Origin of the sequence: Streptomyces sp. SID14515 (genome assembly GCF_010548505.1) — a bacterium.
GTDB lineage: Bacteria > Actinomycetota > Actinomycetes > Streptomycetales > Streptomycetaceae > Streptomyces > Streptomyces caviscabies.
In genome coordinates this window covers 1-52,097 of the sequence record NZ_JAAGMH010000008.1, presented here as the reverse complement: position 1 = coordinate 52,097, position 52,097 = coordinate 1, and the positions used below count along the sequence as shown (strand labels likewise).

49 protein-coding genes and 1 pseudogene are annotated in these 52,097 nt (G+C 71.8%); 28 read left to right on the top strand and 22 right to left on the bottom strand.

Annotated features, from left to right (window positions below; genetic code table 11):
• The 3 genes and pseudogenes from G3I54_RS01570 to G3I54_RS01560 all read right to left on the bottom strand — a co-directional run.
• Nucleotides 1–373, bottom strand: a pseudogene (locus G3I54_RS01570) (ABC transporter permease); the annotation flags it as partial.
• Nucleotides 370–2,013: an ABC transporter ATP-binding protein gene (locus G3I54_RS01565; protein WP_164610275.1), complete on the bottom strand. Its 1,644-nt coding sequence runs from the start codon at nt 2,011–2,013 to the stop codon at nt 370–372. The pseudogene G3I54_RS01570 and the gene G3I54_RS01565, both read right to left, overlap by 4 nt.
• Nucleotides 2,010–3,011: a BMP family ABC transporter substrate-binding protein gene (locus G3I54_RS01560; RefSeq protein WP_343240244.1), complete on the bottom strand. Its 1,002-nt coding sequence runs from the start codon at nt 3,009–3,011 to the stop codon at nt 2,010–2,012. The genes G3I54_RS01565 and G3I54_RS01560 overlap by 4 nt, the downstream gene beginning before the upstream one ends.
• A 166-nt stretch (nt 3,012–3,177) precedes the next feature.
• Here G3I54_RS01560 and G3I54_RS01555 point away from each other — a divergent pair, with 166 nt between their 5' ends.
• On the top strand, nt 3,178–3,906 hold the full coding sequence (locus G3I54_RS01555) for a GntR family transcriptional regulator (protein ID WP_343240243.1): 729 nt from the start codon (nt 3,178–3,180) through the stop codon (nt 3,904–3,906).
• Between the two features lie 15 nt (nt 3,907–3,921).
• Here the strand turns inward: G3I54_RS01555 and G3I54_RS01550 are convergent, their stop codons facing one another.
• On the bottom strand, nt 3,922–4,923 hold the full coding sequence (locus tag G3I54_RS01550) for an SGNH/GDSL hydrolase family protein (RefSeq protein ID WP_164610290.1): 1,002 nt from the start codon (nt 4,921–4,923) through the stop codon (nt 3,922–3,924).
• Nucleotides 4,924–5,082: 159 nt separating this feature from the next.
• Here G3I54_RS01550 and G3I54_RS01545 point away from each other — a divergent pair, with 159 nt between their 5' ends.
• Entirely contained in the window at nt 5,083–6,489 is a 1,407-nt protein-coding gene (locus G3I54_RS01545; RefSeq protein ID WP_164610271.1) for a cystathionine beta-synthase, read from the top strand.
• Nucleotides 6,490–6,908: 419 nt separating this feature from the next.
• On the opposite strand, the gene G3I54_RS01540 is transcribed toward G3I54_RS01545, so the two are convergent.
• Nucleotides 6,909–7,325 (bottom strand): hypothetical protein, encoded by a 417-nt coding sequence (locus G3I54_RS01540; RefSeq protein WP_164610269.1) that lies wholly within the window; start codon nt 7,323–7,325, stop codon nt 6,909–6,911.
• Nucleotides 7,326–7,488: 163 nt separating this feature from the next.
• Between G3I54_RS01540 and G3I54_RS01535 the strand changes: the two genes are divergently transcribed.
• Nucleotides 7,489–8,334: a MurR/RpiR family transcriptional regulator gene (locus G3I54_RS01535; RefSeq protein ID WP_164610268.1), complete on the top strand. Its 846-nt coding sequence runs from the start codon at nt 7,489–7,491 to the stop codon at nt 8,332–8,334.
• A 155-nt stretch (nt 8,335–8,489) separates the two neighbouring features.
• Complete coding sequence (locus tag G3I54_RS01530) at nt 8,490–9,029, top strand: hypothetical protein (RefSeq protein WP_164610288.1); 540 nt, start codon at nt 8,490–8,492, stop codon at nt 9,027–9,029.
• A gap of 15 nt (nt 9,030–9,044) precedes the next feature.
• On the opposite strand, the gene G3I54_RS01525 is transcribed toward G3I54_RS01530, so the two are convergent.
• From G3I54_RS01525 to G3I54_RS01505, 5 genes are all read right to left on the bottom strand, one after another.
• Entirely contained in the window at nt 9,045–9,419 is a 375-nt protein-coding gene (locus G3I54_RS01525) for a hypothetical protein (protein WP_164610266.1), read from the bottom strand.
• Nucleotides 9,420–9,579: 160 nt separating this feature from the next.
• Nucleotides 9,580–10,053: a roadblock/LC7 domain-containing protein gene (locus G3I54_RS01520; protein WP_164610264.1), complete on the bottom strand. Its 474-nt coding sequence runs from the start codon at nt 10,051–10,053 to the stop codon at nt 9,580–9,582.
• Between the two features lie 38 nt (nt 10,054–10,091).
• A complete protein-coding gene (locus G3I54_RS01515) occupies nt 10,092–10,901 on the bottom strand; it encodes a helix-turn-helix domain-containing protein (protein ID WP_164610262.1) in 810 nt (269 codons plus the stop codon).
• Nucleotides 10,898–11,311 (bottom strand): hypothetical protein, encoded by a 414-nt coding sequence (locus tag G3I54_RS01510; protein WP_164610261.1) that lies wholly within the window; start codon nt 11,309–11,311, stop codon nt 10,898–10,900. The genes G3I54_RS01515 and G3I54_RS01510 overlap by 4 nt, the downstream gene beginning before the upstream one ends.
• A 158-nt stretch (nt 11,312–11,469) precedes the next feature.
• Complete coding sequence (locus G3I54_RS01505) at nt 11,470–12,924, bottom strand: APC family permease (RefSeq protein ID WP_164610259.1); 1,455 nt, start codon at nt 12,922–12,924, stop codon at nt 11,470–11,472.
• A gap of 147 nt (nt 12,925–13,071) precedes the next feature.
• Between G3I54_RS01505 and hutU the strand changes: the two genes are divergently transcribed.
• From hutU to hutI, 4 genes are all read left to right on the top strand, one after another.
• Entirely contained in the window at nt 13,072–14,730 is a 1,659-nt protein-coding gene (hutU, locus tag G3I54_RS01500) for a urocanate hydratase (RefSeq protein WP_164610257.1), read from the top strand.
• Entirely contained in the window at nt 14,730–16,022 is a 1,293-nt protein-coding gene (locus G3I54_RS01495; RefSeq protein WP_203685390.1) for an allantoate amidohydrolase, read from the top strand. The genes hutU and G3I54_RS01495 overlap by 1 nt, the downstream gene beginning before the upstream one ends.
• The gene (locus G3I54_RS01490) at nt 16,013–17,380 is read left to right on the top strand and encodes a formimidoylglutamate deiminase (RefSeq protein ID WP_164610255.1); all 1,368 of its coding nucleotides are present in this window, start codon (nt 16,013–16,015) and stop codon (nt 17,378–17,380) included. The genes G3I54_RS01495 and G3I54_RS01490 overlap by 10 nt, the downstream gene beginning before the upstream one ends.
• A gap of 92 nt (nt 17,381–17,472) precedes the next feature.
• The gene (hutI, locus tag G3I54_RS01485; RefSeq protein WP_164610253.1) at nt 17,473–18,645 is read left to right on the top strand and encodes an imidazolonepropionase; all 1,173 of its coding nucleotides are present in this window, start codon (nt 17,473–17,475) and stop codon (nt 18,643–18,645) included.
• 145 nt (nt 18,646–18,790) lie between these two features.
• Here the strand turns inward: hutI and G3I54_RS01480 are convergent, their stop codons facing one another.
• Nucleotides 18,791–19,762 carry an RNA polymerase sigma factor SigF gene (locus G3I54_RS01480; RefSeq protein WP_164610251.1) on the bottom strand — a complete coding sequence of 324 codons (972 nt, stop codon included), beginning with the start codon at nt 19,760–19,762 and terminating at the stop codon, nt 18,791–18,793.
• Between the two features lie 285 nt (nt 19,763–20,047).
• Here G3I54_RS01480 and G3I54_RS01475 point away from each other — a divergent pair, with 285 nt between their 5' ends.
• Both G3I54_RS01475 and G3I54_RS01470 read left to right on the top strand, forming a co-directional pair.
• Nucleotides 20,048–20,416: an STAS domain-containing protein gene (locus G3I54_RS01475; RefSeq protein ID WP_030589247.1), complete on the top strand. Its 369-nt coding sequence runs from the start codon at nt 20,048–20,050 to the stop codon at nt 20,414–20,416.
• 202 nt (nt 20,417–20,618) lie between these two features.
• Nucleotides 20,619–21,110 carry an ATP-binding protein gene (locus G3I54_RS01470; RefSeq protein WP_164610249.1) on the top strand — a complete coding sequence of 164 codons (492 nt, stop codon included), beginning with the start codon at nt 20,619–20,621 and terminating at the stop codon, nt 21,108–21,110.
• Nucleotides 21,111–21,195: 85 nt separating this feature from the next.
• Here G3I54_RS01470 and G3I54_RS39955 read toward each other — a convergent pair whose 3' ends face one another.
• Nucleotides 21,196–21,447, bottom strand: a complete 252-nt coding sequence (locus G3I54_RS39955; protein WP_164610247.1) for an NUDIX domain-containing protein — start codon at nt 21,445–21,447, stop codon at nt 21,196–21,198.
• Nucleotides 21,448–21,502: 55 nt separating this feature from the next.
• On the opposite strand from G3I54_RS39955, the gene G3I54_RS01460 reads away from it, so the two are divergent.
• From G3I54_RS01460 to G3I54_RS01440, 5 genes are all read left to right on the top strand, one after another.
• Entirely contained in the window at nt 21,503–22,231 is a 729-nt protein-coding gene (locus G3I54_RS01460; RefSeq protein ID WP_164610245.1) for a peptidase, read from the top strand.
• 142 nt (nt 22,232–22,373) lie between these two features.
• Nucleotides 22,374–23,351 (top strand): hypothetical protein, encoded by a 978-nt coding sequence (locus G3I54_RS01455; protein ID WP_164610243.1) that lies wholly within the window; start codon nt 22,374–22,376, stop codon nt 23,349–23,351.
• A complete protein-coding gene (locus tag G3I54_RS01450; RefSeq protein ID WP_164610241.1) occupies nt 23,348–24,415 on the top strand; it encodes a hypothetical protein in 1,068 nt (355 codons plus the stop codon). The genes G3I54_RS01455 and G3I54_RS01450 overlap by 4 nt, the downstream gene beginning before the upstream one ends.
• Nucleotides 24,416–24,429: 14 nt before the next feature.
• Nucleotides 24,430–25,827, top strand: coding sequence for a hypothetical protein (locus tag G3I54_RS01445; RefSeq protein ID WP_164610239.1), 1,398 nt, complete (start codon nt 24,430–24,432; stop codon nt 25,825–25,827).
• Between the two features lie 266 nt (nt 25,828–26,093).
• Nucleotides 26,094–26,459 (top strand): hypothetical protein, encoded by a 366-nt coding sequence (locus G3I54_RS01440; RefSeq protein WP_164610237.1) that lies wholly within the window; start codon nt 26,094–26,096, stop codon nt 26,457–26,459.
• Between the two features lie 96 nt (nt 26,460–26,555).
• Here the strand turns inward: G3I54_RS01440 and G3I54_RS01435 are convergent, their stop codons facing one another.
• On the bottom strand, nt 26,556–28,055 hold the full coding sequence (locus G3I54_RS01435; protein WP_164610234.1) for a peptide MFS transporter: 1,500 nt from the start codon (nt 28,053–28,055) through the stop codon (nt 26,556–26,558).
• A gap of 490 nt (nt 28,056–28,545) precedes the next feature.
• On the opposite strand from G3I54_RS01435, the gene G3I54_RS01430 reads away from it, so the two are divergent.
• Nucleotides 28,546–29,223: a response regulator transcription factor gene (locus G3I54_RS01430; RefSeq protein WP_007450117.1), complete on the top strand. Its 678-nt coding sequence runs from the start codon at nt 28,546–28,548 to the stop codon at nt 29,221–29,223.
• A gap of 58 nt (nt 29,224–29,281) precedes the next feature.
• Complete coding sequence (locus tag G3I54_RS01425) at nt 29,282–30,547, top strand: ATP-binding protein (protein WP_164610232.1); 1,266 nt, start codon at nt 29,282–29,284, stop codon at nt 30,545–30,547.
• A gap of 20 nt (nt 30,548–30,567) precedes the next feature.
• Here the strand turns inward: G3I54_RS01425 and G3I54_RS01420 are convergent, their stop codons facing one another.
• A complete protein-coding gene (locus tag G3I54_RS01420; RefSeq protein WP_137234354.1) occupies nt 30,568–31,089 on the bottom strand; it encodes a GtrA family protein in 522 nt (173 codons plus the stop codon).
• A 177-nt stretch (nt 31,090–31,266) separates the two neighbouring features.
• Between G3I54_RS01420 and G3I54_RS01415 the strand changes: the two genes are divergently transcribed.
• The 3 genes from G3I54_RS01415 to G3I54_RS01405 are packed head-to-tail and all read left to right on the top strand — an operon-like array spanning nt 31,267 to nt 34,155.
• On the top strand, nt 31,267–32,406 hold the full coding sequence (locus tag G3I54_RS01415; RefSeq protein ID WP_164610230.1) for a 5-(carboxyamino)imidazole ribonucleotide synthase: 1,140 nt from the start codon (nt 31,267–31,269) through the stop codon (nt 32,404–32,406).
• Entirely contained in the window at nt 32,403–32,951 is a 549-nt protein-coding gene (gene purE, locus G3I54_RS01410; protein WP_164610228.1) for a 5-(carboxyamino)imidazole ribonucleotide mutase, read from the top strand. Before G3I54_RS01415 ends, purE begins: the two co-directional genes overlap by 4 nt.
• Before the next feature lie 10 nt (nt 32,952–32,961).
• On the top strand, nt 32,962–34,155 hold the full coding sequence (locus G3I54_RS01405; protein ID WP_164610226.1) for a dipeptidase: 1,194 nt from the start codon (nt 32,962–32,964) through the stop codon (nt 34,153–34,155).
• 46 nt (nt 34,156–34,201) lie between these two features.
• Here G3I54_RS01405 and G3I54_RS01400 read toward each other — a convergent pair whose 3' ends face one another.
• Both G3I54_RS01400 and G3I54_RS01395 read right to left on the bottom strand, forming a co-directional pair.
• Nucleotides 34,202–35,383: a GDSL-type esterase/lipase family protein gene (locus G3I54_RS01400; RefSeq protein ID WP_164610224.1), complete on the bottom strand. Its 1,182-nt coding sequence runs from the start codon at nt 35,381–35,383 to the stop codon at nt 34,202–34,204.
• Between the two features lie 149 nt (nt 35,384–35,532).
• Nucleotides 35,533–36,876, bottom strand: a complete 1,344-nt coding sequence (locus G3I54_RS01395) for a UDP-glucose/GDP-mannose dehydrogenase family protein (protein ID WP_164610222.1) — start codon at nt 36,874–36,876, stop codon at nt 35,533–35,535.
• A gap of 207 nt (nt 36,877–37,083) precedes the next feature.
• Between G3I54_RS01395 and G3I54_RS01390 the strand changes: the two genes are divergently transcribed.
• Complete coding sequence (locus tag G3I54_RS01390; protein WP_030568754.1) at nt 37,084–38,241, top strand: acyl-CoA dehydrogenase; 1,158 nt, start codon at nt 37,084–37,086, stop codon at nt 38,239–38,241.
• A gap of 64 nt (nt 38,242–38,305) precedes the next feature.
• On the opposite strand, the gene G3I54_RS01385 is transcribed toward G3I54_RS01390, so the two are convergent.
• On the bottom strand, nt 38,306–38,878 hold the full coding sequence (locus G3I54_RS01385) for a dihydrofolate reductase family protein (RefSeq protein WP_164610284.1): 573 nt from the start codon (nt 38,876–38,878) through the stop codon (nt 38,306–38,308).
• A gap of 151 nt (nt 38,879–39,029) precedes the next feature.
• Here G3I54_RS01385 and G3I54_RS01380 point away from each other — a divergent pair, with 151 nt between their 5' ends.
• Complete coding sequence (locus tag G3I54_RS01380; protein WP_164610220.1) at nt 39,030–39,500, top strand: hypothetical protein; 471 nt, start codon at nt 39,030–39,032, stop codon at nt 39,498–39,500.
• Between the two features lie 36 nt (nt 39,501–39,536).
• Here the strand turns inward: G3I54_RS01380 and G3I54_RS01375 are convergent, their stop codons facing one another.
• A complete protein-coding gene (locus G3I54_RS01375; RefSeq protein ID WP_164610218.1) occupies nt 39,537–40,124 on the bottom strand; it encodes a 1,4-alpha-glucan branching protein in 588 nt (195 codons plus the stop codon).
• A gap of 100 nt (nt 40,125–40,224) precedes the next feature.
• Between G3I54_RS01375 and G3I54_RS01370 the strand changes: the two genes are divergently transcribed.
• The 4 genes from G3I54_RS01370 to G3I54_RS01355 all read left to right on the top strand — a co-directional run bounded on the left by G3I54_RS01370 (nt 40,225) and on the right by G3I54_RS01355 (nt 43,791).
• Entirely contained in the window at nt 40,225–40,749 is a 525-nt protein-coding gene (locus G3I54_RS01370) for an AAA family ATPase (protein WP_164610216.1), read from the top strand.
• Nucleotides 40,750–40,868: 119 nt separating this feature from the next.
• Nucleotides 40,869–41,678 (top strand): class I SAM-dependent methyltransferase, encoded by an 810-nt coding sequence (locus G3I54_RS01365; RefSeq protein ID WP_164610281.1) that lies wholly within the window; start codon nt 40,869–40,871, stop codon nt 41,676–41,678.
• 123 nt (nt 41,679–41,801) lie between these two features.
• Nucleotides 41,802–42,380, top strand: coding sequence for a hypothetical protein (locus G3I54_RS01360; RefSeq protein WP_164610214.1), 579 nt, complete (start codon nt 41,802–41,804; stop codon nt 42,378–42,380).
• Nucleotides 42,381–42,744: 364 nt separating this feature from the next.
• Nucleotides 42,745–43,791 carry a DUF5954 family protein gene (locus G3I54_RS01355; protein WP_164610212.1) on the top strand — a complete coding sequence of 349 codons (1,047 nt, stop codon included), beginning with the start codon at nt 42,745–42,747 and terminating at the stop codon, nt 43,789–43,791.
• Between the two features lie 100 nt (nt 43,792–43,891).
• Here G3I54_RS01355 and G3I54_RS01350 read toward each other — a convergent pair whose 3' ends face one another.
• Nucleotides 43,892–45,217, bottom strand: a complete 1,326-nt coding sequence (locus G3I54_RS01350; RefSeq protein WP_164610210.1) for an LCP family protein — start codon at nt 45,215–45,217, stop codon at nt 43,892–43,894.
• 117 nt (nt 45,218–45,334) lie between these two features.
• Here G3I54_RS01350 and G3I54_RS01345 point away from each other — a divergent pair, with 117 nt between their 5' ends.
• The gene (locus G3I54_RS01345) at nt 45,335–45,904 is read left to right on the top strand and encodes an acyl-CoA thioesterase (protein WP_164610208.1); all 570 of its coding nucleotides are present in this window, start codon (nt 45,335–45,337) and stop codon (nt 45,902–45,904) included.
• Between the two features lie 23 nt (nt 45,905–45,927).
• Here the strand turns inward: G3I54_RS01345 and G3I54_RS01340 are convergent, their stop codons facing one another.
• A complete protein-coding gene (locus G3I54_RS01340; RefSeq protein WP_164610280.1) occupies nt 45,928–47,310 on the bottom strand; it encodes an LCP family protein in 1,383 nt (460 codons plus the stop codon).
• 405 nt (nt 47,311–47,715) lie between these two features.
• Here G3I54_RS01340 and G3I54_RS01335 point away from each other — a divergent pair, with 405 nt between their 5' ends.
• Complete coding sequence (locus G3I54_RS01335; RefSeq protein WP_164610206.1) at nt 47,716–48,744, top strand: glycosyltransferase family 2 protein; 1,029 nt, start codon at nt 47,716–47,718, stop codon at nt 48,742–48,744.
• Between the two features lie 80 nt (nt 48,745–48,824).
• On the opposite strand, the gene G3I54_RS01330 is transcribed toward G3I54_RS01335, so the two are convergent.
• A complete protein-coding gene (locus tag G3I54_RS01330) occupies nt 48,825–50,564 on the bottom strand; it encodes an LCP family protein (RefSeq protein ID WP_203685389.1) in 1,740 nt (579 codons plus the stop codon).
• A gap of 37 nt (nt 50,565–50,601) precedes the next feature.
• Nucleotides 50,602–52,097, bottom strand: a 1,496-nt coding sequence (locus tag G3I54_RS01325; RefSeq protein WP_239144178.1) for an LCP family protein, incomplete at its 5' end; no start/stop codon positions are given.

The following is a 52,097-nucleotide window of genomic DNA, read 5'->3' as shown; positions in this document are numbered from 1 at the left end:
CGGCCAGCACGGCGCTCACGGCGAGCACCGGGGGCGTGGCGGCGGGCAGCGCGAGACCGGCCGCCGCGCCCGCGACCCCGCCGGCGCAGAGCTGGCCCTCGCCGCCGACGTTCACCAGCCCGGCCCGGTGGGCGACGGTGAAGCCGGTGGCGATGACGGCGAGCACGGCGGCGGTGTTGAGCGAGGAGCCGATCGCGTACGGGGTGGCGAACATGCCCTCGACGAGGGCGCCGCCCGCCGCCGCCGGGGTGGAGCCGGCGCCGACGACCAGCAGGAGGCCGACTCCGGCGGCGGCGAGGGCGGCCAGCGAGGCGATGACGGCGGGGTGCCGGAAGGAGGAGGAGAGGGAGGAGGGGGTGAGGGTCGCGATCATGACGCCGCTTCCAGGAGGGGTTCGGGCCCGGCGGCGTCGGCGCCGAGCATCAGTCGGGAGACGGTGGAGCGGGCGCCGGGGGCGGCCGTGTCGACGGGGCCCAGGAGCCGCCCGCGGTAGGCGACGGCGATCCGGTCGCAGAGGGCGAGGAGTTCGTCCAGCTCGCTGGAGACCACCAGCACGCCCACCCCGCGCGCGGCGGCCTCCCGCAGCCGGCCGAGGACCGCGTCCACCGCGCCGACGTCCAGGCCCCGGGTGGGCTGGGCGGCGGCCAGGACCACGAGCGGGTCCAGGGCCAGCTCCCTGGCGAGGACGACCTTCTGCTGGTTGCCGCCGGACAGGCCGGCCATGGGCGCGCCGGGTCCGGCGGCCCGTATGTCGTACGCGGTCAGGACGCGGTCGGCGGCCCGGTGCATCGCGGGCCGGTCCAGCAGCACGCCGAACCGCCGGAACTCCCCGAGCCGCCCGAGGAACAGGTTCTCCGCCACGGACAGCTCGGGCACGCACCCCTCGTGGTGCCGGTCCTCGGGCACGATGCCCAGCCCGGCGGCGGTACGGGCCCGGGGCGTGGCCCGGGTGAGGTCCGCGCCGCCCGCCTCGACGCCGCCGTCCTCGGCGGCCAGGGCCCCGCCGAGGACCGCCATCAGCTCGCTCTGCCCGTTGCCCTCGACCCCGGCGATCCCGAGGATCTCGCCGGGGGCCAGCTCCAGGTCGACGCCGTCGAGCGCGTACGAACCGTCGCCCCGGCGGACGGTGAGCCCGCGCAGCCGGAGGGCGGGGGCGGCCGCTGCCGGGGGCCGTGGGCGCTCCCGGACGCGCGGTGCGGGGCGGGGCTCGTCCCCCTGGCTTCCCGTCGCCCCCAGCCCCAGCGTCGCGGCCAGCTCCGGGGCGAGGTCGGCGGGCGCGCGGCCGATCATCAGGGGGACCAGCTTCTCCGGGGGCAGTTCGGTGAGCGGGGCGCTGCCCGCGACCCGGCCGCCGCGCAGCACGGTGGCCGCGTCGCCCGCCCGCGCCACCTCGCCCAGCTTGTGGGTGATCAGGACGACCGCCCGGCCGTCCGCCGCGATCCGGCGGCAGGTGGTGAGCAGGGCGTCCACCTCGGCCGGGGCGAGCACCCCGGTCGGCTCGTCCAGGAGGAGCAGCCGGGGGTCGCGCAGCAGGCACTTGACGATCTCGACGCGCTGGCGGACCCCGACCGGGAGTGCGGACACCAGGGCGTCCGGGTCGACGCCGAGTCCGTACGCCTCCTCCAGGCCGGCCAGCCGCCGGGCCAGCTCCCGGCGCGGCAGGCGCAGCGAGCGGGCGGTGGGCAGGAGCAGGTTCTCCGCCACGGTCAGCGTCGGTACGAGGGAGAAGTGCTGGTGCACGGTGGCGATCCCGGCGGCCAGCGCGTCGGCCGGCCGGGCGGGCGCGTACTCCCGCCCGTACAGCCGCATCGTCCCGGCGTCCGGGGCGAGGCCGCCGCCGACGAGGTGGCAGAGGGTGGACTTGCCGGCTCCGTTCTCGCCGAGGACGCAGTGCACGGTGCCCGCCTCGACGCGCAGGTTCACCTCGTCCAGGGCGCGGGTCGCGCCGAACGACTTGGTCAGCCCGGTGACTTCGAGTGCGGTGGATTCGCGTGCGGCGGTCGGCGCGCTCACAGGGTGGTGATCTTCCCGGTGGCGATGGCCTGCTCCAGCTCGTCGAGCTTCTTCTCGACGGCCGGGTCCGCGTCGCACACCACCAGATCACTGGCCGGCTCGTCCGCCGTGAGGCCGAACTTCACGTTCTCGGCCTTCCAGGTCCCGGCGAGCGCGTGGTCGACGGCGTACTCGATCTCCGCGCCGATGTCGGTGACCACATAGCCCGCGTACGCCGGGTCGCTGCCGCACTTTGCCGGGATCGGGCCGCCGATCAGGGTGGAGCCGCGCTGCACGGCCGCCTGCGCCAGGCCCTTCTGACCGAGGTTCAGGATCTGGCCGAGGACGTCGGCCCCCGCGCCGAAGTCGGCCAGGGCGGACTGCTTGGCCTTGGCGACGTCGTTGAAGTCGCCCGGATACTGCGCCGGCAGCACCCGCACGCCGGGCCTCGCGGCCTTCGCCCCGTTGGCGAACTCCTTGGAGGCGTTGACGATCGCGGGCAGCTCGGCCCCGCCGACGAAGCCGACCGTCCCCTTCTCGCTGAGCAGGGCGGCGGCCGCGCCGGAGAGGAAGGCGGCCTCGGCCTGCCGCGGGTCGTAGAGGGCGAGGTTGGTCAGCGGCTTCCCGTCGGCCGGGCCGCCGATCTCGACGAACTCCACCTGTGGGAAGCGCGGGGCGACCTTGCGGACCGAGGCGTCGGTCTGCCCGCCGAGCGAGATCACCAGGTCGGAGGAGGAGGCGAAGCGGACGAGCGCGGCCTCGTAGTCGGCGGCCGGTATCTGCTCGACCTTGCTGAGCCTCACCTTCTCGCCGTGCGCCTTCTGGGCGCGCAGATAGCCCAGGTGCGCGGAGTGCATGAAGCCCTGGTCGGAGACGGACCCGGCGAACAGGACGCCGACCCGCAGCGGTCCGTCGGAGTCCTCGGCGGTGGCGGAGGAGCCGGAGCCGCAGGCGGTGGTGAGCAGGAGCAGGCCCGCGGTCAGTGCCGCGGCCGTGACGGAGTTGCGCAGGTGCACCACGGGTGCCTCCAGGAGGACGTGCGGCCCACGGGCCGGTTACTGGTATACCGTTACGCGGCTCAGTTTCGGCCCGGTGTGTTGCGGGCGTGTTAGGCGCCGGTTAGCAATGGCGGCGCCCTTGCGCGGCCCGCCTAACCTGTGGTGGACGGCCAGGAGGAGGACCGCTGTGACAGAGCGCAGCTCGCTGCGGGACCGTGTCTACGAGACGCTGCGGCGACGGATCGTCGAGGTCGAGCTCCCGCCCGGCAGCCGGCTGGTGGAGCGGGATCTCGCCGCCGAACTGGACGTCTCACGCATCCCGCTCCGCGAGGGCCTGCGGCTGCTCGCCGCCGAGGGCCTGGTGGTGCTGGTGCCGCACCGGGGCGCGCTGGTGGCCCCGTTCACGCCCGCCGACGTACGGGACCTCTTCGACGTACGCGAGTCGCTGGAGTCCCTGGCCGCCCGCCTCACGGCCGAACGCCGCGACGCGGCGGGCCTGGCCCGGCTGGGGGAGCGGCTGGAGCGGGCGCGGGCCGCCACCCGGTCCGGGGACTGGCGGGCCATCGCGGAGGCGAACGCGGGCTTCCACGTCGACATCGTGGAGCTGGCCGCCAACCCGCTGCTCAGCTCCCTCATGGGCCCGCTGGAGGCCCGTACGCACTGGCTGTTCCGGCTCACCGCCCAGCGCGACGCCGACGAGCAGTGCGCGGAGCACGAGGAGCTGTACGAGGCCATCGCGGCCCGGGACGCGGACCGGGCGGCGGCGCTGGCGCACCGGCATGTGGCGAGCGGCCGGGCGACCAGCACCGAGCTGGCCGCCCGCTGGTCGCACCCCGAGGTGGACCCGGCCGAGGTCGCCGCCCGCCGTCGCCGCCGCAGGCCCACGACCCCGGCCGCCCGAGGCACGGCGTCCTGAGGCGCGGGGCCCTCGTCACGCGTGCCCGTGGGCGGCGTCCGGGTGGGTGTGCGGGGTGGGTTCCGTGGAGGCGGGCAGACGCCGCCGCCTGCGGTGCTTGAGGAGGGCCCAGGGCGCCCGCGCCCCCGTGACCTCCGTACCGGCCTCCCGGGCCGCCTGGGAGGCCGCCTTCGCCACCGGGAGGATGTCCTCGCGCCGCGCCCCGTCCAGCCGGTCGGTCTCCGGCCACAGGCCCAGCACCGCGCACAGGGTGGGCAGCACCGCCATGGCCGCCGTGGCATAGCCCTCGGCGGAGGGGTGGTAGTTGTCCGGGCCGAACAGCTCGCGCGGGTTCGCCGCGAACTCCGGGCCCAGCAGATCGCCCAGCGACACCGTGCGCCCGCCCTGCTCGACCGCCCCGATCGTCTGCGCGGCCGCCAGCTGCCGGCTCACCCGCCGGGCCAGCCAGCGCAGCGGTTGGTAGACCGGCTCGATCGTGCCCAGGTCCGGGCAGGTCCCGACGACCACCTCCGCACCGGCCGTCCGCAGCCTGCGCACCGCCGTCGTCAGACAGCGCACCGACTGGGTCGCGGGCATCCGGTGCGTGACGTCGTTCGCCCCGATCATGATCACGCAGACGTCCGGGACCCGCGCCGGATCGGCGAGCAGCAGCGACACCTGCCGCTCCAGATCGTCCGACCGGGCCCCCGGCAGAGCCACGTTCCGCAGATCCACCGGCCGCTCGGCCACCGCCGCGAGCCCCGAGGCGAGCAGCGCCCCCGGGGTCTGCCCGGCCCGCCGCACCCCCTGGCCGGCGGCCGTCGAATCCCCGAGCATCCCGAGCCGCATCGGGTCGTTCGGCCCGGCGAACGCCACCCCGTACCGTCCGTCCGCGCTCGGTGGAACCGGGGCCGTCCCGCCGCCCACCTGCCTCTTCGCGAGCTGGACCTCCGCCAGGAACACGCCCACGGCCGCCGCACCGATCAACCCGATGCTGCCACCGCCGTAGGCCGCGCCCGCCGCGATCCGCCGTGCCACCCTTGCTCTCGACACAGTCCGGTCCACCTCCTCCTCGCCGTACAGCCGTACACGTACCTACCTGCCCCGCGAGGGGCCGCGCGTACTCCTTTCCGTACGCGGAGTCCGTCCTGTACGCATACTCTGGGCCGGACCATCTCGGAGATCCCGGAGTACACGGTGCAATTCCACGATTCGATGATCAGTCTTGTCGGCAACACCCCGCTGGTGAGGCTGCGCAGCGTCACGGCAGGTATCCAGGCGACCGTCCTGGCCAAGGTCGAGTACTTCAACCCCGGCGGGTCGGTGAAGGACCGCATCGCGCTGCGCATGATCGAGGCGGCCGAGCAGAGCGGGGAGCTGAAGCCCGGCGGCACGATCGTCGAGCCGACCAGCGGCAACACGGGCGTCGGCCTCGCCATCGTCGCCCAGCAGAAGGGCTACAAATGCATCTTCGTCTGCCCTGACAAGGTGTCCACGGACAAGATCAACGTGCTGCGCGCGTACGGCGCCGAGGTCGTCGTCTGCCCGACCGCCGTCGACCCCGAGCACCCGGACTCGTACTACAACGTCTCCGACCGACTGGTCACCGAGACGCCGGGCGCCTGGAAGCCGGACCAGTACTCCAACCCGAACAACCCCCGCTCGCACTACGAGACCACCGGTCCCGAACTGTGGGAACAGACCGAGGGGAAGATCACACACTTCGTCGCGGGCGTCGGCACCGGCGGCACGATCAGCGGCACCGGGCGCTTCCTCAAGGAGATCAGCGACGGCGCGGTCCAGGTCATCGGCGCCGACCCGGAGGGCTCGGTCTACTCCGGCGGCTCCGGCCGTCCGTATCTGGTCGAGGGCGTCGGCGAGGACTTCTGGCCGAGCGCGTACGACCGGAACGTCACCGACGAGATCGTCGCGGTGTCCGACAAGGACTCCTTCCAGATGACCCGCCGGCTCGCCAAGGAGGAGGGGCTGCTCGTCGGCGGCTCCTGCGGCATGGCGGTCGTCGGGGCCCTGGAGGTCGCCAAGCGGCTCGGCCCCGAGGACGTCGTCGTGGTGCTGCTCCCCGACAGCGGGCGCGGCTACCTCAGCAAGATCTTCAACGACGAGTGGATGGCCGACTACGGCTTCCTGGAGGACACCGGCACCTCCGCCAACGTCGGCGCGGTCCTGGACTTCAAGGAGGGCCCGATGCCCTCCCTCGTCCACATGCACCCGGAGGAGACGGTCGGCGAGGCCATCGAGGTGCTCCGCGAGTACGGCGTCTCGCAGATGCCGATCGTGAAGCCGGGCGCAGGCCACCCGGACGTGATGGCCGCCGAGGTCATCGGCTCCGTCGTGGAGCGGCAGCTGCTGGACGCGCTGTTCACCCAGCGCGCCTCGCTGACCGACCCGCTGGAGAAGCACATGTCGGCGCCGCTGCCGCAGGTCGGCTCCGGCGAACCGGTCGAGGACCTGATGGCCGTGCTCAGCGGCACGGACGGGGCCGACGCGGCGATCGTGCTCGTCGAGGGCAAGCCCAAGGGCGTCGTGAGCAGGCAGGACCTGCTGGCGTTCCTCGCCAAGGACGCGGGCACGGCGAAGGCCTGACGGTCCGGTGTCACCTCCGGGGCGCCCCCGGAGGCGTCCGGTGGCCGGGCTTCGCGAAAACGGTACGAGCGCGTCACGTCCGCGCAGCACCCGCTTAACACGGCTCCGGCACATTGGTGGGTGTCGGCAGGGGAACCCGCCGGCACCCAGAACGGCGACACCGGACTACGGAGCGGCTCCCGGACCTCCACCGTCGCCCGGACGCGAACATCCGGCCCTGACCCGGACCGCGTCCCTCGCGGGGACCGCCGTCGTCCCGCCCCCCGGGCAACCGGGGGTGCGGCGGTCCCCGCGACATACTTCCGCAGACGTCGGCGCGGCCGGACTCCCCCGTGGGTCCGGCCGCGCGGTCGTGTTCCGGGCCCGTCGCACGGGCCCGGACAGGCCCGGACGGATCGGGGCCCGGAGTGAGCGGCGGCTCAGTCCTTCCAGTCGGACCGTGCCCGCTCCTCCCGGCGGCGGAACAGCCCCCCGCCCCGCGCCGCCTGGAACGCGTTGACGCCCACGATGCCCAGCCAGGCCACCACCAGCCCCTCGATCCCGGCGTTCACGACGCCGATCGCGGACAGCGGGACGGCCAGGATCAGCGAGACGATCCCCAGCGCGTACCGCTCGCCGAAGGTCTCCGGCCGCTCCGGACGCGCGCCTCGGGCATGGGTCATCTGCTGCTCGGCGAGCTGGCGGCGGACCCTGCGGTCGAGCGTGGTGTCGAGGCGCTGCTCGACCTTCTCCAGGAACGATTCGATGAGCACGGACTCGTACTCCGCGCCCAGCTCGCCGCGGGCCTGGAGGGTGGCGGCGAGCTCCTTCTTGAGCTCGTGGTCACGGGCTTCCATGCGGATGACGGTACGGAGTCCGGGCCCGCGTGACAGTAGGGCTAGCCCCCGAACCTCTTGGGGCTACCCCCCCGAGTCCTGCATATGGACATACAGCGACCTTCCTGGCTGAATAGAACGGTCGGCGCCGGTCGTGGCGCGACGGATCCAGCAAGGGGACAGCATGAGTGGGAGCAGCCCCGCCGCACGGTTGCAGCGGCTCTTCGAGGGCCACCGGCTCACACCCACCCAGCGGCGCATCGCGCACTGCATGGTCCGCCGGGCGGCCGACGCGCCGTTCCTCTCCAGCGTCGAGCTGGCCGAGCTGGCCGGGGTCAGCCAGCCCTCCGTCACCCGCTTCGCCGTGGCCCTCGGCTTCGACGGCTATCCGGCGCTGCGCAGGCACCTGCGCGAGGTCGCGCCCGCCGACGCGGAGCAGGAGGACGCGGGGGAGTCGTACAACGAGTACCAACAGGCCGTCCGCGCCGAGATCGAGAACCTCCAGCACCTCTGCGACGTGCTCGCCGACCCCGCGCCGGTGGAGCGGGCCGGGCGGCTGCTCGCCGGCTCCCGGCCGCTGCCGGTGCTGGGGCTGCGCGCCGCCTCCTCGCAGGCGCGCGGCTTCGGCTACTTCGCCGCCAAGGTGCACCCCGACGTCCGGGTGCTCGACGAGGGCGGCAGCATGCTGCCCGACCGGATCGACTCGGCCCGCCGGGCCGGGGCCACCGCCCTGATGTGCTTCGCGCTGCCACGCCACCCCAAGGAGACCGTGGACGCGCTCGCGTACGCCCAGGACCAGGGGCTGACCGTGGTGACGGTCGCCGACTCCGCCTTCGCGCCCGTCGCCAAGCACAGCGATCTGCTGCTCCCGGCGGCGATCGGCTCCGGGCTCTCCTTCGACACCGTCTGCGCGCCGATGCTGCTCGGCCGGGTGCTGCTGGAGGCGATGTGCGACGGACTGCCCGACGCCCAGGCGCGGTTGGAAGAGTTCGACGTACGGGCGGCGGCCCGGGGCCTGTTCGTGGAGTGAGGAGCCGCGCGCCCGCCCGTTTCGCGGTTTCTCAGGTATCGCTCATCTGCGGCCGTTAACCTCCGCGCCCAGAAGCACCGCGGCTTCGGCGGTGCGCGGCATCGCGGAGTGAGAGGGGTACGGACGTGGGGCGCGGAGGACAGTCGCTGGCGAGAGTGGCCGTGACCGTACGGGCCGGGGCGGCGCCGTTGTGGTGGGCGGGTCTGGTGGCCGCGGCGGCCGGGGCGTTCGTTCCGGGGCTGACCGGGCGCCGGATCGGGCTGCTGGCCGGGGCGGCGCTCTTCATCGTCACCGCGGCCGTCGTGGCCCTGGCGCGCGGCAAGCGCTACGCGGAGCTGGCCCGGAGCGCCTCCCGCGCCGGGCGGAACGATTTCCTCCAGGACCGGGCCGTGACCGTACGGGTGTGGCGGCGCGGGCGCAGGTGGTGGCTGCTGGGGGCGTTCGTCGTCGCGGTGGCGTCCTCGTTCGCGCTGCCGGGGGCCGGCGGGCTGCTGCTCGCCGGTGCGGGGGCCGGGCTCCGGGCCAAGGCCGTACGCATCGGACAGCGCGAGCGCCGCGAGGACGTCCTGTACTGGGTGCGCACCGACTGGAGCGGGCACGGAAGCCCGGTCGGCAAGCGGGTGAAGGCGCATCGGACGACGGGTCCGGAGGCGGGGGACGCCGCGCCGGGCGGGGCGCGGCGTCGCCGCCGGTGAGGGACCGGGGAGGTGTCAGACCTCCAGGTCCGCCTCGATCTTCTTCAGCTGGTGGCGGGCCATCGCCAGGTTCGCCCGGCTCGCGTCCAGCACCAGGTAGAGGAACAGACCGTTGCTGCCACGGGTCTTGAGCAGCCGGATCAGGTGGTACTGGGTGCCGAGCGTGATCAGGATGTCCTCGATCTCGTCCTTGATGCCCAGGTGCTCCATGGTGCGGAGCTTGGCGCGGACCACATCGGTGTTGCCCGCGGCGGCGACCTCCAGGTTGAAGTCCTTGCCGCCGCCGAGCGTGCCCAGGGCCATCCCGCTCGTGTAGTCGACGAGGGCGACACCCGTGGTGCCCTCGATCGAGCTCATCGCTTCCTTCAGTGACGCTTCGGTGTTCGCCATGGAGGCTCGTTTCCTTTCCCTGGCCGGTCGCGGTGACCGGGTCCGTTTCTGTGCCGGTTTCTGTGCGGGCTGTGGCGCGGGCTTCTGCGTGATGGCTGAGTCCCGGTGGTTGTGGCGGTACGGGTGGGGGGAATCGGGCGGCGGCTGCGCGGGAGGCGCACTACGTGGGGCGTTGCGGCAGGGCGCGGCCGGGCGCGGTGGCGGGGCGCGGGGGTGCGGCGCGGGCGGTGGTGGCGGGGCGCTCGGTGCGTTCCAGCGCGGCGTCGACGAGTTCGCCGATCCGGGCGCCCGCGCGGCGGCCCTCCAGATGGAGCCGGCCGACGTTGATGCGGTCCTCGGCCAGCAGGGTCAGGACAGCGGAGGAGCCCGCGGCGTAGGTGGCGATGTAGCCGTCGCCGCCGCGGACGAGCAGTTCGCGGAAGCCGCCCCGGCCGGTGGCGTCGGTCATCCGGATGGAGACGCCGAGGGCGGCGGCGGTGAGGGCGGCGACGCCCTCCGCCTCGACGCCCGGGGTGTCGTGGGCCAGGACCAGCCCGTCGGTGGAGGCGGCCAGCGCCCCGGAGAGCAGCGGGACCCGGGCCCGTAACCGCTGGAGCTCGTCGAGGACTTCACGCACTTCGGCCTCGGGCACCATCAGCTGTCTCCTCCCGGCACGCTGTCTGAGCGCGCGTATCACAGGGCCTCCAATGCGTCTCGGAGCCGGCGCAGCAGGGCGATATCGGGGTCGGCCGTCACCTCGGGGAGCGTGATCCGGCCCGGACCGGAAGCGGCCGGCAGGGGTTGGGCGCGGACCGCCTCCACCAGGCCGGCCGCCGCCAGTCGTCGCAGGTCGACCAGGATGTGGAACGCCGAACGGCCCAGCGCCTGCGCGATGTCCGAGGCCGTACGGACCCCGTCGGCCAGCTCCAGGATCCGGCGCTGCCGGGCCGGGACCGGGGCGTCGGACGGGTGCGCCGCACTCCGCAGCAGCGGGGCGCCGTCGCAGGCCGCATCGGGCCAGATCCGGTCCAGGAACTCCCGTCTGCGCAGCGTCTCGCGCTCCACGGCGGCCACTGGGACGGGCCGCACCGGACCGATCCAGTGCGCCACCCCGTAACGGAAGCGGGCGGGCGTCCCGGTCGGGGCGAGCGCGAAGAACGCGGCGTCGTACAGCGCGCCCAGATGGCACAACTCCAGTGCCCCGCCCGGCACATGGCCGCTGTCGACGAGATAGCGGCCGACCCGGCGGCCCGCCCCCGCCTGCGCCACGGCGTCCCACCAGCCCTCGTGCCGCAGGGTTCCGCCGGTGGTGAGCAGGACGTCGATGCCGGGGGTGGCGGGGCTCTCGGCGTGGACCACCTGGCCGTCGGCGAGGTAGAGCGTGCCGCGGTCGCGCATCAGGGCGCCGGTGGCCCGCTCGGCGGCGAGCCGACGCAGCATCGGGGAGAGCACCGGGAGCCGGTCGGTGGCGGGGGCGTCGGGGTCGGCGGCTATCGCATTCATGCCAGCACCAGACGCTCGGCCAGCTCGCCGAGCCGCATCCGGGCGAGCGCGAGATTGCCCTCGGAGCGGTCCAGCCACAGATGGAGGAAGACGCTGCTGTCGAAAGCCGTCTCGACGAACCGGAGCATGTGGTAACCGTCGTGGGTGGTGACGATGACGTCCTCGACGGGGGTGTTCGGCGCGTCCGCCGGCCGCCCGCCCTCCGCTTCCGCGGCGAGGTGGGCGAAGGCGGGCTGTTCGGCGGTCATACGGGCGACCTCCGCCGTCTCGGCGGCGGTCGCCTCGTGGTCGCCGTTGGGGGACTCCCCGATGGTGCCGAGGGCGAGACCGCTCGTCCAGTCGACCACCGAGGCGCCCCGAGCGCCGGGCAGCCTCATGACTTCGAGCAGGCACTCGTCGATTCCGGGCACGCGGATCTCCCCTCCCGACGTGGCGTACGGCTGTAACGCAGAGGCTACGCAACGTGCTCACGGCAGGTGGAAGTTCTGGCATTTTCCTTTGGTACATGCGTCCGGCGGTGTAAAGGGTCGGCCGGAATGCGGTGGTGGGAGCGGCAGGTGACGGCCCGTCAGGCGTTCGGGGCGGCCGACTTCTCGCGGGCCGTCATCACCGCCTTGTTGAGCGCCCACAGTCCGATGCCGATCAGCAGCAGGATCCCGGCGCGTACGTACACGTCGGAGCCCCGGTCGGCGAGCGGGCTCGCCAGGATCAGCGAGGTGATCGCGCCGAGCACCGGAAGCGCCGTGGGCGTACGGAAGTGGCGGTGGTCCACCCGGTCCTTCCGCAGTACCAGCACGGCGACGTTGACCACGGCGAAGACGCAGAGCAGCAGGAACGAGGTGGTGTCGCCGAGCCCCTCGATCTCGCCGGTGGAGACCAGGCCGATCGCCAGGACGGAGACGAAGACGATGCCGACCCAGGGGGTGCGCCGGCCCGCCAGCACCTTGCCCATCGCGGGCGGCAGGATGCGTTCGTTGGCCATGCCGTAGCAGAGCCGCGAGGCCATCATGATGTTGATCAGCGCCGAGTTGGTGACGGCGAACAGGGCGATCAGCGCGAAGAGTTTCGGCGGGAAATCGACGCCTCCGGCCTTCACCACCTCCAGCAGCGGACCGCTGGAGCCCGCCAGGGTGCGGGAGTCGACCAGGAGCGAGGAGACCAGGGCGACCAGGACGTAGATGGTTCCGGTGATGCCCACCCCGATGAAGATCGCACGGGGGAAGGAGCGGGCGGGGTTCTTGGTCTCCTCGGCCATGTTGACCGAGTCCTCGAAACCGACGAAGGCGAAGAAGCCCAGCGCGGTGGCGCCGAGCACCCCGGTGATCAGGGCGTACCCGGTACCGCCGGTCTCGATCTGGGTCAGCCGGGAGGGCTCGCCCTCGCCGCCGAGCACGGCGTACGCGCCGATCGCGAGGATCACCGCGAGGCCGCTGACCTCGACCAGGGTCAGGACCACGTTCGCCTTCACCGACTCGGCGACCCCGCGCAGGTTGATCGCGGCGAGGGCGAGGACGAACAGGATCGCGATCAGGGTCGGCGGCACCGCGTCGGTGAACTCGCCCAGATAGTCGCCGCTGAACGCCCGCGCCGCCGCGCTCGCCGAGGAGAGGCCCGAGCACATCACCATGAAGGCGACGACGAAGGTCAGGAAGGGGACCTTGAACGCCTTCTGGGTGTAGAGCGCCGCCCCGGCCGCCTTCGGGTACTTGCCCACGAGTTCCACGTACGAGGCCGCCGTCAGCAGCGCGACGACGAAGCCGATCGCGAACGGCAGCCAGAGAGCGCCGCCGACCTTGCCCGCCACGTCCCCGGTGGTGGCGTAGATGCCGGTGCCCAGGATGTCGCCGATGACGAAGAGGATCAGCAGTTTGGGGCCGAGCGCGCGCTTGAGCGGCGGCGATCCTCCGGGTTTCCCCTGGTCCTCGCGTCCTTCGTGGCCGCCGTGACTGTTGCGGCCTCCGTGGCCGCTGCGGCCTCCGTGGCCCTCGGTCTCCGCTGGCTCGGGTGTTTCGGAAGTGCTCATCGATGCCTCCGGTCGGGCCTCCGGTTCGGCCTCCTGGTCGGTAGGGAGAACCTGTTCCCGGCCGCGGCGCGGACCGCACCTGTTGACTACGACTATTCAGAGCAGCAGGATGTGAATAGATTTTCACCGTCGCGAGGAGGCACCGCCATGTCAGGACCCCGCCCCGTTCGGGCACCGCGCGGCAGCGCACTGACCGCCCTGGGATGGCAGCAGGAAGCCGCCCTGCGGATGCTGCAGAACAACCTCGACCCCGAGGTCGCCGAGCACCCCGACAAGCTCGTCGTCTACGGCGGCACCGGCAAGGCTGCCCGCGACTGGCGTTCCTTCGACGCGATGGTCCGCACCCTGGAGACGCTCAAGCAGGACGAGACGATGCTCGTCCAGTCCGGGCGGCCGGTCGGCGTCATGCAGACCCACGAGTGGGCGCCGCGCGTGCTCATCGCCAACTCCAACCTGGTCGGCGACTGGGCCAACTGGGAGGAGTTCCGCCGCCTGGAGGCGCTCGGACTCACCATGTACGGCCAGATGACCGCCGGGTCCTGGATCTACATCGGCACCCAGGGCATCCTCCAGGGCACCTACGAGACCTTCGCCGCCGTCGCCGCGAAGAAGTTCGGCGGAACCCTGGCCGGGACGATCACCCTGACCGCCGGGCTCGGCGGCATGGGCGGCGCCCAGCCGCTCGCCGTCACCATGAACGACGGCGTCGCCATCTGCATCGACTGCGACCCGCGCGCCATCGAGCGCCGCATCGAGCACCGCTTCCTGGACGTGAAGGCCGACAACCTGGAGCACGCCCTCCAGCTCGCCGTCGAGGCCCGCGACGCCCGCCGCCCGCTCTCCATCGGCCTCCTCGGCAACGCGGCCGAGCTGCTGCCCCGGATGCTCGCCGAGAGCGCGCCGATCGACATCGTCACCGACCAGACCAGCGCCCACGACCCCCTGGCCTACCTGCCGCTCGGCGTCGACTTCGACGACATGGCGGACCTCGCCGCCGAGAAGCCCGCCGACTTCACCCAGCGCGCCCGCGAGTCGATGGCCCGCCACGTCGAGGCCATGGTCGGCTTCATGGACGCCGGCGCCGAGGTCTTCGACTACGGCAACTCCATCCGCGGCGAGGCCCAGCTCGCCGGCTACGACCGCGCCTTCGACTTCCCCGGCTTCGTCCCCGCCTACATCCGCCCCCTCTTCTGCGAGGGCAAGGGCCCCTTCCGCTGGGCCGCGCTCTCCGGCGAGGCGTCCGACATCCACAAGACCGACAAGGCGATGCTGGAGCTCTTCCCGGAGAACGAGTCGCTGCACCGCTGGATCAAGATGGCCGGCGAACGCGTCCACTTCCAGGGCCTGCCCGCCCGCATCTGCTGGCTCGGCTACGGCGAGCGCGACAAGGCCGGCGAGCGCTTCAACGACATGGTCGCCAGCGGTGAACTCGCCGCCCCACTGGCCATCGGCCGCGACCACCTGGACTGCGGCTCCGTCGCCTCCCCGTACCGCGAGACCGAGGCCATGCTCGACGGCTCCGACGCCATCGCCGACTGGCCGCTGCTCAACGCCATGGTCAACGTCGCCTCCGGCGCCTCCTGGGTCTCCCTCCACCACGGCGGCGGCGTCGGCATGGGCCGCTCGATCCACGCCGGCCAGGTCTCCGTCGCGGACGGCACGAAGCTCGCGGGCGAGAAGATCCGCCGCGTGCTGACGAACGACCCCGGCATGGGCGTCATCCGCCACGTGGACGCCGGCTACGACATCGCCGAGACCGTCGCCGCCGACCAGGGCGTACGCGTCCCCATGACGGAGGGCAACTGATGCCGTCCGGCCTGTCCGGGGGCGAGCCCGCCACCTCTTCCGGCGCCCGGGAGCAGTGGCGCGCGGGTGACTCCTTCCTCTCGATGTGGCGGGAGCTGGCTCCCGTCGGACGGCACGCCGACAGCGGCGGCTACCGGCGTTACGCCTGGTCGGAAGCGGACCTCGACTGCCGGGCCTGGTTCCGCGCGCAGGCCGAGGCGCGCGGTCTCACCCAGGAGACCGACCGCAACGGCAACCAGTGGGCCTGGCTCGGCGACCCCCTGGCCGGCGACGCCGTCGTCACCGGCTCGCACCTGGACTCCGTACCGGACGGCGGCGCCTTCGACGGCCCGCTCGGCGTGGTCTCCTCCTTCGCCGCGCTCGACGAACTCCACCGCAGGGGAGTGGAGTTCACCCGCCCGCTGGCCATCACCAACTTCGGTGACGAGGAGGGCGCCCGCTTCGGCCTGGCCTGCGTCGGGTCCCGGCTCGCCGCCGGACAGCTCGCCGTCGCCGACGCCCACCGGCTGCGCGACGGCGACGGCATCACGCTGCCCGCCGCCATGGAGAAGGCCGGATACGACCCCGGGGCCATCGGCCCCGACCCGGAACGGCTCGCCCGGATCGGCGCGTTCGTCGAACTCCACGTCGAGCAGGGCCGCGCCCTCGACCTGACCGGCGACCCCGTCGGCATCGCCTCCGCCATCTGGCCGCACGGCCGCTGGCGGTTCGACTTCCGGGGCGAGGCCAACCACGCGGGCACCACCCGCCTCGCCGACCGCCGCGACCCGATGCTCACGTACGCCGAGACCGTCCTCGCCGCCCGCCGCGAGGCCGAACTGACCGGCGCGCTCGCCACCTTCGGCAAGATCGCGGTCGAGCCCAACGGCGTCAACGCCATCCCCTCCCTCGTGCGCGGCTGGCTCGACTCCCGCGCCGCCGACCAGGACACCCTGGACGCGGTCGTCACCGGTATCGAGCGCGCCGCCCGCGAGTACGCCGAGAAGGCCGGGATCGACCTCGACGTCATGCGCGAATCGTTCACGCCCGTCGTGGAGTTCGAGCACGCCCTGCGCGACGAGCTCGGCAGGATCCTCGCGAGGACCGGCGACACGGGGCGGCCCGTGCCCGTCCTCGGCACCGGCGCGGGCCACGATGCGGGTATTTTGTCCGCCTCGGCGCCCACCGCCATGCTCTTCGTACGGAACCCCACCGGCATCTCGCACTCACCCGCCGAGCACGCCGCCGAGGACGACTGCACGGCCGGGGTGGAGGCACTCGCCGACGTACTGGAAGGTCTCGCGTGCAGCTGACACACCGGACGACGGGCGCACCCGTCACCGCGACCTACTGGATGGACCACGCCTGGCTCGGCACCCACGTCGAGCCGGGCGTCACCCTGGACGTCGCGGGCGGCCGCATCGCCGGGATCAGGACCGGCGTCGAGGCACCGCCGCACGGCGCGACCGTGCTGCGCGGCCTGACCCTCCCCGGCCTCGCCAACACCCACTCCCACGCCTTCCACCGGGCCCTGCGCGCCACCGTCCAGGTCGGCTCGGGCACCTTCTGGACCTGGCGCGAGCTGATGTACCGCACGGCCTCCCGGCTCACCCCGGACACCTACTTCGACCTGGCCCGCGCCACATACGCCGAGATGGCCCTGGCCGGCATCACCTCCGTCGGCGAATTCCACTATCTGCACCACGCCCCCGGCGGCACCCCCTACGCCAACCCGAACGCCATGGGCGCGGCGCTGATCGCGGCCGCCGCCGAGGCGGGCATCCGGATCACCCTGCTGGACACCGCCTATCTCGCCGCCGGATTCGGCGAGAAGCCCAACCGGCACCAGCTGCGCTTCTCCGACACCACCGCCGAGGCCTGGGCGGAGCGCGCCTCCCTCCTCAAGGGCGACGACCACACCCTGATCGGCGCGGCCGTCCACTCCGTCCGCGCGGTCCCGGCGGACCAACTGGCCACCGTCGCCCGGTGGGCCGAGGAGCGGGACGCGCCCCTGCACGTCCACCTCTCCGAGCAGACGGCGGAGAACGACGCCTGCCAGGCCGCCCACGGCCGCACCCCCACCCGGCTGCTGGCCGACCACGGGGTCCTCGGCCCGCGCACCACCGGCATCCACAACACGCATCTGACCGAGGCGGACATCGAACTGCTCGGCTCCTCGGCCACCGGCACCTGCATGTGCCCCACCACCGAACGCGACCTGGCCGACGGCATCGGTCCCGCAGCCGCCCTCCAGAAGGCGGGCTCGCCGCTCTCGCTGGGCAGCGACAGCCACGCGGTGATCGACCTCTTCGAAGAGGCGCGCGCGATGGAGCTCAACGAGCGGCTGCGCACCCACATCCGGGGCCACTGGACCGCCGCCGCGCTGCTCCGGGCCGCCTCCGCCGACGGGCACGCCGCACTCGGCCGCCCCGACGCGGGCGTGCTGGAGCCGGGCGCCCCCGCCGATCTGACCACCGTCGCCCTGGACTCCGTCAGGACGGCCGGACCGGTGCCCCGACTGGCAGCGGAGACCGCCGTATTCGCCGCCTCCGCCGCTGATGTGCGGCACACGGTCGTGGCAGGCCGGCACATCGTGCGGGACGGCCGTCACACCCGGATCGATGACGTGCCCCGAGCACTGGCCGAGGCCGTGGCCGCCCTGCACCACTGACCCCGGAGCCGCGCGCGGCACCCGCCCCGCCCGACCGCGCAAGCCCCCCGCACCGCCCGGACCTCCCGGAACGCAAGGAGAACACTCTCCAGATGACGACCACCGCCGTCACCCACATCGCCAGCCTGGTCACCAATGACCCCTCCCTCGGCAACGGGACCCCCCTGGGCCTGATCCAGGACGCGGCCGTCGTCATCGACGGCGACCGCATCGTCTGGACCGGTGAATCCAGCAAAGCACCCGCCACTGACAACGTCCTCGACGCGGCGGGCCGCGCGGTGATCCCGGGCTTCGTCGACTCCCACTCCCACCTGGTCTTCGCGGGCGACCGCACCCAGGAGTTCAACGCCCGAATGTCCGGGCAGCCCTACCGCGCGGGCGGCATCCGCACCACCGTCGCCGCCACCCGGGCCGCCTCCGACGAGGAGCTCTCCGCCAACGTCGCCCGCTACCTCGCCGAGGCCCTGAGCCAGGGCACCACCACCTTCGAGACCAAGTCCGGCTACGGCCTCACCGTCGAGGACGAGGCCCGCGCTCTGCGCGTCGCGGGCCGCCACACCGACGAGGTCACCTACCTCGGCGCCCACATCGTGTCCCCCGACTACGCCGACGACCCCGCCGGATACGTGGACCTGGTCACCGGCCCGATGCTGGAGGCCTGCGCCCCGCACGCCCGCTGGATCGACGTGTTCTGTGAGCAGGGCGCCTTCGACGGCGACCAGGCCCGCGCCATCCTCACGGCGGGCCGCGCCAAGGGGCTGCACCCGCGTATCCACGCCAACCAGCTGAGCTACGGCCCCGGCGTCCAGCTCGCCGTCGAGCTCGACGCCGCGTCGGCCGACCACTGCACCCACCTCACCGACGCGGACGTCGACGCCCTCGGCCAGGGCAACACGGTGGCGACCCTGCTCCCGGGCGCCGAGTTCTCCACCCGCGCCACCTGGCCCGACGCCCGCCGCCTCCTCGACGCCGGGGCCACCGTCGCGCTCTCCACGGACTGCAACCCCGGCTCGTCGTTCACCTCGTCGGTGCCGTTCTGCATCGCGCTGGCCGTGCGCGACATGGGGATGACCCCGGACGAGGCGATCTGGTCGGCCACCGCCGGCGGGGCCGCCGCCCTGCGCCGTACCGACATCGGCCGGATCACCCCCGGCGCCCGCGCCGACCTGGTCCTCCTCGACGCCCCGAGCCATGTCCACCTCGCCTACCGCCCGGGCGTCCCGCTGGTCAGCGCGGTCTGGCGGAGCGGCCGGCGGGTGGTGTGACCCCGGCGGCCCCTGGGCGCGCCCGGACACGCGCGCCGAGGGCCGCCCACACGCGGAAGGACCCGCTCCCGGTATCCGGGGCGGGTCCTTCCGCGGTGCTCGACGGCCCGTGGAGCCCCGTGGCGGGGCGGCGGGGCGGCCGGGGTCATTCCTCCAGGGTCAGACCCTTACGGAGCTTGGTCAGCGTCCGGGAGAGCAGCCGGGACACGTGCATCTGCGAGATGTTCAGCTCCTCGCCGATCTCCGACTGCGTCATGTTGCTGACGAAGCGGAGCGAGAGGATCATCCGGTCCCGGGCGGGCAGCGCGGCGATCAGCGGCTTCAGCGACTCGACGTACTCGATGCCTTCGAGGCCGTGGTCCTCGTAGCCGATGCGGTCCGCGAGGGCGCCCTCGTTGTCGTCCTCCTCGGGCTTGGCGTCCAGCGAGCTCGCGGTGTACGCGTTGCTCGCGGACATGCCCTCGACGACCTCCTCCGGCGTGATGCCGAGGCGCTCGGACAGCTCCGCCACGGTGGGCGCGCGGTCCAGCTGCTGGGAGAGCTCGTCGCCCGCCTTCGCCAGGTCGAGCCGCAGCTCCTGGAGCCGGCGCGGCACGCGCACGGACCAGCTGGTGTCACGGAAGAAGCGCTTGATCTCACCGACGATCGTCGGCATCGCGAAGGTGGGGAACTCCACCCCGCGGCTCAGCTCGAACCGGTCGATCGCCTTGATCAGGCCGATGGTGCCGACCTGGACGATGTCCTCCATCGGCTCGCTGCGGGAGCGGAACCGGGAGGCGGCGAACTTGACGAGTGCGAGGTTCAGCTCGACGAGAGTGTTGCGTACGTAGCTGTACTCGTGGGTGCCCTCTTCGAGGGACTCCAGCCGCTCGAAGAGCGTCTTCGACAGGGCCCTGGCGTCCAGAGCGCCCACTTCGGCGTAGGGCGGGATCTCGGGGAGTCCTTCGAGTCCCTCGCCGGCCGCGCCGGAGAAGTCTGAGGTGGTGCCGGTGGAGCTGGTGGTGCTGGTGCGCGGGCCGGGAACGGCGCTCGCGGCGGGGGAGTCGGAATTGGTCGGTCCCTGAGGACATGCCGACGACGCGTTGTGGGTACGCGCTTCGTCGAGCCGGGGTGACATGGTTCTCCTCCATCGTTCTCGGCATATGGCTGCCGATGCCCATACGTGTTCCTGCGGTGAAGCGGCGCCTCCAAAGCCGGTCGTGTTTCGGGTGTCCCTCTACCCATACCCGGTCCTGGCCAGCAGTGACAAGCGCCAATTACTGCTATATGTCCGGTTTGTTGAGTTCTTCGACTACCGCGTGGCGAACGGAACGCGTACTGTTTTACGCACGTCGGCGGCAGCTACGCATACAGCCGCACAGGCAGTGACGCGCACAGTGACGAACGGCGAAGAGGGACAGGCATGGACCGCGGGACGGTCGGCAGTGCGAACCGGGGTCGGCTTCAGGTCGAGGCCCGGACCGAGGGGCGCAGCGAGGTCGTGACGCCGGTGGGTGAGCTCGATCACCACACCGCCGATCTGCTGCGTGAGCCCCTGGAGAGTGCGGTCGAGCAGGGGCGGTCACGCCTGGTGGTCGACTGCTCCCGGCTGGACTTCTGCGATTCCACCGGGCTGAACGTGCTGCTCGGCGCCCGCCTCAAGGCGGAGGCGGCCGGAGGAGGGGTTCATCTGGCCGGAATGCTGCCCGTCGTGGCGAGGGTGTTCGAGATCACCGGCGCGGAGGCGGTCTTCACTGTCCACGCCACGCTCGAAGAGGCCCTGGCCACCTGACCCGGCACGAGCGCGCGACCGCGGACGTCCCCGATGTCGGCTGTGTCACGCGATCGTGTGCCTCAAGTGGGTGTTGTTGCGAAACGGCAGGGCAGGAGACACCCCGGCGGAGCCCCGCGAGGGCTCCGGCACACTCGGTAACTGATCACTATCTGTTCAACGGCGACATGGCGACATGGCGAATCGGTGAGGTGAAGCGCTGATGAGCACCACCCGGCAGCATCCGCCGGGCGACCTCGGTCGCGAGCCGGACGAAGCGGGCGCAGCCTCGCCCGTCCCGGCCGAGCGGCAGTGGCGCACGCTCTCACTCCGGCAGGTCAGCGGCATCGTGCCGACGGCCCGTGACTTCGCCCGGCAGGCCCTGCACGACTGGGGCTGGCTTCCGGCGTCCAGCGCGGACCGCCGGGCCGCCGCCGAGGACGTCCTGCTGGTCGTCTCCGAGCTGGTGACCAACGCCTGCCTGCACGCGGAAGGCCCCGAGGAGCTCCGGATCGGCCGCACCCCCAAGGCGCTGCGCGTCGAGGTCGTCGACCGGGGGGCCGGACAGCCCGCACCCCGTACGCCGCACCGCGCCGGCCGGCCCGGCGGGCACGGCATGTTCATCGTGCAGCGCCTCTGCCTCGACTGGGGCGTCCAGCGCACACCGGACGCCCCGGGCAAGACCGTCTGGGCGGAGCTCGCCGCACCCGCCTAGAGGGTGCGGGCGGCCTTCGCCCGATCCAGCATGCGGAGGGCGTCGGCAGCGGCCGGAGACAGTGCCGTGCCGTCCTCCAGGCCCTTCAGGTCCTCCAGAGGGACCCATACCGCCGCTTCGGTGGAGCCGTCGATCTCCGTGACCGTCGGCTCCCCGTCTCCTCCAGGAGCTCACGAGCCAGCGCCTCGACAGGCTGCTCGCCCGGGTCGACCCCTCCGCCGGGCAGATGCCACAGGCCCGGCCCGAAAGAGCGCGCCCGGATCGGCGCGCACTTTGTCTTCCCTCCATCAGGCCCCGGGCGTACCTTGAGCGCCAAATCTGATGTGCCGTCAGTCATGCGCGCCCGTACGGATCGTGGCGCGCGGCGGCGTCCGGCATGAGGGGAACACGAGGTGTCGAACCAGAAGCGGACAACTCTCGCGCTGGCGGCCGCGCTGGCGGGCTCGATCGTGGTGGCGGGCGCGCCCGCCGCGTACGCCGAGGTCGTGGACGTCAACTACCAGTGCGTGACGCCCATCGGGCCCAAGGGGGCGGTCTCGCCCATCGATATCAAGGGCGTCAAGAGAGGCGACGGCTACAAGCTCACGATGTCCTTCCAGAAGGGCGTCTCCTCCAGCCCGGTCGAACTGGGCAAAGGCGCCATGAACCCGAGCGCCGTGATCGAGCTGGGCGGCGCGGAGAAGGGGAAGGTCCAGGTCTCCGGTCCGGCGAACGCCGAGGCGATTCCGGCCAACACCCCCATCAAGATCAGTGATCTGTCGGGGACGTACACCCCGAAGAAGAGCGGCAAGGTCACCTTCACCGCCGGGGTCCTCACCATCAAGGCGCTCGGTACGACCACCACCTGTACGCCCAAGAACAGTCCGGGCCCCTCCCTCGAACTCGACGTCCAGGGGGCGGGCGGGTCGTCGGGCGGCGGCTCCACGGGCGGCTCCACCGGCGGTTCCACGGGCGGCTCGACCGGCGGCAGTTCGGGAGGCTCCTCGGGCGGCGGCGAACTGCCCCGCACCGGTCCGCTGGACTCGGCGGCGGCGCTCGGCACGCTCGGCGGGACCGTGCTGCTGACCGGGGCGGCCGGAGTGCTCTGGCTGACCCGGCGAGGACAGCGCACCACAGGCTGATCACGGCCCGCACGGAGCGCACGGCCCGCACGGCCGGTACGCAAGCGCACGGCCCGCACGGCCGGTACGCAAGCGCACGGCCCGCACGGAGCGCTTACGCGTACGGCAGCGCCATCGCCGCCGGAAGGCAGAGGAGCCGCCCATGTCGCCACCCACCCCGCGCCTCCGCCGCGCGCTGCTCGTCCTCACGGCGGTGCTCGCCGCGCTGCTGTGCGCGCTCACGTCGCCCCCGGCCGCCGCCGCTGACGCCGCCGACGACGACGGTCCGGCGGACTGGACGGCCCGGCCCGCGGGCGGCACCGACCGGGACGCCAGACCGTACGTCTATCTGGAGGGCACCCCCGGCACGGTCCTCCAGGACCGGCTCGCGGTGACCAACTCCGGCCGCGCCCCGCTGACCGTACGGCTACGGGGCGACGGCCGGGCCGGGGCCTGGATCCGGTTCGCCGTGGACACGGTCACCGTGCCGGCCCGGACCCGCGCCGAGGTGCCGCTCGCCCTCACGGTGCCGCCCGACGCGGTGCCCGGCGACGCTTCCGGGGAGGTCGTGGCGGTCGACGGGGGCGAGGAGAGCCGCGTACCGGTCCGGGTCCGGATCGGCGGTCCGACGCTGGCGGCGCTCACCGTCGAGGACGTCGAGATATCCGGCGGGACTGTTCGGTACGCCCTGGTCAACCGGGGCAACGCGATGCTGACGCCCCGGCTGGCGGTGCGCGCCGAAGGGGTGTTCGGCACGCTGCTGGACCGCCCGGAACGGCCCCTTCCGCTGGAGCTGGCCCCCGGCCGGCGGGTGGAGCTGACCGAGCCCTGGCCCGACGCCCCGGCCCTGGACGCGGTCACCGTACGGCTGCGGGTCACCGCGTCGGGGGGCGCCCGGGACGAGGCGGAGGCCTCGGCGACGTACATCCCGGTGCTGCCGGCCGTCGGCGGTGGGCTGCTGGTCCTCGGCGTCCTGGCCGTGCTCGGCTCCGGCGCGTACCGACGACGGCGACGTGTCCGGCGAGGCGGCCCGGAGCCGTCGGAGCCCCTGGACACTCCGGACACGGAAGCCGCAGGCGACCGGCAACCGACCACGGACACCGACACGAGGCCCTTGGTGAAGGCGGGAGCGGAAAAGTGACGCAGCAGCCCGGCCCCCGACTCCTCCGGCGCACCGCGTCGCCTGTCCTCCTGCTCCTGGCCGCCCTCCTGGCGCTCCTGCCCGCCCTGGTCGTCCTACCGGCGCAGGCCGCCCGGGCGGCCGAGGGCGACCCCACCGTCAGCCTGTCCAAGAAGGAGGCGGGCAAGGGCGGCGAGATCACCGTCAGCGGCAGCGGCTGGCGCGCCGAGGCGTTGCTGATGCTGCTGATCTGCGGGCAGTCGACGCCGGAGCGCGGCGTGATCGGTGGCACCAACTCCTGCGCCAACGCCGACGGCCGCGCCGTCACGACCGACAAGAAGGGCGCCTTCAGCAAGAAGCTGCCGGTCACCGAACCGCCGAAGCCGTGCCCCTGCGTGGTGCACGTCGCCACGGTGACGGGCGAACAGGCGCTGGCCGACGCGGTGTTCACCGTGGCGGGCCATCCCACGGCGGACCTGCCGCGGCAGACCGGCGACGGGAAGCTCGCGGTGCTGGCCACCACACGGCTGGAGGGCGACAGCTCCCTGCTCACCTGGTTCGGCGCCCCGCCCGCGCGCCGACTCGTCTTCACCGTAGGCAATCTCGGGTCCGCCCCCGTCGAGGACCCCGTCTTCGAGATCGGCACCGCGCACGGCGTCTACGCCCCGCAGTGGGAGGAACGCCAGTGGCGCGGCACGGTCGCCCCGGGCGGCAAGGCGCAGATCAAGCTGCCGGTCGAACTGTCGGCGGGTGCGCACGGCGACTACCAGGTCTCCCTGCGGTACGGGACGAAGGTGCTGGCCGAGCAGCCGTGGGGGGTCGGCCGGCCCTGGGGCGTCACGCTCTTCTGGGTCCTGCTCTGCCTGGTCGTCCCGGCGGCCGTCTTCCGTATCGGCATGGCGGTCGTGGACAAGGTCCGGCCCCGCCCCGCCGGCGCGCACCGTACGCGGAGGCCGACCGCGGCCCCCGCCGCCCCCGCCGCCGCCATGAACACCACCGCGACCACGGCCGTGCTGCCGTGGTTCACCCCGGATTCCGCACCGTCGAAGAACCGACCCCGACCCACGACGAAGGGACAAGCGTGAGAACGCAACGGAGGATGAGCGCGGCCGGAGTCGCGCTGATGCTCGGCGGCGCGGGCATCCTGATGGCCGCGAGTCCGGCCCAGGCCGCCGAGGTCAGTTACGCGACGGAATGTATTCCGCCGCCGATCTCGGGACTGCCCGCGGTGCAGGGCACCACGAAGGTGGAGCTGACCGCCCCGGCCGAGGCGAAGGTGGGCGACGAGATCGAGGTCGTCTGGAAGACGGTCGAGGCCGCGTCCAAGAACCCGGACGTGCTGGACCTGGGGGCGGACACGGTCAAGCCGACCGGGACCATCACCCTGGGCGGTGCGGCGAGCGGCGAACTGAAGCTGGAGGGCCCGCGGCAGAACCCGCCCATCCCCAAGAACAGCCCCATGGTGCTGCCCGACATGAAGGGCACGCTGAAGCTGGAGGCCGCCGGGGAGATCACGCTGACGCCGGGCGCGTACGACATCAACGTGTCCAAGCCGATCTCCACGGACACCAAGTGCGCGCCGAAGGAAGAGGTTCAGCCCGGTGCCACGATCAAGGTCACCGAGGGCGGCGGCGACACCACCGGAGGCACGACCTCAGGAGGCACGGACAGCGGCGGCACGGACAGCGGTGGCACGACCGGAGGCGATGACACCGGCGGCACCACGACGGGCGGCGGCACGGACACCGGCGGTACGACGGCGGGCGGCGCCGACGGAGGCACGGACGCGGGCGGCACCACCTCCGGCGGCGGCGACTCCGGCGGGAGCACCGGCGGCGGGGGTGGCGAGACCGACTTCCCCGGCAAGGAGGTGTCCGTCGCCTACGCGTGCAAGACCCCGATCGGGGACAAGAACGCCACCTCGCCGGTCAAGATCAACGCCAAGAAGAACGGCGGCGCGTACGACCTGACGGTGCAGTTCAGCAAGTCCGTCATGGACAGCCCGATCGACATCCCGGCGGGCCAGGTCAAGCCGTCCATGGACGTCAAGCTCGGCGGGGCGGACAAGGGCACGGTCAAGGTAGAGGGGCCGCTGAACAAGGACGTCATCAAGACCGGGGCCCCGATCGAGATTCCTGACCTCACCGGTACGTACAAGCCCGGCGCGAGCGGAAAGTCCACGCTCAGCCCCGGCGTCCTCACGGTGATGGCCGCCGGTACGACCACCACCTGCACCCCGCCCGACGACGTGGCGGTCTCCCTGGAGCTGGACACCTCCGCCCAGCCGGGCGGCGCGTCCGGCGGCAGCGGCGGCGCGGCGGACTCCGGCGGAACCGCGGCGTCCGGCGGCACGGACTCCGGCGGCGGCCTGGCCGCCACCGGGGCCGAGGGCGACGGCGCGCTGCGGGCACTCGGCCTGGTCGCCGGCACGGCGATCCTGCTGGGCGGCGCGGTGTTCACGTTCACCCCGTGGCGGAGGCTGCGCGGCACGCGCTGAGCCGGACCACGAACAGGGGCGTCGCCGGGCGGAGGAAACTCGCCCGGCGGCGCCCCCGCATGCTTCGGAACCGTGCTCCGGACCCGTACCGCGCGCTCATGCTCTGAACTTGCTCAAATCACCTGCTCCACCTTGATCGCACAAGATCGAAAAGGCTAGGTTCCTTACGCATCTCTTCGCAGGAGCGAAGGGAATCGTCTGGGTGCGGCGCTCTCCGGCAGGCTTGACCACCTGCTCGCGCGGCACCGGTTGAGAAAAGGAACATCATGAAGCTGACCTGGGGGAAGAAGGCTGCGACGGGCGTGCTCGCCGGCCTGCTGATGACGTCCGGACTGACGCTGGCGACCGCCGCGCCCGCCGCGGCGGCCGGAGCGAAGTACACCTGCAAGGCCACGCCCAGCCTCTCGCTGGGACGCCCGGTGTCGACTTCCTCCTGCAAGAAGTCCGCCAAGGGGAAGGCCGTCAAGAAGCACCGCGCCGTGCTCGTCTGCGACGTCGTGCGCGGCCGGGGCGCCGAGCACACCATTCCGTGGACGCTGTTCGGCGACTGGAAGAAGCCCGGCGAGAAGTCCTCGGTGAAGTGCGGGTTCAGCAGCTTCCTGCGCAGCGTCAAGGTCGAGACCAAGAAGTAGTCGAGACCGACAGGCAGCGGCCGACGACGAACGGCAGCGGGTCCGCACGAACTTCTCGTGCGGACCCGCTGCCGTATGTTCCTCGGCGGAGAGCCGCTACTTCACATTGCCCATCAGGGCGCGGATCTTGCGACCCGCCACCATGAAGGCGACACCCGCGGCGACCGCCACGACCGCCTGCAACGTGTAGTACGCGGCGTCGCCCAGCGGAGCGTTGAGCTTCGTGGTCCAGCCGTTCAGGGCGTTGCCCGTCGACGTGGCCAGGAACCACAGACCCATGATCTGGCCGACGAACATCTTCGGCGCCAGCTTCGTGGAGAGCGACAGGCCGACCGGGGAGAGGCACATCTCACCCATGGTCTGCGCCAGGTAGACGGCGAGCAGCCAGAACACGGTGACCTTGCCGGTCTCGCTGTTCGCCGCGGCCGCGCCCGCCAGGCCCATGATGCCGAAGGAGCCACCGATGAGGAGCATCGCCAGCGCGAACTTCATCGGGGTGCTGGGCTCACGGTTGCGTGTGGCCAGCTTGACCCAGAGCGTGGCGAAGATCGGAGCCAGGATGATGACCATGGCCGGGTTGACCGACTGCAGCCAGGAGGCCGGGAACTCCCAGCCGCCGATGAAGCGGTCCGTCTTGTTGTCCGCGAAGATCGTCAGCAGCGAACCGGACTGGTCGTAGATCATCCAGAAGAGCACGGCGGTGATGAAGAACCACACGTACGCCTTGATCTTCGGCCGGTCCTCCTTGGTCAGCGCCGGGTCCCGGAAGATCGTGATGAAGTAGACGATCGGCACGACGACGCCCAGCACGGCCAGGACGTTGACGATGTGCTCGATGTCGTACGTGCCCAGCGCCAGGTCGATCAGCAGCGCGGCGACCGCGATACCGGCCCACAGGCCCACCTTGCGCAGCGTGCTGCGGCGCTCCTCGGGGGAGATGGGCTTGGCGGGCAGCTTGCCGACGTCGCCGAGGTGCTTGGAGCCCAGTGCGTACTGGATGACCGCGAAGGTCATACCGACACCGGCGACACCGAAGCCGAGGTGCCAGTTGACGTTCTCGCCGAGGTAGCCGACCAGCAGCGGGGCGGCGAGGCCACCGATGTTGATCGCCATGTAGAAGAGCGTGAAGCCGGCGTCGCGGCGGGCGCTGGACTGGCCCTCGTAGAGGCCGCCCACCATCGCCGAGATGTTCGGCTTCAGCAGACCCGTACCGGCCGCGATCAGCGCGAGGCCGACGAAGAACGCGATATCGCTCGGCAGCGCCAGGGTGAAGTGGCCCAGCGCGATGATGATGCCGCCGACCAGAACGGCCTTGCGGGCGCCCCAGAGGCGGTCGGCGACCCAGCCGCCGGGCATCGCCGCCATGTAGACGACGGCGTTGTAGACACCGTAGATGGAGGCGGCGAGCGCCTCCCGGCCCTCAAGGGGGCCGTCGAGCACAGCGGCCACCAAGTACAGGGTGAGGATGGCGCGCATCCCGTACCAGGAGAAGCGTTCCCACATCTCCGTCATGAACAGGGTGGCCATACCGCGGGGGTGGCCGAAGAAGGTCTTCTCGCCGGAACTGGGCGAATCCTTCGTCAGGCTGGACGCCATGGTCGATCCTTGCTGGTCGGGACGCGTCGCCTCGTGAGCGGTACGCGCCCGGTGGGGGGCAGCCGGCACCGGCGCGGCGTACCCCATCCCCACGCCTGAGGGGGACGTGCTCCGCGCGGCCGGGCTCCTGGCGGAGATTCGGCGGCGGAGCGGGGAAGAACCGCGTCGGGATCCACGCCCGTCACGCGTCCTCGCGTTCCGGGCCCGGCTCACAGGTCATTCACTCGGAGTGGGCCGGCGGGAACCGGCCCCGCACACAAAAGGGACCCTTGGCGCTCATGGCTGCCCAAAGGTCCTTGAGTAGTGCAACAGGCGTCGGGACACCATACGACACGACACAGCGGGATATGAAAGGACTTGAGACATGGATCACAGGCCTTAGTGGAACCACACTCCCATATTCAAAGGTCTCCGTCCTCTTTGTGGCGCTGACCCGCAGGTGGCGTCGTGGGCCTCACTTCCGGACCTCCGTCCGGACTACCATCAGTCCATGACCCGTGTACTGCTCGCCGAGGACGACGCATCCATCTCGGAGCCACTGGCCCGCGCACTGCGTCGGGAGGGTTACGAGGTCGAGGTCCGCCAGGACGGTCCGACCGCGCTCGACGCCGGACTCCAGGGCGGCATCGACCTGGTCGTCCTCGACCTGGGGCTGCCCGGGATGGACGGTCTCGAAGTCGCCCGCAGGCTCCGGGCCGGCGGCCACACCATCCCGATCCTGGTGCTGACGGCCCGCGCCGACGAGGTCGACACCGTCGTCGGCCTGGACGCGGGCGCCGACGACTACGTCACCAAGCCGTTCCGCCTCGCCGAACTGCTCGCCCGGGTCCGCGCCCTGCTGCGCCGCGGCGCCTCCGAGCCCGTCCCGCAGCCCGCCACCCACGGCGTCAGGATCGACGTCGAGTCGCACCGGGCCTGGATGGGCGAGGAGGAACTCCAGCTCACCGCCAAGGAGTTCGACCTGCTGCGGGTCCTGGTCCGGGACGCCGGCCGGGTCGTCACCCGCGACCAGCTGATGCGCGAGGTCTGGGACACCACCTGGTGGTCCTCCACCAAGACCCTCGACATGCACATCTCCTGGCTGCGCAAGAAGCTCGGCGACGACGCCGCCAATCCGCGCTACATCGCCACCGTGCGGGGCGTCGGCTTCCGGTTCGAGAAGAGCTGACGTACGAAGCTCCCATGCGTCCTGAGAACCGCCCCGACGGCCCCTTGAGGCGGCGGACATGCGCCGTCGGCTGATCAACTCCACGCTCGCCGTGGTGCTCGTCGTCATCGCCGTCTTCGGCGTCTCGCTGGTGATCGTGGAGACCCGCACCATCAGCGCCAGCGCCCAGGAGAGCGTCGAGTCCGAGGCGCTCCGGCTGATCAGCGTGGTCGAGAGCCGGCTGCTGGGCGAAGAGACGATCAACTCCGGCGTGCTGGCCGAACAGATCGACCCGGCCCGGTTCGCGCTGATCGAGATCCCCGGCCGCGAGCCCATCTCCGTCGGCGAACGCCCCTCCGGCAGCGTCCTGCGCGCCACCGAGACCGGGGAGGGGGGCGAGAAGGTCACCGTCGAGGAGTCCCGCTCGTCCGTCACCCGCGAGGTCGGGCGCACGCTCCTGATCATCGGCGCGGTGGCGCTGCTGGCGATCGTCTCGGCCGTGCTCCTCGCCGTACGCCAGGCCAACCGGCTGGCCTCCCCGCTCACCGACCTCGCCGAGACCGCCGAACGCCTCGGCTCCGGGGACCCGCGCCCGCGCCACAAGCGGTACGGGGTGCCCGAGCTGGACCGGGTCGCCGACGTCCTGGACTCCTCCGCCGAACGGATCGCCCGGATGCTGACCGCCGAACGCCGACTGGCCGCGGACGCCTCGCACCAGCTGCGGACACCGCTGACCGCGCTCTCCATGCGGATCGAGGAGATCTCCGTCACCGACGACCCCGACACGGTGAAGGAGGAGGCGAACATCGCCCTCACGCAGGTCGAGCGCCTCACCGACGTCGTCCAGCGGCTCCTGACGAACTCCCGCGACCCGCGCACCGGCTCCGCCGTCGTCTTCGACCTCGACGAGATCGTCAAGCAGCAGATCGAGGAGTGGCGCCCCGCCTACCGCAGCGCCGGCCGCGCGCTGGTCTGCTCCGGCAAGCACGGGCTGCGGGCCGTCGGAACCCCGGGCGCGGTCGCCCAGGTCCTGGCGGCGCTGATCGAGAACTCACTGATGCACGGCGGCGGCACCGTCGCCCTGCGCACCCGGGTCACCGGCAACCAGGCGGTCATCGAGGTCACCGACGAGGGCCCCGGCGTCCCCGCCGAACTGGGGGCGCGGATCTTCGAGCGGACCATCAGCGGCCGCAACTCCACCGGCATCGGCCTGGCCGTCGCCCGTGATCTCGCGGAGGCGGACGGCGGACGGCTGGAACTGCTCCAGCAGCACCCGGCGGTCTTCGCGCTCTTCCTCAGCCGGGTCCCGGTCGACCGCAAGGACCCCGAGCGCCCGGTGCGCTGAACAACGAGCAGCGCCGTGGGTCAGTTCCGTACGGGATCGGGCGCTACCCGTTCCTCCGTCGGCCTGCGCTGCTCCAGAAACCGTTCCGCGCTCAGCACGGCCTCCTTGGCGGGCAGGGTCTTGAAGACCCAGGTCCGGTAGGACCAGAAGCGGAACAGGGTGGCGATCCCGATGCCGACGATCTTGAAGACATTGCTCTGGACCGGGGTGTTCCAGCCGAAGCCGTACGTCGCCAGGTACAGCACGCCCGTCTCGATCACCGCGCCCGCCGCACTGAACAGCAGGAAGAGCGCCAGCTCACGGGTCCGGCCGGTCTTGTCGCGGTCCCGGTAGGTCCAGTAGCGGAAGCCCACGTAGTTGAAGAGGATCGCGACGAAGGTCGCCAGCACGCTCGCCCGGACCACCTGGAGGTCCGTGGTGTGCCGCAGCAGGTTGAAGACCGCGATGTTGACCAGCAGGCCGAAAGCGCCGACCGCGCCGAACTTGGCGACCTCCCGGGCCAGCAGCTCAAGCCGGGTCCGCAGTGCGCCCGGTTCGCTCATGGTGATCGCTGGCCCCGTCCGTCGGAAGGCGTCTGGATGACGTGTCGACGTAAGCACGTCAACTCCGCCATGCTAACCAGCCCACCCGTGTGACGCCCGTGAGTCCGCAGGGGCGGCGGGCGGACGGCATCCGTACGGCCGTCCGGGAACCACCGGCGCGCCGGATACCCTGGAGTCGTGACGTTCCCGGTAGTCGGCATGGTCGGCGGCGGTCAGCTCGCCCGCATGACCCACGAGGCGGGTATCCCCCTCGGCCTGAAATTCAAGCTCCTCAGTGACACGCCCCAGGACTCGGCGGCCCAGGTGGTCAGCGAGGTCGTCATCGGCGACTATCGCGACCTGGACACGCTCCGCGCCTTCGCGCACGGCTGCGACGTGATCACCTTCGACCACGAGCACGTGCCCACCGAGCACCTGCGGGCCCTGGAGGCGGACGGCATCCCCGTGCGCCCCGGCCCCGATGCCCTGGTGCACGCCCAGGACAAGGGGGTGATGCGCGCCAAACTCCTGGAGATCGGCGCCCCCTGCCCCCGTAACCGCATCGTGAGCGACCCGGCCGACGCCGCCGCGTTCGCCGAGGAGGCCGGGGGCTTCCCCGTCATCCTCAAGACCGTGCGCGGCGGGTACGACGGCAAGGGCGTGTGGGTGGTCCGCTCCGAGGCGGACGCGGCCGACCCGTTCCGCGCCGGCGTTCCGGTCCTCGCGGAGGAGAAGGTCGACTTCGTACGGGAGCTCGCGGCGAACATCGTCCGCTCGCCGCACGGCCAGGCCGTGGCCTATCCGGTGGTGGAGTCCATCCAGGTCGACGGCGTCTGCGACACGGTGATCGCCCCGGCCCCGGAGCTGGACGAGGCGCTGGCCGGCGAGGCCCAGCAGCTCGCGCTCCGTATCGCCGCCGAGCTCGGTGTCGTCGGCCACCTCGCGGTGGAGCTGTTCGAGACCCGGGACGGCCGCATCCTGGTCAACGAGCTGGCGATGCGCCCGCACAACTCCGGCCACTGGACCCAGGACGGCGCGATCACCTCGCAGTTCGCCAACCACGTACGGGCGGTCCTCGACCTCCCGCTCGGCGACCCGCGCCCGCGCGCCCCCTGGACGGTCATGTGCAACGTCCTGGGCGGCGACTACCCGGACATGTACCAGGCGTATCTGCACTGCATGGCCCGCGACCCGCAGCTCAAGATCCACATGTACGGCAAGGACGTGAAGCCCGGCCGCAAGGTCGGACACGTCAACACCTACGGCGACGACCTGGCGGACGTGCGGGAGCGCGCCCGGCACGCGGCCGACTACCTGCGAGGAACGATCACCGAATGACTTCCCCCGGCACCGGATCCCCCGCCGCCCCGCTCGTCGGCATCGTCATGGGATCGGACTCCGACTGGCCCGTCATGGAGGCCGCCGCCAAGGCGCTCGACGAGTTCGAGATCCCCTACGAGGTCGACGTCGTCTCCGCCCACCGCATGCCGCGCGAGATGATCGCGTACGGCGAGGAAGCGGCGGGCCGCGGCCTGAAGGCGATCGTCGCGGGCGCGGGCGGGGCCGCCCACCTGCCCGGGATGCTGGCCTCGGTCACCCCGCTGCCGGTCATCGGCGTACCGGTGCCGCTGAAGTACCTGGACGGCATGGACAGCCTGCTCTCCATCGTCCAGATGCCCGCCGGGGTGCCCGTCGCCACCGTCTCGGTCGGCGGCGCGCGCAACGCGGGCCTGCTGGCCGCCCGGATCCTCGCCGCGAGCGACCCCGCGCTCCAGGAGCGGATGCGGGAGTTCCTGCAGGAGCTGAACGCCCAGGCCACCGAGAAGGGCAAGCGACTGCGCTCCAAGGTCCAGGGCTCCGACTCCTTCGGCTTCGGAAAGTAGGGGCCGGCAGATGGACTACGTGCAGCGCGCCCGCGAACTCCTCGCCGCCCACCCCGTTGTCGACGGACACAACGACCTCCCCTGGGCCCTGCGCGAACAGGTCGGCTACGACCTCGACGCCCGGGACATCGCCGCCGACCAGCGCGGCCTGCTCCACACCGACCTGAACCGGCTGCGGGCCGGCGGGGTCGGCGGCCAGTTCTGGTCGGTGTACGTCCGCACCGACCTGACCGGCGACGCGGCCGTCAGCGCCACCCTGGAGCAGATCGACGTCGTGGGCGAGCTGATCGCCCGCTACCCGACGCACCTGCGCCAGGCGCTCACCGCCGACGACCTGGAGAAGGCCCGCGCCGAGGGCCGCATCGCCTCCCTGATGGGCGCCGAGGGCGGCCACTCCATCAACAACTCGCTGGGCACCCTGCGCGCGCTGTACGACCTGGGCGTCCGCTACATGACGCTCACCCACAACGACAACATCGACTGGGCCGACAGCGCGACGGACCTGCCGCGCCTCGGCGGGCTCTCCGCCTTCGGCCACGAGGTCGTCCGCGAGATGAACCGCGTCGGCATGCTGGTCGACCTCAGCCACGTCGCCGACGGCGTCATGCGCGACGCGCTCGCCACCAGCACCGCGCCGGTGATCTTCTCGCACTCCTCGGCCCGCGCCGTCTGCGACCACCCGCGCAACATCCCCGACGACGTGCTCGCCGCCCTCCCGGCCAACGGCGGCGTCGCGATGGCGACCTTCGTCCCGAAGTTCGTGCTGCCCGAGGCCGTCGCCTGGACCCTGGCCGCCGACCGCAACATGCGCGAGCACGGACTGCACCACCTCGACACCACCCCGGTCGCGATGCGCATCCACGAGGACTTCGAGGCGGCCCACCCGCGCCCCGAGGCCACCGCATCGACCATCGCGGACCACCTGGACCACATGCGCGCGGTCGCGGGCGTCGACCACATCGGCATCGGCGGCGACTACGACGGCACGGCGTTCACCCCGCGCGGCCTGGAGGACGTCTCCGGCTACCCGAACCTGATCGCCGAGCTGCTGCGGCGCAACTGGTCCGAGGGCGACCTCGCCAAGCTCACCTGGCAGAACTCCGTACGGGTACTGCGCGACGCGGAGGCCGTGGCCCGCGACGAGCAGAGCGGGCGCGGCCCGTCCCACGCGACGATCGCCGAGCTGGACGGCCCGCTTCGCTAGGGCCTGCCGACTGCCGGGCGACGACAGGCCCTGGAGCCGCGCAGCCCTACCCGCCCACCGCCGCGAACGGTCCGCCCGGACCGAAGGCGAGCGCCCCGAAGCGCTCGCCCATGCGGCGGTGGGCGGCGGCGTCCGGGTGGAGGCGGTCCGGCAGCGGCAGCTCGGCGTGGTCCGCCGCGCCGTACAGCGCGCGCCCGTCCAGCTGGAAGAGATACGGGTCCGCCGCCGCCCGCTCCGCCACGATCCTGGCCAGCTCCGCGCGGACGACGCCCAGGGTCAGCTTGCCCGAGGCGGTCTCCGCCGGGTCGCCCAGCGCGCTGAACTCCACCTTCCCGTCCCTGAACTCCGGCGCCGCGGGCCCCGGAGTGTCCTCGTGGGCGGGGCAGAGCACGGGCGAGACGACGAGCAGCGGCGTGGCGGGCCGCCCTTCGCGGATGGTGTCGAGGAACCCGTGCACGGCCGGGCCGAAGGCGCGCAGCCGCATCAGGTCGCGGTTGACGAGGTTGATGCCGATCTTGACGCTGATCAGATCGGCGGGGGTGTCCCGCAGGGCGCGCGCGGTGAACGGGTCGAGCAGGGCGTTGCCGGCCAGCGACAGGTTGACCAGCTCCACGTCTGCCGCGGCGGCGGCCAGAGCGGGCCAGGCGGTGGCCGAGCTGTCGGCCGCGGAACCGTGGCTGATCGAACTGCCGTGGTGCAGCCACACCCGGCGCCCGCCCGGCGCCACGGCCGCGACGGGGGCGTCGGTGCGCAGGTCGATCAGTTCGACGGTCTCGGTGTACGGCAGCCAGATCTCGACGTCCTTCTCCCGCCCGGGCAGCCCGTCGAACCGGACGCGGCCGATCCGCCCGGGGAACGTCTTCCTCGAACCGTCCGCCAGATCGACGAGCACGACATCGCCGCCGCTCGCCGTGGCCCGCCCGGCCGGCTCCCCGTCGATGTGCAGGTCGTACGCGCCGTCCGGGCCGGGCGGAACGCCCTGGTAGCCGACGACCGTGCGCCGGAGACCCAGCTCGACGACGGTGGCGCGGGTGCGGAACACCACCCGCACCCCGGAGGGCTGGGACTCCGCCCGCGCCAGCTCCTCGTCATCGTCGAACCGGGCCCGTGCGGCGGCGGGCAGCCGGTGCGGGAGCAGGCCGCCGCGCGCGGTGCGCTCCAGGTCGAGCGCGCCGCGCAACAGGTCGTCGGTGAGGGGAGTGGTGATGGGGTCGCGCAAGTCGTCCATGCGCTCAGCCTGTCCGCGGAACGCACGCGCAAAGCCGGAGCCCGCCCGCGGAACGCACGCCCAAAGCCGGAGCCCGTCCGCGGAACGCACGCGCAAAGCCGGAGCCCGTCCGCGGAACGTGCGCGAATCCGGCCGCGGACCCCTCAGGCTCAGGCCTTCGGGCGGCCCATCGCCCGGTAGGTCCAGCCGGCCTCGCGCCACACGGCACTGTCCAGGGCGTTGCGGCCGTCCAGGATGATCCGGCGGGCGGCCACCTCGCCCAGCTCGGCCGGGTCCAGCTCGCGGAACTCGCGCCACTCCGTCAGGTGCAGCACCACATCCGCGCCGCGCACCGCCTCCAGCGCGGAGTCGGCGTAACCGAGCGTCGGGAACAGCCGCCGGGCGTTGTCCATCCCCTTCGGGTCGAACACGGTCACCTGGCCGCCCTGGAGGTGGATCTGCCCGGCGACGTTGAGCGCGGGGGAGTCGCGTACGTCGTCGGAGTCGGGCTTGAACGCGGCGCCCAGCACCGCGACCCGCTTGCCGAGGAACGAGTCGCCGCCCACCGCCTCCCGGGCCAGCTCCACCATGTGGCCGCGGCGGCGCATGTTGATGGAGTCGACCTCGCGGAGGAAGGTGAGCGCCTGGTCCGCGCCCAGCTCTCCGGCGCGCGCCATGAAGGCGCGGATGTCCTTGGGCAGGCAGCCGCCGCCGAAGCCGATCCCGGCCCGCAGGAACTTCTTCCCGATGCGCTCGTCGTGCCCGATGGCCTCCGCGAGCTTCACGACGTCCCCGTCGGCGGCCTCGCAGACCTCGGCCATCGCGTTGATGAAGGAGATCTTGGTGGCCAGGAAGGAGTTCGCGGAGGTCTTCACCAGCTCGGCGGTCGGGAAGTCGGTGACCACGAACGGAGAGCCCTCGGCCACCGGCCCGGCGTACACCTCGCGCAGCAGCTTCTCGGCGGTCTCGCTGCGCACGCCCACCACGATCCGGTCCGGATGCAGGGTGTCCTGCACGGCGAAGCCCTCGCGGAGGAACTCCGGGTTCCAGGCCAGCTCGGCGCCGGCGCCCACCGGAGCCAGCTCGGCGAGCCGGTCCGCGAGGCGGGCGGCGGAGCCGACCGGGACGGTCGACTTGCCGACGACCAGGACCGGCCGGGTCAGATGCGGGGCCAGCGACTCGAAGGCGCTGTCCACATAGCTCATGTCACACGCGTACTCGCCGTGCTTCTGCGGAGTGTTCACGCAGACGAAGTGCACATCGCCGAACTCCCCGACCTCCTCCCAGGAGGTGGTGAAGCGCAGCCGCCCGGTGGACCCCTCGATACCGGCGACATGCCGCTGGAGCATCTCTTCGAGCCCCGGCTCGTACATCGGCACGCGCCCGCCGGACAGCAGCTGGACCTTCTCCGGCACGATGTCGAGCCCCAGGACCTCGAAGCCCAGCTCGGCCATGGCCGCGGCATGGGTGGCGCCGAGATAGCCGGTGCCGATCACAGTGATCCTGAGGGCCATGGAGTGCTCCTGGAAGATACGGACGGACGTGCGGACCGAGCATAGTCGGGGACCCGGAGGCCGGAATTCACCGCTCGATATGCCCGGTACCTCCCTCATGCCCCACCCCTGTCGGCAAGCTCACGTACGCGGCACGTATGCCGTCGGACGGTCGTCGCACTAAAATTGAGTTACTTAACGGTAGTTAGCATCTGGGGAGTGAGCGTCTTGGCGGGTTCGACCGATTTCGACCTGTACCGTCCGGCCGAGGAGCACGACATGCTCCGCGAGACCATCCGCGCGCTCGCCGAGACGAAGATCGCCCCCTTCGCCGCAGCGGTCGACGAGGAGAGCCGCTTCCCGCAGGAGGCGCTGGACGCCCTGGTCGCCTCGGACCTGCATGCCGTCCACGTGCCGGAGGAGTACGGCGGGGCCGGCGCCGACGCGCTCGCCACGGTCATCGTGATCGAGGAGGTGGCCCGCGCCTGTGCCTCCTCCTCCCTGATCCCGGCCGTCAACAAGCTCGGCTCGCTCCCGGTGATCCTCTCCGGATCCGAGGAGCTGAAGGCCAAATACCTGGGCCCGCTCGCCAAGGGCGACGCGATGTTCTCGTACGCCCTCTCCGAGCCGGACGCCGGCTCGGACGCGGCGGGCATGAAGACGAAGGCCGTGCGCGACGGCGACTTCTGGGTCCTCAACGGTGTGAAGCGCTGGATCACCAACGCGGGCGTCTCCGAGTACTACACGGTCATGGCGGTCACCGACCCGACGAAGCGCTCCAAGGGCATCTCCGCGTTCGTCGTCGAGAAGTCCGACGAGGGCGTCTCCTTCGGCGCCCCGGAGAAGAAGCTCGGCATCAAGGGCTCCCCGACCCGCGAGGTCTACCTCGACAACGTCCGGATCCCCGCCGACCGCATGATCGGCGAGGAGGGCACGGGCTTCGCCACGGCGATGAAGACCCTGGACCACACCCGCATCACCATCGCGGCCCAGGCCCTCGGCATCGCCCAGGGCGCGCTGGACTACGCCAAGGGGTACGTCCAGGAGCGCAAGCAGTTCGGCAAGCCGATCGCGGACTTCCAGGGCATCCAGTTCATGCTCGCCGACATGGCGATGAAGCTGGAGGCGGCCCGCCAGCTCACCTACTCGGCCGCCGCCAAGTCCGAGCGCGTCGACGGCGACCTCACGTTCTTCGGCGCGGCCGCCAAGTGCTTCGCCTCCGACGTCGCCATGGAGGTCACCACGGACGCCGTCCAGCTGCTCGGCGGCTACGGCTACACGCGGGACTACCCGGTCGAGCGCATGATGCGCGACGCCAAGATCACCCAGATCTACGAGGGCACGAACCAGGTCCAGCGCATCGTGATGGCCCGCAACCTGCCGTAATGGTGCTCGTGGCGGTGTTCTCGCACCGGGCCCTCCTCCTGTCCGGCAGGGGGCCCGGTGATCGTCAACGAACGACGTCGAACACGTTCTTCTGGATCCCGTTGGCGTACGCCTCGTACTCGACCAGCTTCAGCTTCTGGGCGTCCTTGTCCGTCGTGCTGAACAGGCGCTTTCCCGCGCCGAGCAGGAGCGGGAAGACGAGCAGGTGGTACCGGTCGATGAGGTCGGCGTCCGCGAGGTTCCGGTTCAGCTCGGTGCTGCCGTGGATGATGATCGGGCCGCCCTCGGTCTCCTTGAGAGCGGCGACCTCGTCCAGCGACCGCAGGATCGTGGTCTCGCCCCAGTCGGCGACCAGGTCGCCGTCGGTCAGCCGGGTGGAGACGACGTACTTCGGCATCGCCTTGTACCCGGTGAACTCCTCCATGCCCGGCCACACCGGGCTGAACGCCTCGTAACTGGCCCGGCCCAGCAGCAGGGCCGCGGCCTCCTCCTGCTCCCGCCCCTTGAGCTCGTACGCCTCCGGCAGGAACTCCACGTCCTTGAACGTCCACCCCGAGTTCCGGTAGCCGGGCTCGCCGCCCGGGGCTTCCATGACGCCGTCGAGCGAAACGAAGGCGGTGCTGATCAGGGTGCGCATCGGGGTCTCCCAGGTGTCTCGTACGGGCATCTCGTGGCGGGTGGCCCGTGGGGCGCCCACTCTCACGGATGTACTGACCGCGCACCCCGCCGAAACTCATCGGTCCGGCCAGGCCCATCCGTCCGGACCACGGCCGGTACCCTCCCTCCCCATGACCGAACTCGACAGGCTGACCGCCCTCTTCGGAGCCCTGGGGGCGGATGCCGACGCCCGGGACTGGGCCGAGTCCGAGACGGAGGAGGGGCTGCCGCAGCTCGCCCGCTACCGCCTCCTGCGCACGGTGTGGCAGGACGTCGACGCCTGGGCCACGGAGGTGCCCCGGTGGGTGGCCGCCTACCGCACCGACGGCGCGGCCGCCGACGCCGTCGACCGGGCCCTGGCGGCCGGGCTCACCCCCGAGGACCTGGGCGCACTGGCCCGCGAGGTCGCCCGGGAGACGGCGTTCGGGGTGCTGTACGCCCTGGCGGACCCGGCGGACGGATCGCTTCCCGCCGAGGTCGAGGCGCAGCTGCCCGGCTGGCGACTGGCGGAACTGGACCCGGCCGGCGCGCCGACCGGCCGCCATCTCGACGCCCTCCACGAGGACTTCGCCGAACTCGAACCGAAGGGGCCGGTCGCATGAGGCCGCCGCCCCCGGTGCCGGTGCTCGCGCGACGTCCTACCGCGGCGAGACCGCCGCGAACACTCCACGTGCGGCCGTTCCGTCCGGCCGGCTCCAGCCGCCGACGAGACGCACCGCCGCCCCCTGCTCGGCTTCCGTCGCCCGCAGGACGCGGCTGATCCGAACGTCGTACGCGTCGTCGGGTCCGGGTGCGGCTCCCTGCACGGTGACGGTCGGGTCAAGGGTGTCGCTCAGGCTCTGGTGCTGCGGCGTGGCCTCACCGCGCAGAAGAGCGTTCAACTGCGCCAGCACCACCGGATCGTGGGCGCCGTCGTAGACCCACCGGGTGCCGAGCACCCCATGCTCGGAGGTGCCGATCAGCGCCTCACCGGGTACGCCCTCCAGCGCCGCGCCCCGGTAGCCCAGCGGCACCAGATACGCCACCGGCTCCGGCGCGTCGGCCGCGTCCACCACGACCATGAACTCGATCCCGACCGCCCCGTCCGGATCGTCCAGGCGGAACCCGCCGGCCTTGACCAGATCCGGCGTGCCCGCGGCTCCCACGTACCAGCTCTGCTTCGGCAGCCAGCCGGTGATGAGCTCCAGCTTCGTGGGCGTCATGGTGGTGCGGTGGATGGATGCCATGCGAGCTCCCTCATGCGTAGAACCGGGTCCGGCCGTCCTCACGGCGGGTGTGACCGAAACCTATCGGGAGCCGGCGCCCGTCTGCCCCTAGGGTGGAACGATGATCATCTGGCTGAACGGAACCTTCGGCGCGGGCAAGACCACCACCGCGAAGGAGGTGACCTCGCTCCTCCCGGAGTCCCGGCTCTTCGACACGGAGACGGTCGGCTGGATGCTCCGGCACGTCCTCGGAGTCCCGGAGAAGGACTTCCAGGACTTCCCGCCCTGGCGAGGCCTCGTGGTGGAGACCGCACGGCAGGTCCTCGACCATGTGGGCGGCACGCTGGTGGTCACCCAGACGGTCCTGGTCGAGCCGTACTGGCGGGAGATCCACGACGGCCTGACGAGGGCCGGCATCCCCGTGCACCACTTCCTGCTGCACACCGACCGGGACACCCTCGTCGAACGCATCGAGACCGACACCAAGCCCGAGAGCGCCGGTGCCAAGCAGTGGCGCCTGGACCATCTGACCGACTACGAGCAGGCTCTGCCCTGGCTCCGCCGTGAGGCTCAGGTGGTCGACACGACGGGCGTCGTGCCCGCCGAGGTGGCGGAGACCGTGCTGCGGAAGGTGCGCACGAGCTGACGAGTGCGCACGAGCAGTCGCCCCGCCCGGTGGAGGCCGTCCCGACGCCCTCCGCGAGGACTTCGCCGAACCCGACCCGAAGGGGACCACGCGTGACGACCGTGACCGACGTGACCGCCATGACCGCCTTCGACCACGCCGAGCGGCGCATCTGGTCCGGCAAGGCCGAGGCGTACGCCCGCACCTACGCCCGGCTCTGCGCCCACCCGGCGGCGGCCCTGCTCGACGCCGCCGGCACCGGGCGCGGCACGCGCGTGCTCGACGTCGGCTGCGGCAGCGGGACCGTGAGCGCGGCGGCGGTCGCGCGCGGAGCGAGGGTGTACGCGGCCGACGCCGAACCGGGCATGGCGGAGGCGACCCGCCTGGCCGTCCCGGGCATCGCGGCGGCGCACATCGCCCGTTTGCCCGAACTGCCCTACGCGGACGACACGTTCGACGCGGTCGTCGGCAACTTCGTGCTCAACCACGTGGGCCGCCCCCGCGAAGCGCTGGCCGAGCTCCGCCGGATCACCCGCCCCGGCGGCCGGCTGGCGGTCACCATCTGGCGGTCACCCGGAGCCCCCGGCCAGACCCTGATCGGCCGAGCCGCCCAGGCCGCCCGCCTCACCCGCCCCGACTGGCTCCCGGCCCTCGCCCCCGAGGACGACTTCCCCCGTACGCCCGAAGGCCTCGCGACCCTGCTCGACGCGGCCGGACTCCTCGACGCCCAGTGCTCCGAGGTGGCCTGGGAGCACCGCTGCGATCCCGACACCTGGTGGGCGGGGGCGGAACAGGGGATCGGCGCGATCGGCCAGGTCCTCAACAGCGGGGGCGCGGAGGGGGTGGCGGCGGCCAGGCGGGCGTACGACGATCTCAGCGCCGAATTCCGTACGCCGGACGGCACGCTGGCACTTCCCCACGTCGCCCTGCTGGCGGCGGCAACGGCTTGAGGGCCTTGCCGGGCCACGAGAGGCCGTCGGGCCCCGACACCTCAACGGCCCTGGCCGCGCGGGTATCGTGACGCGGCAGGCGGCTGCGAGGTTCCGGGCGCCGAGGGGGGAGAGCACGGAGTCATGAACAAGAAGTACCTGGTGCTGCCCGCCGCGCTCGTCGTCGCGGCGGTCGACCTCTGGCCGACCGAGCTCAAGAAACTGCGCGAGCAGAACCTGTGTCTCGGCATGCTGACGGAGGAGACCGCGGGCCTGCTCCAGGACGGCAAGGGCGGGGCCGTCCAGGTAGACGAGTTCATCCCGAACAGCTCAGGGTCCGCGGCCGAGCCGAAGGACCCGATCTTCTCCACGATCTGCTTCGTCAACCGGGTCGGCGCTGAGGACAAGAGCAGCGCGCGGCTCCAGTACACCCTGGACGTGCGGCCCACCGAGACGCTGAACGACCCCCCGAAGGGCGCCACCCGCATCGGGAACGGCCTCATGGGCTGGGTGGGCCGGCGGCGGAGCGAGGTCCAACTGCCGGACGGCTGCGCGAAGGAGATGAAGCGGCCCGACGCGCAGTACGTCACGGTCACCCTCAAGATCTCACCGGTGGCCGTCGTCGGACAGGACTGGAACTACGCGTCCCTGATGAAGGATTCGCGCACCGTGATCGTCGAGGCCGTGGAGAACCTGACCAGGCAATACGACTGCGCCGCCTGACAGAACCCGGAGGACCGATGGACGAGAAGTCGGCAACCTGCCGCGGGGGGTCCGCACGGAGGTTCAGCAGGCAGTCGCCCATGGCCTCGTCGTCCAGCACCGACTCCACCAAGGGTGCTACGGGGCCGGGCACCCGGCGGGCCGGGGCGTCGGTGTAGGCGGCCGGTTCCCCCGCACCGAAGGTGAGACCGATCGACAGGTACCGGGCGCCGAGGTCCCGGTCGAGGGCGACAGCGCGGAAGCCGCCGCCACAGGTGCCGCCTCTCGGCGTGAAGAAGATCTTCCGGAGCGTCAATTTCCCTGCGGCCCAGCCTTGCTGGCGGAAACCCCGACACCGGCGCCCCCTCTTCGGCACACTGAGTACATGGACGATTACCCGGGGAAGTCGCCGGACCATCTCACCATCAACGTCACCCACCGCGACGACCCGGTCTTCGAGGTCACCCAGGCGGATGCGTTCGCCTCGGTCCGCAAGTATCCGAACATCGTGGTGCGGGGGCCGCTGTTCGGGCTTGCCGAGCAGCGGCGCGGGGACCGGCCGCGCTGGCGGCTGCTGGGTGAACTCGACACCGGGTTCCCGCAGATGGCCCGCGACGAGCTGAACTCGCTGCTCTGGTTCAGGGCCAAGGACGACGTCGAGGACCGGGCCGTGCGGCGGTCGTTGCTGGAGGCCGTGACCCGGCTGGAGACCGAGCCGGTCAACGAGGTGACGGCGGACGGCGTCCGCTACCGCGTCGTGCGGGCCGACGAGTTCACCCGGATCGGCGACGGGCGCCTGGAGCCGCCCCGGGCCACCGACCCGGACGACGACAGCTGGGACCCGGACGCGCCGGACCCCTCCCGTACCAAGGGCTTCGTGGTCGACCACGCGGCTGCCGTCGGGCTGGCCGAGGGGATCGACCGGGCCGGGCTGCTCCAGCTCTCCTACACCGCGAGCCGCTTCCCCGAGGACGTACGGGCCGACTCCCGGCGGGCGTTGGCCACCCACCCGGGGGTCGTGCTCCTGCCGACGACGTTCCGGGTGGTGGAGCGCAAGGAGATGTCCTGGTCGATGGTGACCGGGCAGTACTCCACCCCGCAGGGCGCCCGGCGCGCCCTCGTCCACCACCTCACCCGGCCCGTGCCCGAGCTGCCGGATCTGCCGGACATGCCGGAGCTGCCCGAGTGGATGAAGGTGGACGAGAAGGAGGCGGCCATCCACGCGCGGGCCGCGAAGAAGTTCACCGCGCGCCGGAGGCCCAATGAACTCGTGGTGCGGGGGCGGCAGTACGAGGTCGTGCGCGTCGAGCGGGTGATGCGTATCGGGCCGGACGGGCCGGAGACGCCGCGCACCTCCGACGTGGACGACTACGGCCCCTCCAAGATCCACCCGACCATGGACGAGCGCGGCGTCGTCACCTACGGCGAATAGACGAGTAAGCGGGTCGGCGAAAGCGCCGGGGGCCCGCCGGGCGGCGTACCGCCCGGCGGGCCCCCGGGCCCGTACCGCATCAACCAGCCTTGCCCCGGCCTCAGTTGCCGGTGACCGTGACCTTCTCGTCGTTGTTGAGCTGCTGCACCAGCTGCTTCACCTTGGCCTTGTCCCAGACCAGGTTCCCGCCGACGCTGCCCGAGATCGGCATGTTCAGCGACGTACCGTCACCGCCCGTGACGCCCTTCATCGCGAAGAACATGTTGGCCAGCGACCAGAGCGACATGTCCTTGTCCACGATCAGCGTGTCCAGGCCCGCGCCCATCGTCGGGTACAGCTTGAACGGGTTGATGATCGTGGACGGGGTCGCCGTCTGGCTCGCCAGCGCCGCGAGGAACTTCTGCTGGTTCTTCGTACGGTCCAGGTCGCTGCCCGCGAACGCGTAGCGGGTCCGGACGAAGGCGAGGGACTGCTCGCCGTTCAGGGTCTGCTTGCCCGCCTTGAAGTCGGCCCCGGACTTCTTGTCCTTGAAGGCCTTCGGGATGTCCAGCTCGACCCCGCCGATCGCGTCCACGATCTTCGCGAAGCCGCCGAAGCCGATTTCGACGTAGTGGTCGATGTGCAGGCCGGTGTTGAACTCGACCGTACGGACCAGGAGTTCGGGTCCGTCCTCGGCGTAGGCGGCGTTCAGCTTCACCTGCCGGCCGGTGCCCTGGAACATCTTCCCGGACTCGGACCCCTTGAAGGACGGGATCTCCACGTTGGAGTCGCGCGGCAGCGAGATCAGCGTCGGGCCGTTGGAGCCGTCGTGCAGGATCATCATCGAGTCGGTGCGCTTGCCCTCGGCGGAACCGGTGCGCAGCCGCTTCTTCTCCTCGTCCGACATGCCCTCGCGGCTGTCGGAGCCGACGATCAGATAGTTCGTGCCGTCGCCGGACTTCGGCCGCTCGATGACCTTGGAGAGGTCGACCTCGCGCTTCAGCTTCGAGTCGGCCCAGAAATACGTCGAGATCGAGACCGCGAGCACCACGACCACCAGGGTCAGCGCGCCGAGCTTGATCCGGCGGCGCCAGTCCGGTGCCGGGCGGCCCTGGACGTAACCTCCGTCACCGCCGCCGCGACGGCCACCGCCGCCCCGGCCGTCGGAGCCGCCGCCGCCCGAGCCGTAGACCTGGCCCGTGTTGTAGCCGCTGTCGTACCCCGGGTCGGGGCTGTTGCCGTAGCCGCCGTCCTGGTAGCGGTCGTCGTACCCCTGGCTCTGCGGCGGCACCTGCGGCCTCTGCGGCGGGGTCTGCGGCCTTCGCGGCGTGGCCGGGCGGCGCTGGATGTGCGGCATCGCCCGCGCGCTCTCGGGCTGGGGGCTGGCACTGCCCCGCCCGTAGCGCTCGCTGCGGTCGCCGGTCCGTCGATCGGGCCAATCGTTCATCCGAACAGTGTGCCGTCCCGGCCCACGGCTATTACAGGGTGTAAGGGAAATCGCACCAGGGCTGTTGCGAACCTGATGCATTCTGCGGGATCGCGGCCCCCGCATAAGGTGGACTGTATGACAGATCAGGCCACTGGCGTAACAGATCAGGCCAACCGCTCGGAAGGCGAGATTCCGGGCAAGCCGACCGCGGCGTCCCGGACCACCCTCAGCCACATCATGACCGGCAGCGACACCAACCTCCTCGGCACGGTGCACGGTGGCGTGATCATGAAACTGGTCGACGACGCCGCGGGCGCGGTGGCCGGCCGGCACTCCGGCGGGCCCGCCGTGACCGCCTCGATGGACGAGATGGTGTTCCTGGAGCCGGTCCGTGTCGGTGACCTCGTCCATGTGAAGGCCCAGGTCAACTGGACGGGCCGCTCCTCCATGGAGGTCGGCGTGCGCGTGATGGCCGAACGCTGGAACGAGTCGACCCCCGCCCAGCAGGTCGGCAGCGCCTATCTGGTCTTCGCCGCCGTCGACGGGGACGGCAAGCCGCGCCGCGTACCGCCGGTGATCCCCGAGACCGAGCGCGACAACCGGCGCTACCAGGAGGCGCAGATCCGGCGCACCCACCGGCTCGCCCGCCGCCGCGCGATCAAGGAACTGCGCGAGAAGCGCGTCGCCGACGGCATCGACGACTGAGCCCGCGAGGCTGCCTCACGGCCCTACGGGCACACCACCTCGTCGCCCGTCACCGTGGAGAACTCGCCCGTCTGCCGGCTCTCCGCCTTCACCCGCTGCACCTTCGTGAAGTCCGCGCCCACGGTCACCTTCATCAGCGGTCCCTGGCCCTTCACCGCCTTCAGCTCGCTCCCGGGCAGGGCGGTGGCCAGGGACTTCGCCGAGCGGTCCCAGCGCGGGTCGTACTCCACGAGCGTCCGCTTCAGATCCCGCAGCTCCCCGTTGAGCGGCGCCTCGCCGGTGGTGAACCCGGTGGCCCGCAGCGCCTCGTCCACGGTCCGGCCCAGTCCGTCCTTCGGGGTCCCGTTGTAGACCTGCACCCGGATGTCCTTCGGCGCCACGTCCACGAGCGTGGCCGGAGGCTGCTTCGGACCGGCCGCGGGCTTCGGCTTCGCCGGGGCCAGCGGCTTGTCCTCGCGCAGCGCCTGGAACAGCTTCTTCGACTTCTTCGCGTCCCACTGCACGGTGGAGCCGATGCCCTTGACCGGGAAACTGGGGTTGCCGACGGGCACGGAGGCGAACTCCGACGAGGCCGGGCCGAAGTCCTTCATCGCCTTGCCGAGCGCCAGCATCTGCTCCGTACCGAAGCCCTCGTCGGCCCGGACCGAGCCCAGCGCCGAGGCGGAGACCTGCTGGAACTTCACCGGGTTCAGCAGCACCCCGCTGCTCGTCGCCTGCTTGATCAGCGCCGCCATGAACTTCTGCTGGCGCTCCATCCGGCCCAGGTCGGCGGCCACGTCCACATGGCGCGAGCGCACGTACTGGAGCGCCCGGCCGCCGTCCAGCTCATGGGTGCCCGCGGGCAGGTCCAGACCGGTGTACGAGTCTTTCATCGGCCGGGCCGTGCAGATCTTCACCCCGCCCACCGCGTCCACCGTCTTCATGAAGCTGGTGAAGTCGACCTCCAGATAGTGGTCGATCTTGACCTTGGTCATGTTCTCGACGGTCCGCACGGTCAGCGTGGGCCCGCCCTCCGCGTACGCGGCGTTCAGCTTCACCGGGTGGCTCTCGTGGTGCTTGCCCGTGGTGCGGTCGGTGTGGGCGGGCATCTCGGCGTAACTGTCCCGGGGGAGGCTGACCACGCTCGCCCGCTGCCGGTCGGCCGACAGATGGACCAGCATGATCGTGTCGGTGCAGTGGCAGGGCGCGCCGCCGAGCTTGTACTTCTGCTTCTCGGCCTTGGTGATCGTGTCCCGGCCGTCGGTGCCCACGAGCAGCAGATTCGTGCCGTGGCCCCCCTGCGGGCGGTTCTTCATGTCCTTGAACGGATCGACCCGGCCGATCCCGCCCTCCAAGCTGCTGACCACGGCGTGACCGATCCCACCCGCGCCCAGCACCAGCACCGACAGACCGGTGGCCACCCGCATGCCCCAGCGCGGCCGCTCGTCCTGCTTGCGGCGGCGCACCGGCCGGGCGCCCTGGGGCGGACGGCGTCGCGGGGGAGTGGTACGGGGGTGCGGCGGGCGCTGGGGGCGCTGCGGTCGTTGCGGCGTGGGCACGGGGGGAGACACCTCCGGGGTGCAAGGGAGACACCTCTGCGGTGCGAGGGGGCCAGGTACGACGGGGCGGGTACGGGGGAGACGCAGGAGATACGGGAGATGCAGGGGACAGGTGGAAGGGACCAATCGCACGGTAGGCCCATACGATCTCCGCCCCGGCCCACGACCCGGCGGCGCGCACCGGTGTCCCCCATTCGCGGTAACGTGGCGGCCGAATAACGCCGCCCCCTGGGGTGCGAACCCCCGGCGCCCCGAGGACACCCCGAGGACCACATGTCTGCCGCGCAGTACCCCGCCGTCTCCGTGATCATGCCGGTGCTCAACGAGGAACGCCATCTCAGGAACTCGGTCCGGCACATCCTGGAGCAGGAGTACGCCGGTGAGATGGAGGTCGTGATCGCGCTCGGCCCCTCCGCCGACCGGACGGACGAGATCGCCGCCGAACTGGTCGCCGAGGACCCCCGCGTCCACACCGTGCCCAACCCCACCGGCCGCACCCCCGCCGCCCTCAACGCGGCGATCAAGGCCTCCCGCCACCCCGTCGTCGTACGGGTCGACGGCCACGGCATGCTCTCGCCGAACTACATCGCGACCGCCGTCCGCCTCCTGGAGGAGACCGGCGCGCAGAACGTCGGCGGCATCATGCACGCCGAGGGCGAGAACGCCTGGGAGGAGGCCGTCGCCGCCGCGATGACCTCGAAGATCGGCGTCGGCAACGCGGCCTTCCACACCGGCGGCCAGGCGGGCCCGGCCGAGACCGTCTACCTCGGCGTCTTCCGCCGCGAGGCGCTGGAGCGGGCCGACGGCTACAACGTCGAGTTCATCCGCGCCCAGGACTGGGAGCTGAACTTCCGCATCCGCGAGGCCGGCGGGCTGATCTGGTTCTCGCCCGAGCTGAAGGTGCAGTACCGCCCGCGCCCCACGGTGAAGGCGCTCGCCAAGCAGTACAAGGACTACGGCCGCTGGCGCCATGTCGTCGCCCGTTACCACGCCGGCTCGATCAACCTCCGCTACCTGGCCCCGCCGACCGCCGTCGTCGCCATCGCGGCGGGCCTGGTCCTCGGTGCGGCCGTCACCCCGTGGGCGCTGGTCGTCCCGGGCGGTTACGTGGCCGCGATCGTCGCCGGATCGCTGCCCGCGGGCAAGGGCCTCTCGCTGAAGGCCCGCGCGCAGATCCCGGTGGCCCTGGCGACGATGCACATGTGCTGGGGCTTCGGCTTCCTCACCAGCCCCCGGTCCCTGGCCAGGAAGGTCATCGCGAGCCGCCGCCCGGCGATGACCGGCAGCAGCGAGACCGTCTGAGACGACGACGCACGAGGGCCCCACCGCCGGAACGGAAACCGGCGGTGGGGCCCTTCGCGTACGGGCGTGCCGTTACGGGGTCACCAGGTGTAGTTCGGGTTGACCTTCATGCAGGCCCCCTCTTCCTCGCCGTTGAGCGCGCCCGCCGACTCCGGAGTCTTCTCCGTGCCCTTGGACACCGGATAGGCCTCGTCCTCGCGCCAGTCCGCGCCCACCGCGAGCGAGATCCCCGAGACGTCGGTGGACTTCTTCACCTGCGACAGCGGAATGCCCAGCGCCTTGGCGACCGCCTGCGCGTCGCCCTCCAGATCCGCGCTCGGATACAGGATCCCGGTCCGGGCCGCCCCCGTCACATTGCCCGAGTCGACGGTGGTCCGCCCGAAGCCCGCGTTCTTCAGCTGGTCCGCCACGTCGCCAGCACGCCCCGAGGCCGGTCCGAGCGCGTCGGTGGCGGTCCCGTTCCGTACGGAGACGGCGATCTCGCCGACCGGCGCCGACGGGTCCTTGGGCTCCTCCGGCTTCTTCCGCTTGGAGGCCTTGCCGTCCAGCGGGATGTCGTCGCGGACCATCCGGAACAGCTGCTCCGCGTCGCCCGCCTTCGGATAGACCCGGCCGTCGTTCACGCCCGTGCCGTACACATTCGGCATCGTCGACATCGTGATGCGCTTCGTCGGGACCTTCTTGAACTCCTCGGCCAGGTCGTAGAGCTTCTTGACCGTGTCGAGGCCCTTGTCGACCGTCAGCGCCTTGGTGGCCGCCTCGGCGAGGTTCATCAGCTTCGCCGGGTCGCTCAGCTTGGTGCCCTTGCGCAGCTGACGCACCATCGAGTTCATGTACTGGTGCTGCGCCTTGGCCCGCCCGAGGTCGGTGTTGTCCTCGAAGCCGTACCGCGTACGCAGCCACTGGAGGGCCTGCTCGCCCTGGATGGACGTGGTGCCCTTCTCCAGCTTCAGCCCCGAGCCCTTGCCGTCCCGGCCACGCGAGTTGATGTTGGCGTCCACACAGACGGGCACGCCGCCGATCGCGTCGGCCATCGAGACCACACCGGCGAAGTCGATCATCATGAAGTGGTCGATCCGGATGCCGGTCAGCTCGTACCAGGTGGCCACCGTGCACCCCGGACCGCCGCGGCCCAGGCTCTCGTTGGTCTGTACGTCTCCGGTGCTGGCCGGGTAGACCTCGCCGTCCGGGGCCGTGCACTTGGGCATCTTCAGCATGGTGTCGCGCGGCATGCTGATGACGGAGAGGTTGGAGCGGTCCGCGGAGAGGTGGAGCAGCATCTGCACATCGGCGAGCGGCGGGGCCCCGAAGGTGTCCTTCGCGCCGCCCAGCTTCTGGTTGGCCTTGGAGTCCCGGGCGTCGGAGCCGATGAGCAGGATGTTGAGCGGGGTCTGCCCGGCGGCGTTGGCCTTGTGATCGGCCATCTGCTTGTCGCCGAGGGTCAGCTTCTCTTTCTTGATGTTGCTGTTGAGGTACTCGTAGTAGACGTAACCGGCGCCACCGGTGGCGAGTATCAGCACCGCGAGCACGGAGGCGCTCCAGCGCAGTACGCGCCGCTTGCCGCTCTTGGGCGCCCGGCGGCTGCTGCGCCCCTGGGCGCCGTCACCGCCGCCCCCGTTGCCGCGCCGGCCCTTCGTGGCCCGATGGCCGTCCCCCGGCCGGCCCTCACCGCCCGACCCGCCGCCGTCGTCCGGCCCGCCCCCGTCACCCGGCCCGTCGCCCTCGTACAGGCTCTCGTCCCAGCCGTGCTGATCGGCGCGGCGGACGCGTGATCGCGTCCTCTCCCCGGGCGTGCTGCTCCGTCCCACCGGACCCCCCATGCTGTTCAGATTTCCGCTGTGGCGCGGTGACCCGGTGTCACTTGGCGCATACCGCCTTGTCGGCGCTTGCCTGCTCGACGCCTTCCGGCGCCTTCGCCGGCCCGGTGATGAGCTGGCCCGCGCCCTTGAAGTCCGCCCCCAGCGTGAGCACCATCGCCTCGAGCCCCTCGGCGTCGGCGGTGCCCTGCTTCATGGCCGCGGCGGGCAGCCCCATCATCGCGGCGAGCGCCCGGGCCTGATCGGCCTGGTTGGGCGCGTACTCCAGCGTCGTCTTCTTGATCTTCTCGGGTGCGTTGGCCTTGTTGGTGGACTTCAGCACCCCCTGCTCGTTCTGGAGCCAGGTGACGGTCGCGCCGGCCGCGCCGGGGATCTCACCGCCGTTGAGGACGTCCACGCGTACGTCGGCGGGCTCGGCCTTCGGGCCCTTGAGCAGGGCCGCCTGCTTGCCCTTGGCGGCCTTCTCCTTCTGCTTCACCTCGGTCAACGAGGTGTCGGAACGCATCATCGCGAAGAGCTGCTCGCCCTTGACCGGGTCCACGACCACGGTGATGGGCTTCGGCTCGGCCGGGTTGTCGATGACCGGCATCGTCAGGAAGGTGACGTTCTTCGTGTCGACCTTGCCGATCTCCTGGGCCAGCGTCATCAGCTTCTTCGCGTCGCCGATGCCCGTGTCGACGGTCAGCGCGTTGGTGGCCGCGTCGGCCAGCGTGTACAGCTTCTTCGGGTTGGTCAGGGTGTCGCTCGACTTCATCTGGCGGATCATCGAGGCGAGGAACTGCTGCTGCACCTTGATCCGGTCCAGGTCGCTCTCGTTGCCGAAGCTGTGCCGGGTGCGCAGCAGGGCCAGCGCGTCCTCGCCCGCCACCTTCGACTCGCCCGCGGGCAGCTTCAGATGGGACTTGGGGTCGTCGACCGGTTTGGCCATGCAGACCTTGACGCCGCCGACCGCGGTGGTCAGCTCCTTGACCGCGTTGAAGTCGACCATCATGAAGTGGTCCGGCTTGAGGCCGGTGATGTTCTCGACCGTCTTCATGGTGCAGCCGGGATTGCGGCCGCTCTGGCCGAGGCTGGTGTTGAAGCGTTCGTTCGGGGTGCCGGGGATCGTGGTGGAGGTGCCGTCCGACTGCTTCGTCTCGCACTCGGGGATCTCGGTCATCAGGTCGCGCGGGATGCTCATCGCCGTCGCGTTGGTCCGGTCCTCGGAGACGTGGAACAGGATGGTGGTGTCGGCGTGGCCCTCGCTGCCCTTGTCGCCGTACCCCTCGTTGCCCTTGCCGGTGCGCTTGTCGGTGCCGATGATCAGGATGTTCATCGGGCCGTCGCTGAGGACGTTCTTGCTGCCGGCGTCGCCCACGTCGATGGTGTCGATGTTGCCGTTGAGCTTCTGGTACACGGCGTACACGCCGATCGAGGTGGCGACCACGACGAACGCCACGACCCCGCCCGTCCACAGCAGCGCCTTCTTCTTGCGCGACTTCTTGGGCTTGCGCTTGCGGCGGCCGGACGCGGGCGGTTCCGTGCCGCGCCCGCCGC

Bases quoted from the DNA above. Each gene is read 5' to 3' on its own strand.
- G3I54_RS01375 (WP_164610218.1), bottom strand. From the start codon at position 40,124: ATGGCATCCATCCACCGCACCACCATGACGCCCACGAAGCTGGAGCTC.
- G3I54_RS01505 (WP_164610259.1), bottom strand. From the start codon at position 12,924: ATGAGCACTTCCGAAACACCCGAGCCAGCGGAGACCGAGGGCCACGGA.
- G3I54_RS01345 (WP_164610208.1), top strand. From the start codon at position 45,335: ATGACAGATCAGGCCACTGGCGTAACAGATCAGGCCAACCGCTCGGAA.
- G3I54_RS01355 (WP_164610212.1), top strand. From the start codon at position 42,745: ATGGACGATTACCCGGGGAAGTCGCCGGACCATCTCACCATCAACGTC.
- G3I54_RS01420 (WP_137234354.1), bottom strand. From the start codon at position 31,089: ATGAGCGAACCGGGCGCACTGCGGACCCGGCTTGAGCTGCTGGCCCGG.
- G3I54_RS01330 (WP_203685389.1), bottom strand. From the start codon at position 50,564: ATGGGGGGTCCGGTGGGACGGAGCAGCACGCCCGGGGAGAGGACGCGA.
- G3I54_RS01405 (WP_164610226.1), top strand. From the start codon at position 32,962: ATGGACTACGTGCAGCGCGCCCGCGAACTCCTCGCCGCCCACCCCGTT.
- G3I54_RS01435 (WP_164610234.1), bottom strand. From the start codon at position 28,055: ATGGCGTCCAGCCTGACGAAGGATTCGCCCAGTTCCGGCGAGAAGACC.
- G3I54_RS01425 (WP_164610232.1), top strand. From the start codon at position 29,282: ATGCGCCGTCGGCTGATCAACTCCACGCTCGCCGTGGTGCTCGTCGTC.
- G3I54_RS01350 (WP_164610210.1), bottom strand. From the start codon at position 45,217: ATGAACGATTGGCCCGATCGACGGACCGGCGACCGCAGCGAGCGCTAC.
- G3I54_RS39955 (WP_164610247.1), bottom strand. From the start codon at position 21,447: ATGACTGACGGCACATCAGATTTGGCGCTCAAGGTACGCCCGGGGCCT.
- G3I54_RS01395 (WP_164610222.1), bottom strand. From the start codon at position 36,876: ATGGCCCTCAGGATCACTGTGATCGGCACCGGCTATCTCGGCGCCACC.
- G3I54_RS01445 (WP_164610239.1), top strand. From the start codon at position 24,430: ATGAGCGCGGCCGGAGTCGCGCTGATGCTCGGCGGCGCGGGCATCCTG.
- G3I54_RS01535 (WP_164610268.1), top strand. From the start codon at position 7,489: ATGAGTGGGAGCAGCCCCGCCGCACGGTTGCAGCGGCTCTTCGAGGGC.
- G3I54_RS01455 (WP_164610243.1), top strand. From the start codon at position 22,374: ATGTCGCCACCCACCCCGCGCCTCCGCCGCGCGCTGCTCGTCCTCACG.
- G3I54_RS01360 (WP_164610214.1), top strand. From the start codon at position 41,802: ATGAACAAGAAGTACCTGGTGCTGCCCGCCGCGCTCGTCGTCGCGGCG.
- G3I54_RS01340 (WP_164610280.1), bottom strand. From the start codon at position 47,310: ATGCGGGTGGCCACCGGTCTGTCGGTGCTGGTGCTGGGCGCGGGTGGG.
- G3I54_RS01335 (WP_164610206.1), top strand. From the start codon at position 47,716: ATGTCTGCCGCGCAGTACCCCGCCGTCTCCGTGATCATGCCGGTGCTC.
- G3I54_RS01495 (WP_203685390.1), top strand. From the start codon at position 14,730: ATGCCGTCCGGCCTGTCCGGGGGCGAGCCCGCCACCTCTTCCGGCGCC.
- G3I54_RS01440 (WP_164610237.1), top strand. From the start codon at position 26,094: ATGAAGCTGACCTGGGGGAAGAAGGCTGCGACGGGCGTGCTCGCCGGC.
- G3I54_RS01525 (WP_164610266.1), bottom strand. From the start codon at position 9,419: ATGGCGAACACCGAAGCGTCACTGAAGGAAGCGATGAGCTCGATCGAG.
- G3I54_RS01475 (WP_030589247.1), top strand. From the start codon at position 20,048: ATGGACCGCGGGACGGTCGGCAGTGCGAACCGGGGTCGGCTTCAGGTC.
- G3I54_RS01520 (WP_164610264.1), bottom strand. From the start codon at position 10,053: ATGGTGCCCGAGGCCGAAGTGCGTGAAGTCCTCGACGAGCTCCAGCGG.
- G3I54_RS01385 (WP_164610284.1), bottom strand. From the start codon at position 38,878: ATGCGCACCCTGATCAGCACCGCCTTCGTTTCGCTCGACGGCGTCATG.
- G3I54_RS01540 (WP_164610269.1), bottom strand. From the start codon at position 7,325: ATGGAAGCCCGTGACCACGAGCTCAAGAAGGAGCTCGCCGCCACCCTC.
- G3I54_RS01470 (WP_164610249.1), top strand. From the start codon at position 20,619: ATGAGCACCACCCGGCAGCATCCGCCGGGCGACCTCGGTCGCGAGCCG.
- G3I54_RS01480 (WP_164610251.1), bottom strand. From the start codon at position 19,762: ATGTCACCCCGGCTCGACGAAGCGCGTACCCACAACGCGTCGTCGGCA.
- G3I54_RS01430 (WP_007450117.1), top strand. From the start codon at position 28,546: ATGACCCGTGTACTGCTCGCCGAGGACGACGCATCCATCTCGGAGCCA.
- hutI (WP_164610253.1), top strand. From the start codon at position 17,473: ATGACGACCACCGCCGTCACCCACATCGCCAGCCTGGTCACCAATGAC.
- G3I54_RS01365 (WP_164610281.1), top strand. From the start codon at position 40,869: ATGACCGCCTTCGACCACGCCGAGCGGCGCATCTGGTCCGGCAAGGCC.
- G3I54_RS01380 (WP_164610220.1), top strand. From the start codon at position 39,030: ATGACCGAACTCGACAGGCTGACCGCCCTCTTCGGAGCCCTGGGGGCG.
- G3I54_RS01515 (WP_164610262.1), bottom strand. From the start codon at position 10,901: ATGAATGCGATAGCCGCCGACCCCGACGCCCCCGCCACCGACCGGCTC.
- G3I54_RS01370 (WP_164610216.1), top strand. From the start codon at position 40,225: ATGATCATCTGGCTGAACGGAACCTTCGGCGCGGGCAAGACCACCACC.
- hutU (WP_164610257.1), top strand. From the start codon at position 13,072: ATGTCAGGACCCCGCCCCGTTCGGGCACCGCGCGGCAGCGCACTGACC.
- purE (WP_164610228.1), top strand. From the start codon at position 32,403: ATGACTTCCCCCGGCACCGGATCCCCCGCCGCCCCGCTCGTCGGCATC.
- G3I54_RS01400 (WP_164610224.1), bottom strand. From the start codon at position 35,383: ATGGACGACTTGCGCGACCCCATCACCACTCCCCTCACCGACGACCTG.